Genomic DNA, 57671 nt, shown 5'->3' with positions numbered 1-57671 from the left:
GCCAACATCGATCTCACCGGCGTGGCCACCCTGCAATCGAGCGCGCCCGGGGTGCTGCAGGTTCTGGCCGATGGCCGCATCCAGGCCGTTGCGCCGGGAATCGCGACGCTGACCGCGTCCTACGGTGGCGCCAGCACCAGCCGGCAAGTGGTGGTCGTGCCCAAGCAAACCGCGCTCATGCATCGCTACAGTTTCAACGGCGATCTGCGCGACCTGGTGGGAGGGGCCGATGCGAGGCCGCACGGCAATGTCACGATCGTCGAGAACCGCATGGTTCAGTTGACCGGCGAGCGGAACACCTACGTGGAACTGCCGCGCTACCTCGTGGATGGCTATGCCACGATCACCTTGGAGGCCTGGGCCCAGTTCCTGCCCTCGGGCAACTGGACGCGTCTGTTCGACTTCGGCGTCTACAGCGCCGCGGCCCGACCGGGCGGCGTGGATTACATCTTCTTCGCGCCGCGCACCGGAGGCGCCAGCTACCGCATTGCGATCAACCCGCCGGGCGCCGAGGTTGGCGTCACTGCCTCCACCGGGGCGCCTCAGGGCGATCTCAACGACGGGGTCATGCGCCACATCGTCTGTGTCTTCCAGACGGACGCGGCCCTGGGCGAGCGGTACCTGGCCCTCTACCTGGACGGCGCCCAGGTCGTACGGCAGACCATCACGGCGGATCTCTCGGCCATCCAGAATGCGTGGAACTTCATCGGCCGATCCCTGTTCTCTGCCGATGCCTATCTGCTGGCCCAAATCGATGAATTCCGCATCTATCACGGCGCTCTGACGCCGGAGCAAATTGCGGCGCATACCGCGGCCGGACCCGACGGCTCCCCGACCGTCAGTCCGTTGGCGGCGCCCCTGGTGATTACGGCCGCGCGCCAGGGCGACAACCTCGTCCTGACCTGGACCGACGCCCAAGCCGTCCTCCAGTCGGCCCCCGGCGTCACCGGGCCGTACACGGACGTGTCGGGAGCTTCCAGCCCGTACACGGTTCCGCTCACCGGCTCGCAGCAGTATTTCCGGCTGCGCAAATGAGCTTTCGGTCCCAACCCAATCACGACGATCCTCCAGGCATGGACCCCGGCCGCCAGCGGCTCCGACCTCCCTTCGGCTCGTCCGAATGGGTCTTCGGACCGCTGGCGGCCCTCCTTTGGAACCGACAGTTTGCGATGCAACAGCACGCCACAAACGCCCGGGAGCAACAGGGAGGCTCTGCCCCACCGCGGGGCTTTACCCTGATCGAACTGCTCGTGGTGATCGCCATTATCGCCATTTTGGCGGCGATGTTGTTGCCGGCGCTCGGCAAGGCCAAGGACCGCGCCGTGCGCACCGCCTGCATCAACGGGACCAAGCAGATGCTGACGGCCCTCTACATCTACGCCAGCGAGAACAACGAGCGATTGCCCGACAATGCCAACGTGGGATTCTGGGCATGGGACATGCCCACCGCCGTCGGCACCGCCATGGAGCAAGCCGGCAAAAGCTGGCTCATCTGGTATTGCCCCGGACTCAAGCCGCACTTCGACACCACCGACTTCTGGAATCTTTGGAACTATTCGGGGGCCTATCGGGTGCTCGGGTACTGCATCACCTTCCCCAACACCGCCACTCTGGCGCCCACCAACTGGAACCGGGATCTCATCCGTTCCGCCACCATTCAGGTGGGATTCAACACCACCATCACCGAGGGCCCGGCCCAGCGGGTGTTGGTGGCCGATGTAACGCTCTCCGCTCCGGGTCAGATGAGTCCATCCCTCCGCCACACGTACAACTGGACCCGTGTCCAGGGAGGCTACTTCAAACCCCATCGGTCCGCGCACCTGCGCGGCAGCGTGCCCGCCGGGGGATATACCGGCATGATGGACGGACACGTCCAGTGGCGCAAATGGGAAACGATGACCCCGCGCACGGTCGGCGGGGGTTCGCCGGTCTTCTGGTGGTAGGGACATGAAAAACAGCGACTTCACCGTCCCTCGACCGGGCCGGGCGCGGATTGGGTGGGTGCTGCGATGGACGCTCGCCGGGATCGCGGCCGGTCTTCTGTTGGCCGCCTGCCGGCGGGAATCCACGCCCCCTCCGGCCAGCGAGACGACACCCGCGCCCGCATCCGAAACGCAGACCCCAACCCTCAGCGAGGCCGACATCGTCTCCACCCACCGGTTGCTGGATTACCTGGAGAACTTGATGCAACGAAAAGAGTTCGACCAGGCGCGTCGCGCGATCTCCGAACTCGAGTCGCGACCCATGACACCGGCCCAGCGCCAGAGACTTCAGCAACTCAAGGCCCAACTGCCGCCCGGCTGAGTCGGATTCCGTCGTTTTCTCCCGCTGTCCCGGCAAGCCTCCCGCGCCCAAGGAAGGAGCCATGACCGCCGGGCGGAAGCATCCGGCCATGGACGGGGACCGGATGCCCATCAGAGAGCCGGCGGAGGCGTCTTTGAGTCGGGTATGTGCTTGGTTCTGGACACCCTCTGAAAGCGCAGCGGAATGTCGGCCGTTCCGAGCACAGGAACACCGGGGCAACACGACATATCACATTCGGAACCTTGAATCCCGCGCTCAACATGGAAACTCCGCCGTTCCACCCGTCGCACAGGCCCCTCCACGCGCCGCAGGCGCATGCGATTGACCATTTTGGGGCGACGCCCCCGGAACTTCATCCCCTGAACCCATGGAGCCCCGGAAGGGCGAAACCCGATCCCCCGTCGCGAGGGCAGGGCGTGCCCGGCGGATTCCGCATCCCCAGGCCGGGGTGAACCCCAACTCGCTGGTGTACCCAAGGTGTCGCCCCGGGGCTGGTGCCGCCGCGCCCCTTTGGGGCAAACTGACGGCGCGAGCAGGGCGCGAAAACCCTCTCGATCCTCGATGGCTTCGGCGGAAATGAATTTGGAGGCTCGGTTTTGGAGGCCCGTCGCTTGCGGCGGTTGCACAGGCAGGGCCTCTGTGCCGCAGACTCGCGGTCCGGGGCATTTCAGGGTTTGCAATCCCCTTAGGGCGGAATCGCGCATCTCCTCAGCCCACGAAAGCCAGGGGGAAGGTGGTTTCGTTGAGATTCGCGCATCCCGTGGCTCAAGACCCGAGATGCCCTCTTTCCCCGCCCGCGGATTAGGTTTGCTCGCCCGGTGAAACGCACTATGTTATGGCGGTGTCGCCATGGGCGCGCAACCGTTACCCCGGTCCGACGTCACGATCCTCGGCCCGCACACGCAACTGGCCGGTGTTCGGGCGGCCGCGGTGGAGCCGCGTCCCTGGATCGAGCCGTTCCCTGTGTGTCCGGCCTTGAACACTCTCGGCATCATCCATACCGGGATTCAACAAACGGCTGCCCCCATGAAAATTGTCCGCACGCGGCAGACCACCACCTATTTTCTGGCCTGCACGGGTGGGAAAGGGCGTGTATTGATCGACGGGCGCTGGCGGGTTTGCCGGGCCGGCTGGGCCTGTTTGCTGCCCGCGCACACGCTGAATGCCTTCGAAGCCATCCCCGGAGTTCGATGGGAGTTCTGCTGGGTGTGCTACCAGCAGCCGCGCGATCAACGGCCGCTGGGAAACGCCGCCTCCCCCGTGATGGCGCCGTATGATTCGCAACCACTGCTGGCGGCCATTCAGGGGCTTCTTTACGAATGCAGCGGCCCTGCGCAACCCAGTCTGATGATGCAATGGAGTCACCTGATCCACGCCTACGTGCTGCGTTTTGCCCGGCCCTGTCACCAACCCGATCAGCTCCGCATGCTCTGGGAGCGGGTGGAATCCCGACTGGAGGAACCGTGGACCCTGGAGAAACTTGCCGCGGAAGCCGGCTACAGCCGCGAACACTTGCGCCGATTGTGCCGTCGTCAGCTGGGCCGCAGTCCGATGCACCAAGTGACCTACTTGCGGATGCGACGGGCCGCAGAACTGTTGGCCACCACGGAACTTACCGTGGCGGCCATCGCCCACCGGGTCGGCTACCAGAATCCGTTCGTGTTTTCCAATGCGTTTGCCCGGTGGATCGGATGGCGGCCGTCGGAATACCGCCGGCAACGGACCGTCAACACTGCCGGCGGGAACCATCGGGCCGCCGCCGCCCCGCCGTCCGGCCTGCCGGCAGGTCTGCCGAACGACCTCCGGCCGCTCGAGCTTCCGGGCCGGCCTGCCGCTCCTTCTCCCGTGTCGGTTCGCTGAGCCGGACCGGTCTGTCGCGCAGGTCGTCACGGCTTGCTTGAACCACACGACCCGGATCCCGCGGGCTGCAGTCGCCCCGAGGCGACAGCCGCACTTCGCCGGGGTTCCGCGCTCGCAGGGGAAGGCTTGCCCGTTGCCGCATCCCTCCGGCATTGCCACACTTCTCCCGTGTGAACGCAGAAGCGCTCCGGTTGGAATCCACCGAGGCATCCCCGCCGCTCCTTCGGGCACGGGGATTGACGAAGGTTTACGGCAGTGGCCCGGCTGCCGTGCGTGCGCTCGATGGCGTGGATCTGGACCTGTATCCCGGCGAGTTCGTGGTGTTGCTGGGGCCCTCGGGCAGCGGCAAGACGACGTTGCTCAATCAGCTCGGCGGCCTAGACGTGCCCACCGCGGGCGATTTGTGGTTCGGCTCCCTGAACCTGGCCCGGGCGTCGGAGGCGGAACGCACGCTCTACCGGCGCAACGCCGTCGGATTCGTGTTTCAGTTTTACAACCTGATCCCGAGCCTCACCGCGCGCGAAAACGTGGCTTTGATCACCGAAATTGCCGCCCGGCCCATGGACCCGGAAGAGGCGCTGCGACTGGTGCAACTGGGGGAACGCCTCGACCATTTCCCGTCCCAACTCTCCGGCGGCGAACAACAAAGAGTCGCCATCGCCCGCGCCATTGCCAAACGGCCGGCGGTGCTCTTGTGCGATGAACCCACCGGCGCCCTGGATGTCCGCACCGGGGTCGCCGTCCTGGAAGCCATCGAGCGCGTCAACCGCGAGCTGGGCACCCTCACGGTCGTCATCACCCACAACGCCGTCATTGCCGACATGGCCGATCGGGTCATCCATCTCATGGATGGCCGCATCCAACACCAGCGGCGCAACCCGCAGCGGGTGCCGCCCCGCGCATTGCAATGGTAAAACGGCCGGCCTTCCGGAAAATGCAGCTGCGATCCTTCACCCCCCTTGTTTTGAACCGCGCCGGCCACGCAATCGCACAACCTTGAACGGATGAGCCTGCTCGATCTGAAGCTGTGGCGGGACCTGCAGCGGATGAAGGGGCAAACCCTCGCGGTGGCCCTGGTGATGGGCTGCGGATTGGCGATGTTGATCATGACCCGCAGCCTGATTCATTCCCTCGAGACCACGCGGCAAACCTACTACCGCACGCATCGATTTGCCGACGTGTTCGTGCAACTCAAACGGGCCCCGCGCAGTCTCGTGCCCCGGCTGGCCGCCATCCCCGGTGTGGCCGCCGTGCAACCCGGGATCGCCGTGCAGGTCACCGTGGATCTGCCCGGTCTGGATGAGCCCGCCAGCGGCCTGGTGCGGTCCGTGCCCGAAGACGGTCCCATGGAGCTGAACCGGCTCTTCATCCGTCGGGGACGCGAACTGCAGCCGGGCCGCCGGGGCGAATTGCTGGTGAGCGAGGCGTTTGCCGAGGCCAATCGGCTTCAGCCCGGCGATCCATTGACCCTGCTCCTCAACGGACGCCGACAAGAGTTCCGCATCGCCGGAGTGGTGTTGTCACCGGAAATCATCTTCGAAGCCCGCCCCGGCGTTTCCCTCCCGGACAACCGCACCTACGGCACGTTCTGGATGTGGGAAAGCGAGATCGCCACTGCGTACGACCTGGAAGGCGCGTTCAACCACCTGACCTCGATGCTGGCCCCCGGTGCATCCGCACAGGCCGTGTGCGCTGAACTGGACCGGCTGTTGCAAGCCCATGGAGGCCGCGGTGCCCATGCGCGCGCCGATCATCCCTCCCACGTTCGGGTCTCCGACGAGATCTTCATCTTGCGCACCATTTCCATCGGGTTTCCCACTCTGTTTCTGGCCGTGGCGGCTTTCATGACCCATGCCGTGCTGATGCGGCTGCTGACGTTGCAGCGGGAACAGATCGCCATCCTCAAGGCCTTCGGGTTCACCGACGCGCAAATCGTGGTGCACTACCTCAAGTTCGGCCTGGTCATGGCCACCCTGGCGGCCGTGTTGGGAACCGGCGCCGGTATTGCGCTGGGGCACCGGTTGGTGGCCTTGTATCACCTGTTCTTCCGTTTTCCCGAGCTGCATTTTCGGCTGGATCTGGCGGCCGTGGCCGTGGCGCTCGGCGTGGGAGCGCTGGCCGCCGCCGCGGGCGTGGCCACCGCGGTGCGCAAGGCAGCTCGCGTGCCCCCTGCGGAGGCCATGCGTCCCGAGCCGCCGGCCCGGTACCGGCCCGCCTGGATGGAGCGCGTCGGGTGGGGCGCGTATCTCTCCCCCGCGGCCCGAATGGCCCTGCGCAACCTGGAACGCCACCCCGCCCAGGCTTTCTTCACCGTGGCCGGCCTGGCCCTGGCCACCGCGTTGCTCATCGTACCCAATTGCTTTCGCGACAGCGTGGACCTCTTGCTGGGCTTTCAGTGGGACGTCGTGCAACGGCAGGACCTGAACGTCGGCCTGGTCGAACCCAATTCACCCGCCGCATTGTCCGGGTTGCGGCGGTTGCCGGGAGTGCTGGCGGTGGAACCCATCCGTGCCGCGCCGGCCCGATTGCGATTCGGTCCGCGGAGCCGCCAACTCGCCATCGTGGCCGTGCCGGCCGAGACCCTGCACAGTCGGGTCATCAACAAGCACTGGCGCCAGCTCAGCCTTCCGCCGTCGGGACTCATCGTGTCCGCCAAGCTGGCCGAGGTGTTGGGCGCACGGCCGGGGGACCTGCTCGAGGTCGAGTTCCTCGAGGGACGACGACCGGTCTGTCACGTCCCCCTGGTGGCGGTGTCGGAGGACCTCACGGGGTTGGGAGCCCACATGGAACTTCAGGCGTTGAACCGGTTACTGGGCGAGGGCGATCGTGTGACCGGGGCCAGCTTCACTTTGGATCCCGCGCAGCGGGCCGCTTTCCTCCGGGCACTCAAAGACATCCCACAGGTCAGTTGGGTCAGTATCAAGGACTCGTTGCGCGCGAACTTCCGACAAACCACCGCTGCGAGCATCAACCTCATCCAGCGCATGTATCTTGCCTTTGCCGTCGTCGTGGCCTTCGGAGTCGTTTACAACAATGCCCGAATCTCCCTGGCCGAACGCGCGCGCGAACTGGCCACCCTGCGCGTGATCGGGTTCACCGAGACCGAAGTGGCGGCGGTGTTGCTGATCGAGTTGGGCATCCTGACGCTGGTCGCGATGCCGCTGGGACTGCTGGCCGGCAGTGGATTCGCCACCGCCATCGTCGAAGCCATCAACACCGAGACGGTGCGTCTGCCTGCCGTGCTCACCCTGCGGAATTACAGCTTCGCAATCGCCACCGTCGCCACGGCCGCTTTTCTTTCCGCCCTGATTGTACTCCAACGAATCCGGAGACTGGATCTCATCGCCGCCCTGCGGGCGCCGGAATAAACACCCGGCCCTTCTCAAAGGTCGCCGGACGGGTCCGACGCTGCTCCTGCTGCGCCGGGCAGTGTTCGTCGGCGGTCGAGACCAGCCACCACGGTCGCCGCCGATGGCAGTTCGGGCAACAAACGAAGCGACGCTCCTTGCTCCCCAGGGAGGGATCTCCGGCGGAAATCCAGACGGCAAACCCCAGATTTGTGGACCCCAGGGTCAAGTGCGGCATGACCGATTTGGGGGCCGGATTTCCCCGTCGCCCAGAGCCGAATGAACCCGCGGTGTCCAGCGGCCTCGCGATCTCCGCCGGGAGAGGGCAAACGATCCGTCGGCTCGCGCAGGGGCGGGAGCGAACCAAAATGCTGTGGCCCCGAGAGAGCCCTCGGGCGGTCATTCTTCCCGGATTCCGCCACCCGCGACTCGAGCCGCCAGCCACTTTCCATGGCGGGGCCGGAGGCCGAAAGGGAAGCCGAGTCCTGCCCTCCGCGAGAGCATGAGGCGCAAGTACTCGGCCACAGGCGTGCGAAACCCATTCCCTCACAGCGGCGGCCCCTCGGCCCCGCACCTCCGCAGCCGGACAAGCGGGCAACGGCGTGTAAGCTTTTCGGCGCAGGGTCGCACGGCCTTACTCTCCGGCGCCGTAAATCATGGAGCCGTCCCCCGACGCGAAACGCACGGCGCGCCCGCTCGACAAAAGAAGTGCATTGTCAGTGGCGCGCGCGATCGCTATCTCTGGGCGGTCATGATTCGTGCGTTGTTGCTGGTCTTGGAGCCACAAAGAACCTGGGATCGCATCGCCACGGAGGGCCGCAGCGTGGCTCGCACGTTCTGGCTGTACGTGCTGCCCTTGCTGCTGCTGACCTGCGCCGTCGAAGGGCTGGGCATGCACTATTGGGGCGAGTGGCGGGGCGATCCACTGCGGCTGAAGCAGTTGACCGTGCCCGAAGCCATCGCGCATCAGTTGGTGCATCTGGCGGTCAATGTGGCGTTGGTGTTTTTCGGAGCCAAAATGTTCAAAAGCCTCGGGGAGACCTTCCATGGCCAGCACACCTACCAGCAGGCCTTCACCGTGGTCGCCTACGGACTGGGACCGTTCTGGAGCTTGCGCGTGCTGGATGCCGTCCCCGCGGTGAGCCCCTGGGTGACGTATGTGCTGGGGATCACCCTGACCATTGCCGTCCTCTATCACGGCGTGCCCCGGGTGATGATGCCCGATCCACCCCAGGCCTTCGGGTTGTACCTGATCGGGAGCCTGGTGTTGGCGCTGGCTGCGGGGATTGGCCGATTTCTGCTGGTCTGGCTGCAACAGGGGCGCTTCGTCCAACTGGAGAGCCTCCTTGTGCGTTGCATCCGGCATCTCTGGCCGGGCTGACACGGCGACGGCGAAGGGAACAGCGCGGGCATCCGCGTCGAAAGGAACCGCGACCATTCGGGACCCCGGAAAGGTTGTCACAAGCCGAACCCGGCCGTGGAAAGGCGCCGCGGCCCGGAAACCGCCGGGGCCCTCGATTCCTCACCGCTGGGTTTCTTCGGATCCCGGAGTCGGAACCCCGAATCCCTCCCTCGATGGCGGCCCATGCCCTTGCCGCCGCAGCTCCGGAGGCTCACTCCAACACGATGCCCCGACGGATGTAAGTGGGAATGTCCAGGTCTTCCCCCCGGTGGATGTTTGGCTGCGTCCGTTCGAATCGGCCCCGGGGAGGCACGTCCAACGGCAGGGTACCCTGTCGCATGCGTGCCGGCGCGGTTCGCCGTGGAAAGGTCACCCGCGAAGCGACGTCCCTGCGAAGTCCCGCTGCACCGTCCTCGAGCCCGGCCGACCCGGATGGAGTTTGCCCGGCGGTCTTGCCGTTGACATGGTCCGCTGAACCCGAAGCGGAACGTCCGCGCTCTGCCTCCCGGGTGCCCTCGACGACAGCGGCATGCCCGAATGAGCCGGAGGCGGTGCGCGCCAAACGATCCCCGCGCCGCGTTACCAACAGCAGCGCGCGCAGACGACCCGACCATTCGGGCCGCACGGCCGCCCCCACCAACAACTCTGCATGCCCGCACCGTGTCTGCAACAGCTGCACCAACCCGTCCACATCCCCCACCGACAGGTCCGGTCCGCCGGTGACATGCAACACCACCGAGGTGGCAGCCAACAAAGCTTGGCCCTCTTCCAGGAGTGGATGTTGCAGAAGCTCCTGATTCAAGGTGACCAGACGTCCGGTCCCTTCGGCCCGGGCCGTGACCAGCACGCTCTCGGCATGACGCCCGCGCAACAGCGCACAAAGCTTGTCCAACGGCAGCGGTAACAACCCGCGATGGGTCAGCAGGTCCAGAAACGCCTCCAGACCCTGGTGCAACCACTCGTTGACCCGCGCGTAGGTCTCCACCACCGGCGTGGGTTGGGGCAGCAACCCAAACAGCTTTTGATTCGGCAAACAAACGAGACCGTCCGCCACCGCCCGCAATTCCTCCAGGGCCGCGTGCGCCTGCTGAAGACGAAAGCTGCCCTCCCAATGAAACGGCGTGACCGCGAGCACCAGGGTTCGGGCTCCGGCCTCCCGCGCGGCGCGTGCCAACACGGGCGCCATGCCACTGCCACTGCCGCCGCCCAAGCCCGCCAGTACCAATACCCACTCCGCCCCGGCACAGACCTCCCTCAGGCGACCGTAATTCTCTTCGGCCATCGCCCGGGCGCCGTCGGGATCGCCAGTAGCACTCCAAGGCAGTTGCGTTGTGCGTTCCAGACGCAAACACCGGACCCCGTCCGGCAGCTCCGTGGGAATCGGATCCCACGCCGGCAACACGACGAAGGCAGCCGGAGAACCCGGCCGACGCGCGGCCAACGGCAACAGCAGGCGCATCCCCGCCGTGCCGACACCGAAGAGCCGTAACACATGCGCCGGGGCTTCTGTGCCCGCAACGGGACCGGACGGCGACAAGGGCGTCTCCATGGGGAGCAGATTCATCAACGGTGAAACCAATGACGCAGGGTTTCCTTCACACTCTGCACCAGACCGGTCCGCACGACCGGTCGGCGCCGCTGGGCTCCGTACTTCAGCAAACCAATCGCACAGGCAAATTCCGGTTGATCGAGAGCACTCTTCAAGCCGCTGACCGCATGGGTGCGCCCCAGGAACACCGGCAGCCCGAACACCTGCTCCGCCAGTTGCGTCACGTGCGGAATTCGCGCGCATCCGCCACAAAGAAAGACGCCGGCCCGGATGGAGTCATACAGACCCGCCTCTTCGACCTCCTGTCGCACCAACTCGAACGTTTCCTCCAGACGCAGGTGCATGATGCGCCGCAGGTGTTCGAGGTGAATGGTGCGGAGCGTGGCCCCGAACTCGTTGGTCAGATCCAGGGTTTGTCCCCGGATTCGTTCGTCCACCAGAGCCGCCCCGTAATCGATCTTGAGTTGCTCGGCGCGGCTCAGGGCCACTTTCAGGCCGCTGGCCAGATCGTTCGTCACGTGATCCCCGCCCACGGCCAACACGCCCGCATGTCGAAGGATCCCGTCGGCATACACGACGAAGTCGGTGGTGCCTCCCCCCATGTCCACCACCAGGGCCCCCAGTTCCTTCTGTTCGCGCCCCAGGATCGCCAGCGCCGACGCCAGCCCGTTGAACACGACGTCCTCGATCTCCAGGTGCAGCTCCCGCACCGCGCGCACCGTGTTGCGAAGTCGGTGGACATGGCCGTGAATGATGTGCACGTCCACCTCCAGCAATCCCCCCAGCATTCCGACGGGGTTCAAAATGCCATCCTGCCCGTCCACCAAAAAATGCTGCCGCACCGCGTGGATGACCTGGTGATCCGCGGGCAGATTGATGCTCCGCGCATGCTCCATGGCGTCCGCGACGTCCTGCTCGGTGATCTCGTGATCCTCCGCCGTGATGGGCTTGACGCCGCGGTTGTTGAAGCCGCGGATGTGGCCTCCGCTCACGCCCAGGAAGACACTGCGAATCTCCACATTGGCCATTTGCTCCGCTTCCGCCAGAGCAGCCTGCATGTCCTGACGCGCCTGATCGAAATCGGTGATCTCACCCTTGCGCACACCGCGCGAGGGGCTCTGACCCACCCCGATGACGGTCACCTGACCATCCCCGTGGGTTTCCCCCACCACGGCGCACACCTTGGAGGTTCCGACTTCCAACCCGACGAGAATGGGCGTTCGGTCAAACATGTTTCCGGGAAACGGTGTTGGGCCGGCGCGGCGGGGAGGGCTCCGGCTCCGATTCCGGCGCCTTCCAACGCACGGGAATGTTGTTCCCCACCGCCAGGTCCAGGGTTTCGATCTGTCGCTGCTGCCGCCATCCGGCCTCGTGAATCTCCCGCCAGCGCAGCAACTGGCGCTCGAAGTCCTCCAAGCCAAACGTGATCCGACTTCCCTCCCCGGTCAGCACCTCCAGTACGCCCGCGCCCAGTGCCAACTCTCGTACCTCCGCCAAGCCCGCCATGGGGGACTGCGCAAACGCCCGCAACCAACCCAGCGCCGCTTGAACCGACGCATGCTCAACCCTTCGCCCCGGCTGCAGATCGTGGTAATTCAGACCCCGCAAGAGGGGCAGCGCCGAATCCGTCCCCGCCCCCTCGCTCATCAGCCGCGGGTCCAGGGGCGGCAACACCACCCCTTCCCCGTCCACGTGATACGTCACAAAGTCCACGCCCCCGGGCGAAACCGGCAGCGGGACTTGGATCCTTGCCACCGGCCGGCGTTCGGTCACCCGCAACCGCAAGGTATCGGGCAAAACCCGTTCCACGGACACCGAGGCTACGTACGGCACCATCTCCAGACTCCGTTTCACCTGCGCCAGGTCCAGCGCCAGGAGATTCACGCCCGGTCGCACGCCCGCCCAGCGCCGGAGTTGCTCCACCGACAACACCCCGTCGGTGCTCACCTCCACGCGGTGCAGCGTGAAGCGCGGGTTTTCATAAAACAGGCAGTTCTGCAGCCAGGCCCCCGCCCGCCACACGGCGTACATCCCCACCCCCAGCCCGAAGGCCCCGGCCAGTAATCCGGCCACCAACCGCGCACGCGCGGCTCGAACCACACTGGACCGCAATTTCACGTCCAAGAGGTGTTCGCGGCCCAGTCGACGATTCCGTGCTTTGGGGCGCCAGCTCCACATGTCAGTGCCTCCGCTCCAGTCCGACCGGCGCCGGCCCGTGGGCGCGGCGCCAGGCCAGCGCCACCATCCGTTCGCACAACTCCTCGTACGAGATGCCGGCCGCGCGCGCCGCACGCGGCAACGCACTGGTCGGCGTCATCCCCGGCAGCGTGTTCACCTCCAGCACCACCGGCGAACCGTCCGGACGGACCATCATGTCCACCCGACCGTAATCGCGCCCGCCGATCGCCTCGAACGCAGCGCGGGCCGCCGCACGGATCCGTTCCGCCGTGGCCTCTTCGAACGGGGCCGGGCACAGATACTCCGCCGCCCCCGGCGTGTATTTCGTCTGGTAATCGTACAACCCCGACCGCACACGCACCTCGCTGATCGGGAGAATCTCCTCCCCCAGGAGTCCCACGGTGACCTCGCGTCCGACAATCCGTTCCTCCACCAGCAACCGGCTGTCATACTGCCAGGCCGCCGCCAGCGCCGCTGCCCAGTCCTCGCGCCGCTCCACACACTGCAATCCCAAACTGGAGCCCTGACGGGCCGGCTTCACAATCAGCGGCGGTTCCCAACCGTCCGGCCACGGCGCATCCGGCCGATCCACCACCACATACCGGGCCGTCGGCACGCCGGCCGCCACAAACCGTTCCTTGCTCAAGACCTTGTCGAACCCGATCCGACTGGCCTCGGCATCGCAGCCCGTGTAGGGAACCCCCATCCGCTCCAGCACCGATTGCACCGTGCCGTCTTCGCCATACGCGCCGTGCAACGCCAAAAACACTACGTCCGTGCCCTCGGGCAGACGCCAACCCGGCTCCACCGGATCCACCTCGAACACACGGTGTCCCAGGGACCGCAAGGCCGCCGCCACACCGGCCCCGGAGCGCAGCGAAACCTCGCGCTCCGCCGAGGGCCCCCCCAACATGACCGTGACCGTCAGTCGCCTTTCCAGCATACCCACGCCTCGGCTCCCTCGCCCACAATCTGCACCTCGGGTTCCAAATTGACGCCGCGCTCCACCTGCACGTGCGAACGGAGGCGCGCCATCAAACGGAGCACGTCGGATGCGGTCGCACCCGGCTCCGTCACGATGAAATTTGCGTGTTCCTCGCTGACCCGCGCGCCTCCCTCCCGCCAACCCTTGCAACCCAACTCATCCAGCAATCGACCCGCCGCCAAACCCTCGGGATTCTTGAACACACACCCCGCGCTCGGAGCCGCCGGTTGCGTTGCCCAGCGGCGTTCACTGTACTGGCGCATCCGCTCCTGAATCTCCTCCCGTGCGGCCGGTCGCCCTCGGAACACCGCCCCCAACGCAATCCGCTCCCGCAACCCGTCGCAGCCCCGATACCGGGCACCCATCTCCCGGGCAGACCGTTCTTCGACCTGCCCGTCCATCGTCATGAACCGCACCAGCTCCACCACGTCGAACGTGCAACTGCCCATGGCCCCCGCATTCATGCGCAGCGCGCCGCCCACACTGCCGGGGATCCCCTCCAGAAACTCCAACCCGCTCAGACCCGCATCCCGCGCCACACAAGCCACCGCCTTCAAGCGCGCGCCCGCCCCGCTGCGGATCCGATCCCCCACGACCTCCACGCGCTGCCAGAGCGGATGTGCCAGGGCCACCACCACCCCACGAAACCCGGCGTCGGTCACCAGCAGATTCGAACCGCGTCCCAGCACCAACAGGGGCACCCTTTCCTCCCGACAGACCCGCACCACCCAGGCCAGATCCGCTTCCTGGGCCGGCTCCACCAACCAGTCTGCCGGCCCCCCCACCCTCCAAGTGGTCCGCCGCGCCATCGGTTCATCCCGGAACAGCCGCGCTTCACCCGACAGCCCCTCCCGCAGCCGCGACTCGAACATCGGCGGCCGGGCCTTTTCCGTTGCCGTTCCGATGCTCCCACTGGCCTCCGCCGGATTCATGAGCTCTGTGCCGTACTCACACTCAGCCATGGATTGCCGCCACCGTTGGGCCGCAGCACACCCGCGGCCGCACCTCCGCGACCCGCTGTTGCCCGGCTTCCCAAAGGGCCTCTGCAATCCGCGCCGCAGCCTCGGGTCGATGCCAGCGTCGCTGCGCCGTCACCATCGCTCGCCGCACCTCGTCCCCGTCGAGCAACTCGCCCAATTCGCGGATCAGACGCTCCGGCGTGGCCTCGGACTGCCGCAACACCCGGGCCGCGCCGGAGTCTGCAAGGCAACGCGCGTTGTGCCATTGATGATCATCCGCCGCCGCCGGGAACGGCACCAACAGCGCCGGCACGCCCACCGCCGCCAACTCGGCCAGAAACGACGCCCCGGCCCGGCTCAACACCACCGTCGCCGCCAGCATCAGCTCCGCCATCGCCTCCGAAAACGGCATCACCACTGCCCGCACCTTTTGCGCCGCATAAGCCGCACGGACGCGACTCTCATCCTCCTGCCCCGTCACATGGATCCACTGCACCGGCGCGCGTGTCCTCTGCCACTGCGGCAACGCTTGCAACACCGCTTCGTTCAAACCGCGCGCTCCCTGACTGCCCCCCACCACCAGCACGGTCGGCGCCTCCGCCTCGAGCCCCAATTCCAACCGCACGCGCCGCTGCTCGTCCGCCCGCCGGATCGCATCCAGTCGGCCGGCCTCCGCGAAACTCGACCGCACCGGCGTGCCGGTACACTCCACTGGCCGGCCCGGCCACGCTTTCGCCGCACACTCGAATCCCACAAACGCCCGGTCCACCCAGCGCACCAACCAGCGATTCGCCCGACCCGGCACCGCGTTCGACTCGTGCAAAAACACCGGATGCCCCGCGCGCCGAGCCGCCCCCAACACCGGCACCGAGCTGAATCCCCCCATGCCCAAAACCACCCACGCTTCCCCGGCCCGACAGAGACGCCGCACGCGACGCCATGCCCGCAGCCATCCCGTCAAGCACCTCCAGCGACTGCCCGCCTGCCATGCCGCCACCGGCAAGACCTCCACCGCACAACCGTGCACGCCGCGGACCGCACGCCGATCCACCTCCTTCGGCGAAACGAACAACGTCACCTCCGCTCCGCGCTGCCGCAACACCTCGGCCACGGCCAGACCCGGAAACAAATGCCCGCCCGTGCCCCCGCAGGCAATGCCCACCCGCAGGGGCGGCACGGCGGAACAGTCGCTGCCGCCCGGCATTCGCTGCCTGTACACCGTCGCTTTGTTCCCGGCCTCCACGACTCTCAAGATCCGGCAGGTACGGCTTCTTCGTCCGGCAAAAATGGGTTTCGGCTCTGCGGCAGGGGCGCCGGTGCACGGCGTGCCACGCTCAGCAGCAATCCCACCGCCGCCAGCATCACCACCAGACTGGAGCCGCCGTAACTGATAAACGGCAACGGCAATCCCTTGTTCGGAAACAGGCTTGTGACCACCCCGATGTTGATGATGGCCTGCATGGAGATCAGGAGGGTGACGCCCATGGCCAGCAACAGGCCGAACGTGTCCCTGGCCCGCAGCGCAATCCACAACCCGCACCACAACACCGTCACGTAGAGGAACAACACCAAGAGGGTGCCGACCAATCCAAGCTCCTCGCCCACCACCGCGAAAATGAAGTCCGTGTGGTGTTCCGGCACGAAGCCCATCTTCTGTCGGCCGTTGCCCAACCCCAACCCGGTCCAGCCGCCGGATCCCAGCGCCAGCATCGCCTGGTACGGTTGGAATCCCGTGCCCTGCTTCGTCTCCTCCAACGCCACCCACGAAAAGATCCGTTGGGCACGCACCGGATCCTGCCAGACGTACCATCCCACGGCCGCCGCGCCGGACAACCCCGCCGGAAGCACCAGCCGCCACGAAACCCCCGCCACCAGAAACAACGCCAGCGCCAGCCCCGCCATCAAAACCGTCGTCCCCACATCCGGTTCCAAAAACACCAGGCCCAACATCACCCCCACGGCCAACCCCGGTTTCACCACGCCGCGCAAGGTCATCAGCTGCCGCGCCCGGCGCTCTCCGTACCACGCGATCAGGAGAATCAGCGCCAATTTGGCGAACTCCGACGGCTGCAGGCGGACCGACCCGAACCCCAGCCAGCGGGACGCGCCATTGACCCGGATCCCGATCCCCGGCACCAACACCAGCGCCAACAAGAAGACCGCGATCCCGTACATGATCCAGACCCAACGGCGCCAGCGGGCGTAATCCACCGCGGCCAGAACCGCCGCGATCGTCAGGCCCAGGGCACACCAGATCGCCTGCCGGGTCACCTGGTCGGCCCCGTGCTGCACCATTGTCGAGCTGTACAAGACCACCAGGCCCAGCGCCACCAACGCCGTCACGCAAAACACCAAAGTGGTCACCGCCAGCTTCATGCCGAGTCGAACTGCAAGCCGGGGTTGAAACGGCCCATCCGAGTCATGGGGGCAGCGTCTTCGCAGCTCTCACGGACGCGGTCCCTGCGGCTGCACCGGTCCCGGCCCGATGGGGGGCATCGAACCCGGCCCACCCCCGGACCCGCCCGGCACCGAGGGCGGCGTTGGCATGGGCACCGGCTGCGTCACCGGTGCAGGCTCGGATCGCACCGGAGCCGCCGGCGCAGGAATCTTCAGTTTGTCCCCCACCTTGATGCGGTCCGTGCGCAACTGGTTCGCGCGACGCAACGCTTCCACGGTAACGCCGAACTGCCGGGCAATCTTGGTCAGGTTGTCCCCGGACTTCACCACGTATACCTGTTCCCCGGCCACCGACGCCTGGGACTCCACCGCACCGCTGGTGGCGGCCGTCCGATTCGCCGCAGTCGCGGTCGCGCCCGCCGGCACCACCAGTTTCTGTCCCACCCGCAGCCGCCGCGGTTCCACCCCCGGATTGGCATCCATCAATGCCTTCATCGGCACACCCAGCTTCCGGGCGATCGTGTAAAACGAGTCCCCCGGTTCCACGGTGTATTCTGAAGGCGGCGCCCCCTCCGCGGGCCTGTCCACCGGGGTCGGGACCGCCGGCGTGGGCGCGGGCAACGGCACCGGCAGCGGAGGTGCCGTGACCACCGCCGGCGGCGGCGAAGTCTCGGCCAACCCGGGCACCGGAGCCACGTTGGTCTCCACCACCGGCGGCAGGTTCGTGTCGAACGTTGGCAACACAGGAGACAACTCGGGAAACGCCGGCGGCGGCTGCTCGCGTTTGCAACCCTGAACGATCAAAGCCGCGCCGATGGCCAGCACGTGCACAGCCAGGACACACAAAAACGCCGTCCGCACGCGGGACCGGCTCTGTGCTCGTTGTCCCAACAACGAACCCTGCGGAAGCAACGGATTGTCAGTGCTCATAATTCAAACGGCGCCCCACGCGCCGGAAGTTTCTCCTGAGGGAAGGTTTCAGCCCTGCATGTCGGTCGTCCCTCACCCCGACCCATGCCAATGCTCCGGAACCCCCGGGACCGGCTTCTTCCACCCGGCGTACGATCCGGCCCGGATCCGCGAATCCTTCGAAAGAACAGACCGCGTTGCTGGGCGATTCGAATGGGATCGAAAGCTCGAACAACCGGCCACCGCACACCCGCTCCCGGCCCGGCCGGCAGCAGGCGCGCCTCGCAAGGCCAGCTTCTAACACCCTGCCCCCGGCGGCGCAAGCGGCAACATGCCTGCGGTCCGCCCCGCGGGTGCGGACGCATTTCCACAAGCTGCGATCCCCGGCATTCTGCGGTGTTCATCGGATCTTCAACGTGGCCAGCGCCAGCACGGCAAACAACACGCCCAGGATGTAAAAGCGCGTGACCACCTGACTCTCGTACCAGCCCAGCTTCTCGAAATGATGATGCAGCGGCGCCATCAGAAAGACCCGCCGCCCCGTGCCCGTCCGCAGCCGCGTGTAGCGGAAGTAATACCGCTGCAACAGCACCGAGAGCGCCTCGAGCACGAACACCCCCCCGGCAATCACCAACACAAACGGTTGATGAATCAACACCGCCACCACGCCCAGTCCGCCCCCCAGCGCCAACGAGCCCGTGTCCCCCATGAACACCTGCGCCGGATGACAGTTGTACCACAAAAACCCCAATCCCGCCCCGATCATGGCCGCGCAAAAGACCGTGAGTTCGCCCGCCCCCGGTACGTACGGAATCAACAAATACGCCGCGGCCACCGCGTGACCCGCCAGGTATGTGAACACCAGAAACACAAAGGCCGTGATCACCGTGAGCCCAATGGCCAACCCGTCCAGGCCGTCCGTCAGATTCACCGCATTCGAGCTCCCCACCACGGCCAGCACCGTCACCAGCAACCCCACGCCACCGGCGCCGGTGAGCACCGGATGCTTGTAAAACGGCACCATGATCTCGGTGACCAGAGGGCGGGTGGCCGGATTCCACCACAAATACAACCCGACAACCAATCCCAACAGGGTTTGCACCGCCAGCTTCACCCGCTCGGAGGTCCCGCGGCTGTTCTGCTGGGTGATCTTGGCAAAGTCGTCGTAGAACCCCAGCCCGCACAAGACCAGCACGCACAAGACCGCCAGACAGACCAGCGGATTCCACACCGCCCACAAGAGCGTGCTGAGCACCATCACCGGCACCAGGAGCAAGCCGCCCATCGTGGGCGTTCCCTTCTTGCTCAACAACCGCGCCCGTAAGTCGCCCGACTCTTCCGCACGATCCCGGTATTCCTGTCCAAACTTCAGGGCCTTCAACCAGGCGATGACTCGCGGGCCCAACCACCAGCTCAACCCGAGTGCTGTCAAAGCCGCACCCCCGCTGCGCACCGTGATGTATCGGAACAGCCGCAGAAACGAGAGTCGCTCGGCCCAGACCGTCCCCTCGGCCATCTCGCCGATCCACTGGCACAAATAATAAATCATGCATCCCGTCCGGCATCAGCCCGCAATCCGTCGACCACCTGCTCCAGTCGCATCCGCCGGGACGCCTTGATCAGCACCACATCGCCGGCGCGCAAGAATTGGCGCAAGGCTCCCGCCACCGACTCCGGGTGGGTCAGTTCCAACACCCGCATCAGGCCCGCGGCCCGTGCGGCCGCCCCCATCACCGCAGCCCACGGCCCCACCGCAAACAACTGTTCGACCCCCAACTCGGCCGCACGCCGGCCCACCTCCGCATGCGCCGCCTCGGCATGCGCCCCCAACTCCGCCATCTCTCCCAGCACCGCCACGCGTCGGCCGGAACACGGCAGCCTCACAAAGGTCTCCAACGCCGCCAGCATCGAGTCCGGATTCGCATTGTAACAGTCGTCCAGCACCCAGACCCCCTGGACTTGGAAAGTCTCCATCCGGTGCGGCGGCGGCGCGCACCGGGCCAGCCCCTGCCGGGCCGCGTCGGCACTCACCCCCAACGCATGTGCCATCACCAGCGCCAGGACGGCATTCCGGGCCTGGTGACCCCCCAGCAACCGAGTCCGGTACTTCCCCGCCCACGCCGGCACCGGCCCTTCCACTTCAAATTCCGTGCCCGACCAGTCCACATGGACGCTCTTCACGCGCCAATCGTTGTGCGATCCCAGCCCAACCCGAATCACTCGGGCCCGGGTTCGCTCGATCATCGTCCCGGCCCAGGGATCGTCGCCATTGAGCACCAACAGGCCCTCCGCCGGAAGCACTTCCGCCAGCGTTCCCTCCTCCCTGGCCACACCGGCCAGGTCCCCGAAAAACTCCAAATGCTCTCGTCCCACGCCCGTGAAAATGCCGTGCCAGGGACGAATCCATTCCAACAACGGCCGCAGTTCGCCCGGGTGGTTGGTCCCCGCTTCCAGGACCGCGGCCCAGTGTTTTCGTTCCAGCCGCAGGAGGGTCAACGGAACGCCCACATCATTGTTGAAGCTGGCCTGACTCCAGAGGGTCGGCCCGTGCTGACTCAACACCGCCGCCAACAACTCCTTGGTGCTGGTTTTCCCGTTGGCCCCCGCCACGGCCACCACCGGGATGTCGAACTGTTGCCGGTGTCGGGCGGCCCATCGGCCCAGAGCGGCCCGGGTGTCGTCCACTTCCAAAACCGCGCATCCCTCCGGACAATGCACGGCCCAGCCGGACTCCACCAGCACGGCCACCGCCCCGCCTGCGACGGCGGCCGACACAAACTGATGCCCGTCGAAGTTCGGCCCTCGCAGGGCCACGAACAGGTCCCCGGGCAACACCTGCCGCGAATCCGTGCAAACCCGCTGAATCCGCAGCGCGGGGTCTCCCCGCACCCACCGGGCCTGACAAGCCTCCGCGATAAACTCCAGCGTGCAAGGTTCCATGAGCGGCTCCAGCCTACAACGACGCCGGCGCCCCCGGGGAGCGCGAAACCGAACCGGAGCAATGGCGATCATCGAGCCGCAACCTCCGCCTTCTGAAGTTTGTGCAGCTCCTGGGCCAGATCGAGTGCCCGCTCCAACGCCCACCCCGCCCGGTGCTGCGGTGCCGAGGCCTTCCCCGGCAACCGCCCGCCGGGATCCTCGAGGCGCGCCGGACGCCGCGTCCCCGGCCGCTCGCCGGCCGCCGCCGCCAGAAACAAGCGATGCGATGGATGTGCATTCGTATTCATGACTCCCTGCCTCCGTGCGTGGAACGCAAACGACGTTCGGAACCCGGTCGCGAGCCCGCGCCTTCCGAGGCCGCCCGCGCGACCGACCCCGACTCCGTCTCCGAATCGTCCGGCGGCACGCCCAGATACTGCATCACCCGTTCGGCCACCTTGCGGAACACCGGCCCGGCCACCTGGCCCCCGTAATAGCCCCGCTGCGGCTCGTCCAACGTGATGGCAATCAACACCTCCGGTCGATCCGCCGGCAAAAACCCAATGAAAGACGAAATGTATTTGCCGGGCACGTACCCGCGCGTGCCCTCGGCCTTCTGGGCGGTCCCGGTCTTTCCTGCCACCGCGTAGCCCGGGACGGCCGCGGCCGGAGCCGTGCCCTGTGGCGTCGGCACGGTCTTCAACGCACGCACCATCGCCCGCGCCGCCTCTTCGCTGACCACCCGCCGCACCACTTGGGGTTCGTACGCCGCCACCACGCGGCCCCGACGGTCCTCCAGCCGCTCCACCAGCATCGGGCGCATCAGCACCCCTCCATTGGCCAGCGCCGCCATCGCCATGGCCATCTGCATCCGCGTGACCGCCACACCGTGGCCCATCGGAATCTGCGCAATCGAGATCTTGTACCACCGGTTCACCGGCGGCACATACCCGGGCATCTCGCCCAACAAGGGCAGCCCGGTCCGCGCCCCAAACCCAAAGGCGCGAATGTACTCGTACAGCCGTGGCTCGCCCAGCCGCATGCCGATTTTGGCCGCCCCGATGTTGGAGGACTTGGTGATGATCTCCTCCACCGTCAGCCGATCGTAGGGATGATGGTCGTGAAGGATGCGGCCCCCGTACGCGAACCGGCCCTGCTCGCAGTCGAACACGTCCTCCAATCGCACCACCCCGTCGTTGAGCGCACCGGCCACCACCACGATCTTGAAGGTCGAGCCCGGCTCCATGTGGTCGGTCAGAATGACATTGCGGCGCGCCTCTTCCGGTGCATCACCGGGGCGGTTGGGATCGAAACTGGGCAGGCAGGCCATCGCCAGAATCGCACCGGTTTGCGGGCGCAGGACGATGCCGGTGATGTTGCGCGGCCGATGCTGCTCCATGGCCTCGGCCAGAGCACTCTCCAGAATGTTCTGAATGACCGCGTCCAGCGTGACCACCACGTTCCACCCGTCCCGCGGCTCCACATCCTGATCGCGCAACCGCACCACCTCGCGCCGGCCCCCGTCCACTTCGGTCACCCGCCAGCCGCGCACCCCGGCCAGTTGCGCATCCAGGGTGCGCTCCAGGCCATCGGCTCCGCGGGTCTCCAGAAGCTTCACCCCGTCCACGGTGACCTCTTGCAATCCCGTGTACCCCAGCACATGCGCAGCCAACTTCTGATTCGGGTACACCCGCAGTTGATCCTCCCACGGCTCCACGAACACCGCGTAACGGCTCAGTTGGGACAGGAAATTCTTCTCGGCCTTGGGCAGCGTGCTGTCCGGCGGAGGAGCCAACGTGGCCATCGCCTTCCGAATCTGCTGCCACGTCTCCACCGGAACTTTGCGCGCCAACACGACATAACGATTCGTGACCGCACGACCCGTCTCGGCGTCCCACCGCACCCGCGGCAACAACTTCTGCTGCAGCTCCAGTTCCGAAATGCCCAACAAGGGCGACAACAAACGAGCCACCACCGCCTGACGGTCGCCGACCAGAACCGGATCCGCGCAGACCGTGCGCACCGGTACACTCGTGGCCAGCAAAACTCCCCGAGCATCCAGAATGTCGCCTCGACGGGGTTGCCGAAGAAACTCCCGCTCCCGATTCCGCCGCGCTTCCTCCGCCAGCTCGGGATGCCTCACCAACTGCAGCTCCACCAGCCGGTACGCCAGCAGGCCGAAAAGCCCGAACAACACCGTGGCCACCAGGACCGCCCGGCGCAACTGCACCGCCGTTTTGACACTGTCGCCCATCCGCCCGTTTCCGCTGCCCGATCCCCGGACGGGGTTGCCCTCTCGACCCGCACCCGGGCAACCCCGTCCCCGTTCCCGCCGCTGGCCGCGCCTTTGGCGCGTGCCTCCCCAAATGGGCGGCCGCACGCCCGCGGCGATCGGTTCCTCTTCCGACCGCGTCACGGGCGGCGGCCCAAAGCCGCTCAATTCAACCCGGCCCGGGAACCGTCGGGTTCGCCAACCCGCCCGCCGTCCGCGTCTCCGGCCAGCCGTGCGGCTCCGGCAACCGCCACACCTGCGCCGGATGCGCCGGCACGAGGCCCAGATTCAGTTCCCGAACCCGCTGCTCCAACACCCGCGGCGTCTGCAACGTGGCCAGCTGCCGTCGCAACCGCTCGTTCTGCAACCGCAACTCCGCCAACCGTTGCTCCCGCAGCCGAATCTCCCGGCTCAACCGGTCCACCTGATTCTGCTGCCACACGTAACCCAGGCCCAAAGCGCCAAACCCCAGACACAAGACCGCCACCCACAGCGCCGGCCAAAACCAGCCTTCCTGCCGATGCTTGCGATGTCGCCCTGTCATGCGTCAGACCTTTTCCAACACCCGCAGCTGCGCACTCCGGCTGCGCGGATTGGCCTCCACCTCCGCCGCCCGGGGGACCACCGCCTTGCGCGTCACCCAGCGCGCCTGCGGCGGCCGCGGCCGACGCAGTTCCGGCACATCGACGTCCCCCGGACACTCGTAGTCCCGTACCCGTTCCCGTCCGAAAGCCTTCACCAACCGCACCTCCAAGGAATGAAACGTGATCACCGCGAGCCGGCCGCCCGGCTTCAACACCCGCCACGCCGCTTCCAAACCCCGTTCCAGCGAGCCCAATTCGTCGTTGACCACAATGCGCAGCGCTTGAAACACCCGCGTGGCCGGATGCCGCGCACCGCCCCCCCGTCCAACCACTGCACAGACCAGCTCCGCCAATTGTGCCGTGCGCGTCACCGGTCGGGCCCGCACGATCGCCCGCGCAATCGCACGCGACCGTCGTTCGCCGCCCAACTCCCAGAACCACCGCGCCAGTTCCTCCTCGGAAGCGCTGTTCACCAGATCCGCAGCCGTCAATCGCTGCGCGGGGTCCATCCGCATGTCCAACGGGCCGTCGGCCTGGAAACTGAACCCGCGATCGGGCGTCTCCAGTTGCAGCGAACTGACCCCCAGGTCCAGCAGCACCCCGTCACAACTTTCCGGCGCCAGTTTCATCAGCAAATCCGCGTAGTTGCCCTTTTGCAGTTCGAACCGGCCCGCAAACGGCGCCAACCGCTCCTGCGCCAACGCCAGTGCCTCCGGATCGCGATCGAAGCCCCAAAGCCAGCCATCCGGAGCACTGGCCTGCAAAATCGCCTCGGCGTGTCCCCCCGTGCCCACCGTGGCATCCACATACCGCCCCCCGGGCCGCGGCGCCAACAGGCCCACGACCTCTTCCACCAACACCGGTTGATGCCACCGTTTCACAAGCCCCCGCCATTGCGTGGCCCTCCCGCTTCAACCCTGCCGGCTGCCGGCCAGCCGTGCCACCCAGCCATCGAACCAGCGTTGCAGTGCCCGCAAACCGGTCAGCCACGCCCTCGGGCCGGAGTCACCTCCGCTCGAGGCCTTCCCGCGCTGACCCCACAGCTCCTCGTCCGCATCCCGCAAATCGTTCCGAACCACCTTCACCTCGGCCAGCGCCTCCCTCCGCCGCAGCGGCAGCTCCATCTGTTGCGCCGGACCCTGCGCCCCGGGAGTTCTCCTCCACGGCCACTTCCAACCCGCCGGTCCACGCCAGAGCCGCCTTCCCGGCGCGGGCCCCGCCGCATTCGGCTGCAGGATCTCCCCACGGGCAACCTTCGCCGCGGCCACCTGCTCGCACTCGCGCTCCCGCATTTCCTCGCCCGCCGCCCCGCCCGAGTGGGTTGCGATTGCCGGGTTCCGCCGGCCCGGCTCGGCCGCGGCCGCCTGCGGCACTGGAACTGGAGTCACCGCCGGCGTCGTGGCCATGGGCTCGGAGACCCTAGCCCGGCCCCAGCTTCCCGCCGCGCCTGCGCGGGGGCGCACCCGGGGGCCTCCGGCCGAGCCCAGGGGCGGCAGCGTCGGAATGTTTCGCATTCGATATGCCCCGGCTTTGTCGCCGGCGCGGGTAATCACACGCGTGGTCACGAGTAACCGCTCCAGCATGAGGCTCACTCCATCAGGTTCATCGCATCCGGCAGCAGCACCTGGTCGGCCGCTTCCACCGCCGCGTATCGTTGCGGATTCCAGATCTCGAATCGGTCCAGCAGTCCCACCAGAAGCGCCTCGTCTTTGATGCCCGCCTCGCGGGCCATCGCCTCCGGCAGGCAAATCCGACCCGCCCGGTCCACGGTCACCTGCTCGGAGTTACTGCCAATGACGCGTTTCAACACGGTCTTGCGCGGATCTTCGTTGGGCATGGCATCGATCGTCCGCATCAACCGTTCCATCTGCTCCGGTGGCAGGACCCGCAAGCACGGACCGTGCGGTCCTTTGCGCCAGACAATGATGGTGAACTCGACCTCGCCCTCGGCCGGACGCCACTTGGCCGGGATCTGGACTCGCCGCTTCTCGTCCACACCGTGCAGGTAGCGGGAGTTGTAATAGATCCGGGCACTTTTGGCTTCGGCGCTCACGGGCGATCCACCGCGCTTGTCTGGGCGCTACTTTTGCTCCACTTCGCCCCACTCTTAAACACTTTGCCCCACCAGCCGTCAACAACATTTCGCCCGGATTGTCCACAAGTTATTCACACCCGAAACCACACCCCGTGCCAACCAGGCCCGAAAAGCGCCCGAACCTCCCCAAATCCCAAGGAAAATGCCCGTCAGGAATCCCCGGCCCCTCAACCCCAAAACTCGCGCCAATCGAGACGCCCCAGCCGCCTCAATCCCGCACAATCAACACCTCGGGCCGACGCCGCGCCAGCTCCGCCAACACCATTTCCACCGTCCGCTCCACTGCGCCGAGGTTCTCCCGTACCACCGCCACCGCTTTCCGCCCCATCTCCTCTCGCAACACCGGATCCGCCAACAATCGGTCCAATGCCGACTCCAACTCCCGCACGTCCCGCACCTGCAGCGCCGCCCCCGCGTCCACCAGTTGTCGGGCAATCGCCGCGAAATTCTCCATGTGCGACCCAAACACCACCGGCTTGCCCACCGCGGCCGGCTCCAGCGGATTCTGTCCCCCCTCGGCCGTCAGACTCTTCCCCACGAAAACCACGGTGGCATGCGGATAAAAGTGGCGGAGTTCGCCCGTGGTGTTCACGAGCAAACAGTCCACCTGCCCCGGTGCGTACACGGTGCGACTCGTGATCTCACTGCGATACACGAACCGCAAACCGCTCCGGGCCAGCACCTCCCCCACCTCGCGGCCGCGCTCGAAATGTCTCGGAACCAGAATCAGAAACAGATCCGGATGCCGTGTGCGCAACCGGAGGAACAACTCCGCCAGAATCGCCTCCTCACCCGCGTGCGTGCTGCCCCCCAGAAGGATTCGCCGTCCCGCCCCCACGCCGATCTGCTGCAACAATTGGGGCACATCCAGTGCAGTTCGTTCCTCCAGGTGCGCCGCATCGTACTTCAAACTGCCCACCACCCGGATCACCTCCGGCCGGCAGCCCAGCTCCCGCAGCCGGGCCGCGTCCGCTTCATTTTGTGCACCCACCCCGGCAAACGACGCGAACAGGGGTCGAAAAAACCAACCCAGCCGCCGATACCAGCGGTAGGACCGCTCCGAGAGGCGTGCGTTGATCAAAAACACGGGGATGTCAAGGTTGCGTGCGCGCCACAAAAAGTTGGGCCAGATCTCCGCTTCCATCAGCAGAATGGCAATTGGTTTGACGGCCCCCAGCGCGCGCGCCACGTAGGGCTTGCGGTCGATGGGATAATAAATCTTCCCGATGTGGGAAGGGGTCTTCCGCTGCAACTCCCCCATGCCCGTCGTGGTGGTGGTGGAAACCACGATCTTCACGTTGGGCAAGCGGGGTTCCAGCGCGCGGATCAACTGCGTGCACAGGTTCACCTCCCCCACGCTCACCGCGTGAATCCAGAGCACGTGCCGGTTGGTGATGGACTGCTTGAATTTCGTGTCGTAGCGGCCAAAACGCTGGCGAAAACCCGTCCGCCAGTTCCCCCGCCGGCGCATCCGCCAAAAGTAATACGGGGCGGCCAGCCAGAAGCCCACGGTGAACAGCACGTTGTAGAGGGTCTTCACCATCTTCCTTCAGATTCGCGCAACCGTCCTTGCGGGGCCGGACGCCCTGAGCCGTCCGTTTGGCGCACGCAGGTGCTCGCGCGGCCACGGGTTCACGGGGGCCCGGCCCCCCGCACGGGCACCGTGTTGGTCGCGGCTTCCAACAAACGGCGTCGCACAATCTCCAGGTACCGGTCCGCCATCGGGTTGTCCTTCCATTGCAGGCGGCGCGATCGCTCGAACCACGGCCGGGCCGAGGCGTATTGCCCCTTCTGCACGTAATGCCAGCCCATGTGCGCCACCACGTAGTAGCTGTTCGGATCCAGCTCCACCGCGCGATCGAAATACGGCTGGGCCTCCTCGGTCCGATCCAGCCAGTCCAGACACATGCCATAGCGCAACGGCGGATAGGGATCGTAAGGGTTCAGTCGCATCGCGATCTCAAACCACCGCATCGCCTCCTCGGCCAGCGCTTGATAATTGGTCGCGCCTTCGAAGCTCTGAATCCGCAATGCCTCGCCCAGCCGATAGGCCGTTCGCCCGTTTCTCGGCTCGATGGCCCACGCCTTTTGCAGCTCCGCCACCTGTTCCGGCGAACAATCCGGCAATCGGTCGGCCCGCGCGAGCACGCGTTGCTCCCGGGCGCTCACCCACGCCTCCCGCCCCAAATAGCCGGCCACCGTCACCAGCACCAATGTCACCGCGACCTTCACCGGCAACCGCGCGCGGAACCAGTATCGGTCCGTGGAAAACCGCAGATGCGAACTCAACAGCGCCATCCACGTCACCGCGATCAGGGCATTGGCCGGGATGTGCATGTTGAAATCGGCCACCGAATGAATCAGGATCGCTCCCAACCCCAGCGACGCCCCGAAGACAAAGGCGAACTTGTTGCTCGCTCGTCCCCCCAGATCCGCCAGAGTTCCCCGTACATACGGCCAGGTCTGGACCACGCCCACCAGCAGGCAGATCAGCGCCGCCCCCACCAACGTGGCCCCCACCACGCCCCAATCCACCAACGTGTTCAGATAATCGTTGTGCACGCGGTCCGGCCGGTTTTGCACCGCCGCGGGCCGCACCTGCCGGAATCGATAATCGAAATGCCCCGGACCGATGCCCCACCACGGATTCTCCCGCCACAATTCCCAGGCCGACCGCCACAACGCGGGTCGCACATCCGCCGTCCGGCCCTCGGCCACCTCCCGGGCCACCAGCTCCCATCGCTTCTTGAGGACGAAACTCTTCGGCAAAAAATAGAAGCCGGCCGCCACGGCCACCGCCAGCAGACCCAGCGCCAGCCACCGATGCGCACTCCGCAGGGCCAGCACCACAAACATCACCAACAACACGGTCCCGGCCGCCACCCAGCCCGCCCGCGACAGTGTCACCACCAGTCCCGCCAACATGACCAGCCCCGCATACCCCAGGACGACCTTCCCCACCGGCGACAGCCGACTTGCAACCGCATACGTGAAGGCCAGCGGGACGACCAACTCCAGAAAACCGGCCAAATGATTCGGATTGATGTACGTTCCCAGGCCCCGATGCCGGTAGGGCGACACGAATCCCCACACCTGGTTCGACCCGCTCACAAACTGGTAAATGGCATAAAAGGAAATCAGGGTCCCCAACCCGATCATCGTGAACGCGATCGTCCGCGTGGCCTCCTGGCCGTGCAAATGATTCAACACCACGAAAAACACCGAGGCGTACACCAGGACCCGCAACCATTCCTGCCGCGCCACCCACTCGATGTCGGCCGTCCAATACCTTCCCAGCGCGTACAGCGTGAACAGCACCACCACCCAACAGATCGGGGGCCACAACAGTTCCGGCCGCTTCTCCACCCAGAGCCGCAGGATCCACAACCCCAGCAATGCCACCGTCAACGCCTGGACCACCAAAAAGTCCTGCGGCCGCACACAGCCCGTCGCCAACGGCGCGAACACCAGCAATACCAGGGTCAGGAACAGAAGTCCCCGTTCACACCCTCGTTCTATGGCTTTGAGATTCATTCCCAGCCAGCCTCGGACGATTCTCTCGGGCGAGCCCTCCTTGCCTGCGGCCCAGGCGTGGGGCGAGCCTCCTTATACCCTTGAACATCAACAGCGTCCAGTGACTTTCCCGATCCCCCGCCTCTTGGGCGCCATCGGGTCCGGATCGGGGGCCCGACCCGGATGCTTTGCCCGCTCATGGCTGCAGCCGCTCGATCCGCCACCCCCCCGCCCCATCGGCCACATACTCGAAGCGATCATGCAACCGATTCTCCCGTCCCTGCCAAAACTCATACCGCACCGGCCGCACCCGGTAACCGCCCCAAAACGAAGGCAACGGAATCTGCCCTTCACCAAACTTGCGCTTCAACTCCTCCCACTTCGCCTCGAGGACCGCACGGGACGAAATCGGCCGACTTTGCTCCGAGACCCAGGCCCCAATCTGGCTGCCCCGGGGCCGCGTCAAAAAATACGCCATCGCCTCGGCCGTCGACACCCGTTCCGCCCGCCCCTCGATGACCACCTGCCGGCTCAACGGCGCCCAAAAAAACAGAAGGCACACATGGGGATTCCCTTCGATCTCCCGCGCTTTGCGGCTCTCCAAATTCGTGAAAAACACAAACCCGTTCGCATCGTAACTCTTGAGCAGAACCATCCGCGCCGAGGGACGCCCGTCCGACCCCACCGTGCTCAAGCACATCGCATTGGGATCCAACGCCACGTGCTCGCGCGCCTCGAGAAACCAGCGCTCGAACTGCACCAACGGATCCGGCGCCAGATCCCGACGGTGCAACGGCCGGTTCTCGTACTCCCGTCTCAAATCAAACAGATTCATGTCCCCCAAGTGTGAACGCTTCCGGCCCGCTTCACAACCCGTCACCTCACCCCCCGGGTTGCATCCACCGGTCCCTGGGCGGAGCGTTCGGTAGAGCGCCCCCTCGCTGGCCCTCCGGTCCCGCCGTATCATTGCCCCACCTCCGCCATGGCGTTAAACTCCCGCGCCATGGTCGAGACCACGTCAGCAACATCGCCACCACCGGTACGGCTCGACGGCCGACACCCCCGTCAGCTCCGGCCGATCCATTTCCAAAACGACATCGCCCCGCACGCCCTGGGGTCCACCCTCGTCGCATGGGGCCAAACTCGCGTCATCTGCGCCGTCACCCTCGAACCCGCCGTGCCCCGCTGGAAAAAAGAACAAGGTTTGCCCGGCGGCTGGCTCACCGCCGAGTACTCCATGCTCCCCTACTCCACCCCGCAACGGAAACCTCGCGAAATCACCAAGGGCCGCCCCGAAGGACGCACCCAAGAAATCCAGCGACTCATCGGCCGTGCCCTGCGCACCGCCGTGGACCTCCAGAAACTCGGCGACCGCACACTCTGGGTGGACTGCGACGTGCTCCAGGCCGACGGCGGCACCCGCACCGCCGCCATCACCGGCGGTTACGTCGCCCTCGCCCTGGCCCTGGAACGCCTCCTGCGCAACGGCACCCTCACCGAATCCCCGCTCCGTCCCCCGGTCGCCGCCGTCAGCGTCGGCATCGTCCATGGTCAGGTCCTCCTCGACCTCTGCTACAACGAAGACGTGGAGGCCAGTGTGGACCTGAACCTGGTCATGAACCAGGCCGGCGAAATCATCGAAATCCAGGGCTCCGGAGAAGAGGCCACCTTCACCGAGGCCCAACTGCAAGAGATGCTCGAAGCCGGCAAGGCAGGAATCCAACAGCTCATTCAGGCCCAGCAAGAGGCGCTGCGGACTTTCAGCGCACCGTCGTCCGTGTGTCCATCCACGACCCCATGAGTGCAACTCCCACGCGTCTGTACCTGATCCGGCATGCGGAAGTGGCCGTTCCCTACCAACGGGTCTTTGCGGGTCGCCTGGACATCGAATTGTCCGAGCACGGTCATCAACAGGCCCGGGCCCTCGTGCCCTGGCTGACCAGTTTGGCCCCCCGGGCCGTTTACGCCAGCCCGATGCTGCGCGTCCGACAAACTCTCGAGCCCTGGCTCCGAAACGGTGGTCCCACCCCCGTGCTCTGCCCGGAATTGCGCGAAGTGGACTTCGGCGAGTGGACCGGCGTCGGATGGGACGAGGTTCAGGCCCGATTCGGCCAGAGCCCATGGGACTGGCTCGCTCTGCTGGAACAGAACGCCATTCGCGCCGCCGAACCCTGTGAGGCATTCCGCAGCCGCGTCGCCGCCTGTCTCGAACGAATCCTGCAGGAGCAGCCGGGTCGCACGGTGGCGGTGGTTTGTCACGGCGGCGTCATTCGCATGGCTCTGGCGTGGCTCTGCCAGTGGTCCCTGGCCGCCACGGCCTCGCTGGCCATCGATTACGCCAGTGTGACGCGCGTCGCTGTTCACAACCCGCGCGTCGAGATCGAGCTGCTCAACTATCAACCCTGGCAACCCAACCCCTGACCCTGTTGCCACGAACCTGCGGGCGGCATCCGCCCCGGGAACGAGTGCGATGAGGGACGCCCCCTCCCCCCAACCCGGTCCTGCCTGGATCGCCATGGGCGCCAATCTCGGAGACCCGGCCCAAACGTTCCGAGCTGCCCTGACCACCATGGCCCAATGGTCGCCCCGCCCCGTGCGGGTCTCCTCCCTCTATCGAACCCCACCCGTGGATTGCCCGCCCGGCTCGCCCCCTTTTCTCAACGCCGTGGCCATGCTCATCCCGTTCCCGGACGAGACCGCCGAATCCCTCCTGCAAAAAATGCTGGCTCTGGAAAGAACCCTCGGCCGCCAACCCGCGCCCGTCCGCAATGCGCCCCGCCCCCTGGACCTGGACCTCATCGCCTTCGGACACGAGCAACGCCGCACCGAAACGCTGATCCTCCCCCACCCACGCGCCCACCTGCGCCGCTTCGTGCTCGAACCCCTCAGCGAGCTGGCGCCCGACCTCATCCTGCCCGGACAATCCCGGACGGTGATGCAGCTCCTCGAACAGTTGCCGCCCCTGCCGGGCATGGAAAAAGCCGGTTCCCTCGACTGGCCCCCCTGATGCCGTCCCGCCGCTGCCTTCGCAGACCCTGGCGCTCTCTACGGGTGATCAAATCCCGAGGTCGTTTGGACCCTCCCGCCAAACGTCCCGGCAACTCCACGAAACCCCGCGGTGGCAACTCCGGGCGGCAACCGCTTCCGCAGCCCATCCCCGTCACCCCACCAGGGCGCGACAAAACCGTTCGATGCGATCCAGCCCCTTTTCCAGATTCTCCATGCTGGTGGCGTAACTGATCCGGATGTAATCATCCGCGCCGAACGCAATGCCCGGCACCGCAGCCACCTTCTCCGCCTCCAACAACCGCTTGCAAAACTCCGTGGATTTCAACCCCGTGCCCGAAATGTTCGGAAACAGATAAAACGCCCCGCGCGCATTCACACAGGAAAGGCCCGGAATCTGATTCAACCGGCGCCAGGCATACGTCCGGCGCCGATCGAATTCGGCCAGCCACGTTTTCAAATGATCCTGCGGACCCGTCAGCGCCGCCACCCCGCCCTTCTGCGCAAAGCTGGTCGGATTGCTCGTCGAATGGCTTTGGATGGCATCGATGGCACGCGCGATCGGCTCCGGGGCGGCGGTCCAGCCCAGCCGCCATCCGGTCATGCTCCAGGCCTTGGCAAACCCGTGCACCAGGATCGTGTGCTCGTAGTGGGCCCGCGAAAAACTGGCCACACTGCGGTGCACCGCCCCGTCGTACAGGAGATGCTCGTAAATCTCGTCGCTCATGATCAGCACACCATGCTCGATGCACACGTCCCCCAGCGCGCGAACCTCTTCCGGGCTGTAGACCGTGCCGGTCGGGTTGCTCGGCGAATTCAAAATGAACAACCGCGTCCGCGGCGTGATCGCCGCCCGCAGCTGTTCCGCCGTCACCTTGAATTCCGTGCGGTCGGTCGTCGGCAGAATCACCGGCGTGGCCCCGGCCAGCTTCACCATCTCCGGATAACTCAACCAGTACGGACTCGGAATCAGCACCTCGTCCCCCTCCTGACAAGTGGCCAGAATCACGTTGTAACACGCATGTTTTCCGCCGCAGGAGACGATGATCTGTTCCGGTGCATACTCCAGGCCGTTTTCGCGCCGGTGCTTGTCCGCGATCGCCTTGCGCAGCTCCGGAATGCCGGCCGCCGGGGTGTACTTCGTAAAGCCCGCCGCCAGCGCCGCCGCCGCGGCATCCTTGATGTGCTGCGGCGTGTCAAAGTCCGGTTCCCCGGCCCCGAAACCCACCACGTCCTGTCCCTCGGCCTTCATCCGCTTCGCCTTCGCATCGATCTCCAAAGTCAGCGAGGGCGTCAGCGAGGCCGCCCGGTTGGAAATGCGGTACTCCATAAATCAAACCCGTGCTTCCTTAAACTTCCCCCCGCGCCCGGGCAAGCCCGAACCCGCACGAATGCGTCGCCGGCCGAACACCGCTACCGGAGATCGTGCGCCCGCGCGAGCTGCAGATCCACGCGCTCCACGCCCTGCCCGCGCAGGCTTCAGGTGGCCAGTTTCCACGGCTCGCGCCGCGGCCGGTCCAACCAACCATTCGCCTCCGCATCACCCACGAAGCGCCACTGCGCCGGATCCCAACGCAACCGGCGCCCATACCAGTAGGCCAGATTTCCCAGATGACACACGGTCACCGAGCGCGCCCCCACCTCCACATCGCAGATCGGCCGTCGGCGGGTGCGCATGCAATCCAGCCAGTCCTGCAGATGGTCATCGCTCGCGTACAGCCGGAGTGCCCCCGGCCCCAGCGGCTCGGCCGCCACAGCCTCCGGCTGGGCCTCGAATTTGCCCCGATCCACGAAAATGCGGCCCTCGGTTCCCTCGAACCACACTCCGCGCTTGTCGCTGTCATGGATCACCTCCACCCCGTTGGCATACCGAAAGCGAACTCCGGTGCCGGAACCCGGATCCTCGGGCGGGATCACCTCCACCGGCCCACTGCCATCCATCCCCAACCCCCATTGCGCAATGTCGAAATGATGCGCCCCCCAGTCCGTCATCGCTCCCCCCGAGTATTCGCGGTACCGACGCCAAAGAGGAAAATGATCGTGAACGCCCCGCGGGCTCAGGATCGAGTTGTAGGGCCGCCAGGGCGCCGGTCCCAGCCACAAATCCCAGTCCAGGCCCGGTTCCAGCGGCTCCTCCGGCAGGTCACACCAACGGCTCGGCCCGCCCACCCCCACGATCACTCTCTCGACACGCCCGATCCGCCCGTTGCGGACCAGTTCGCACGCACGGCGGAACTCCGACGACGACCGCTGCTGGCTGCCCGTCTGCAACACCCGCCCGTGCCGCCGCACCGCCTCCACCATGGCTTGCGCCTCGGCAATCGTCAGCGACAACGGCTTCTCGCAGTAAATGTCCTTGCCCGCGGCCGCCGCTGCCACCACTTGCAACGCATGCCAGTGATCCGGCGTGGCAATTACCACCGCATCGATGTCCGACCGCGCCAACAGCTCCCGAAAATCCCGATACGCCGCGCAACCCCGGTACCCGCCCGATCGCTGTTCCCGACCGTAAAAGGCATCGACCCGTTGTCGTGCATCCTCGCGCCGCGTGGTGTCCACGTCGCACACCGCCACCACTTGCACCTCCGGCTTCCGCAAAAAACCATTCAACAAACTCCGGTTCTGACGGCCCATGCCGATGAACCCCAGCGTGATGCGGTCGTTGGGACTGGCCGCCAGAACCCGCCGCCGGCTCAGCCCCAGCGTTCCCATCGCAGCCAGGCCCAGTGTCAAAAACCGGCGACGCGAGACCGGGGCGTGTCCCATTGCGCGGAAATCCTCTGTCATGCCGCATCCACTAGATGGTTCCCGCCCGGCCCGCAAGGTTTTCCGGGCAGCTCGAGTGGCCCAAGGCGGGGGCCGGGGGCCCGACCTTTCCGATGCCCTGCTCTCCCCGCCACACACGCGTCCGCTCCCTCACCCGAACCTGCTGCCCGGTCGGGGGCCCCACCCGCATCCCCTCGGCCCCTCTGAAAGGCGTTGGCGTGCGAGGTGAAAAGCATCCCCAGCCCGGCGGTTTTCAAAAAAGACATCGCCCTGATCCTCCCGGATCAGGGCGACGTGCACTCCAAAGCTGGTTGCGGGGGGTGGATTTGAACCACCGACCTCAAGGTTATGAGCCTTGCGAGCTACCAGGCTGCTCCACCCCGCGATTCAGGGCGACATCTACATAGCACAGGGCCGGCCGGCGCGCAAGAGGGCAAACTTCCTCAAAGCAACGGTGCCAAGACGGAATCCACCGGCCCTCATCCAGGCGGATCCGGCATCCGCCCTCTGAGCGAACCGGCATCTTCAAGAAGTCCGAGTCCGGCGGAGCCTCTCGGATGAGAAGCTCGCCAACCCTTGCCGGCCCCGGTGTCAACAGACCGCTGCGCAACCCACAGGTCGCGGGTTGGCCCGGAACGGATCCCCAGCGGCCCGGATGCATTAGCACTGAAGTTGAATGGCTTCGGAGTCTGTCCCCTGTCAGCCTGCTCACGCCATAACCCCGGCCGCACGGGCAGCCCTGGAATCCGGGGAAAAACGCGCGCCGCCGTGTTTGAGCCATCCGCGTCCATCCGAGTGACCGCCTTCGCCGGGATCCCCGGGGCCAAGCGCACTTCGTAAAACGGCCACGCGTTGCCCTGCAGCCCGCAAACATCGCCCGGCCTCCAGAGCAGAAAACCTTCAGCAAACCCGGCGCCGCAGCCGCGAAACAAGGCCTTTCCCTGGCCTTCGCAGGCCGCTCCTACACATCCTTTTTCGCCATTACCCAGGTGACGACACTGCGTGCCGGCCAGGGCCAGGCTTCCCCTGTGCGCAGCGGCCGGCCCGGCATCAGATTTTCCCCCTCCACCTCCGTTGTCAGATACGTGCGGAACTCCGCGGCTGTACCGTCCGCCAAACGCAGGGTCAGTTTCCGCTCCCGATCCGACGGGTTCACGCCCACGACCACCACCGCACCCGTCTGCGGTTGCAGGTACGCCGACAACAGAGGCGCGTCGCCATCGGTCTCCGGGTTCGGCACGTTGCCGGTGGCCCGAACGTCCACGCGCACGCTGCCCGGTCGGACGAACCGCGCGTAATGTCCGAACCCCCACAGCAGCTTGGATTCCCGGACCGCTTCGGGGGCCGGTTCGCGCCCCACATACACCAGTCCGTCCTTGTAGTCATATGGGCTGATCGCCAGCCACCATTGCCAGGACGTCGCCTCCGCCAGCGTGAGGTCATGATGAATCACTTGCGCCACGAACAAGGCGGGCGCCATCCCGAGATCGCGGCCCGAGCCACGCAAGCGTCCTTCGTGGTTTTGACCCAGGATGCAGTACTCGCTCATCCAAAACCGCAGCCCGGGATGCTCTTGGCGCAGTCGCCGCCCCAACTCGCGTCGCACCCCCAGCCAATGCTGTCGCCGCTCCGTGGTGCCGTAGCCGTGCGCCGCCACCACCGGAGCCACACGCGCCAGACGGTGGACCGCGTCCGGTCGATTTCCGTACAACTCCCGCAACTGGTCGGATGCCAGGGGCTCTCCTTGCATGGGCCGCAGAAGGTGGTCCAGCGTCGCGGTCTCCGGCAGCACGATGCGCACCTCCGGCGCCCGGGCCCGCACCGCCGCATCCAGCACCGGCACCAGTCGTCGAAGCTCTTCGTTCGTCCAGGGGCAGCCTTCCTGGCCGTTGCGACGCGACCAGTTCCATTGCGGTTCATTCACCGGACTGAGGTATTGAAACGGCCGGCCCGTGCGGGCGAAATGGGCACACACCTCCGCCAAAAACGCCGCGAACGCTTCATACCGGTCGGGATTCAGATTGCTCCGATGTCCTCCGTCCCCCCATGCACGGCCGTTGCGCGTCTGGTGCACGGGCGGACTGTTCACGAAGGCCACGAACGTTTCAACCCCATGTCGCCGCGCCGCCTCCAGGAACCATTGCTGCCCGGCTTGTTTGCTCCAGTCCCACGTCCCATCGGCCTTCTGAAAACACTCCGCCCGCCGCCACGGATCCCGGATGCCGCTTTCGGCGCCCTGCTCGGCGCTCCCGGCCCCCACGTTGAATCGCCAGATCGACAGACCAATGCCCCGAGGCCGACCCTGTGCGTCCCAGTCCCGGCTGAACAAAAGCTCCGCCACGCGTTCCCGCAAAGCGTCCGGCCAGCGGCCCACGAACTGTGCCGACCATGCGTCCGAGGCGCCAAAGCCCTCGATCGTCTGATGGCGCCGCTCGAGGTCGATCTCCCAGGTCAGAACCTCCTCGGCTCGCGCACTGAGCCGGCCCGCCACGAGTCCAAGGGCCAACGCGCACGCAAACCATCGCTGCCACGCACCGCCAGAGGGCCGACTGGCGGCACACGCAATGGTCCGCGGTTGGAATGGTCCGGCGGTTGGCCGCCCCTTGGACATTCTTGGCTCTGTCACGATCCTCACTTGTGCCTCCGGGTCAGCTTCTCTTGGAACTTTCGCGTCCCATCCAGCAACCGAACCAGCATGCGCTGGGCCGGCCGGCGGCTTCGCTCCTCACCTCCAACCCACTGCCCCGGCTCGTTCCGTAATGGGTTTTTCCACGCACGCACACCGAGGCTGTGTGTCCACACCGCATGATGAGGGCGTGCATCGTGCCCTCGACGGCGCGCGTCACACCCGTCCAGCCCGATCGATTCGACTCCGGGACGGCGCAGCCCATTCAAGCCGGAGGCAGTTTCGATTCTCCCGGCTTGCGAAAGGTTTGCACACACACGCCGGGTCCCCTGGCTGTGTACCTCGAGCAAACCCTGCAGTAGTCTGATAGACACATTGAAGACTCCTGCTTTGCTTCTGCGGTCAGCCGCTGGTTGAGCGATACCCACAGTGGGCGTTCCGAAGGGAACTTGCCACCTGCACGGGCCGGAAGCGTGCCGGAACCGCGCGCCCAGTTACCGTGGCCCCAGCAACTCCCGAACCCCGCCGTGAGGTCACCCATGGCCGCTGGAGTGCCGTCAAGAAGAGGGCCTTGTGTTGGCGGCAGCCGGGCCGGGGGAGCCTCCGGGGGCGGGATCCGATGGCAAATCCTCGTTGGGGCCCGGGGCCAGGGTTGCGCCGGGAAGCCCCGTCGGCCGTGCCCGACCCTCGGCTGCTCCAAACCGAGTCTTCATGCGGCGAGTTGCATCGTCAGACGATCGGAGCGATGCTAGGACAAAGCCATGGAAGCCATGGAGTGGTCCTGGAAAACGGTTGCCGACCTGCTGGGCTTGCTGGCCGTGTTGGTGCTCGGGGGAATTGCCCTGGTTCGGTGGTTGAAACGCAGCCGTGACGATCCGCCCGTCTTGATCTTCAAGTGGCTCTTCACCGCGCTCCTGCTCTACGTCATTTTCACCGTGCGCCCGTTGGTCGGCAGTGGGCCGTACCTGGTCCTGCTCACCCTCACACTGGCCATGATTGCGGGAGTGCTCTGGGCGCCGAACATCGCCGAGGTCTTGTTCCGACCCATCTGGAATGCCTTCACCGGAGGCGACGAGGAACCCGAACCCCGCCCGTTCTATTCGATCGCCCGGGCCAAACGCAAACGGGGTCAGGCCGCCGCGGCCCTTGCCGACGTGCGCGCCCAACTTGCCCGATTCCCCAACGATTTCGAGGGCCAAATGCTGGCGGCAGAGATTCTGGCCGAGGACATGCGCGACCTCGAGGGCGCCGAGCTGACCATCCAACGTCTCTGCGAACAACCGGGTCATACCCCACAAAACCTCGCCTACGCGTTGAGCACACTGGCCGACTGGTACCTTCGCATCGGCCAGGACCCGGAAAATGCGCGACGCGTGCTGGAGCAACTCCTCGAAAAGTTTCCGGACACCGACCTGGCGATCACCGCGCGCCAACGCCTGGCGCGCATGCCCACGGCCGAATGGCTCGCCGAGTCACACGAACCGACACGCATCGTCGTGCGGAAAGGCATCGAAAACATCGGGCTCCAGCGCCAACCCGTCCAACTGACCCCGCCCCCCGAATCCCCCGAAACCCTGGCCGCCCGCTACGTGGCCCAGTTGGAACAGCATCCGGACGACTTCGAGACCCGCGAAAAACTCGCCCTTCTGTACGCCGATGCCTTTGGCCGACTGGACCTGGCGGAGGATCAGCTGGAGCAACTCATTCAACACTCCAACGCCCCGCCGGCCCAGGTGGCACACTGGTTGCATCTGCTGGCCGACCTGCAGGTGCGCCATGGTCGCGACGAAGCCACCGTGCGACGGACCCTGGAACGGGTCGAAGAGCTGTTTCCCAACAGCGCCCACGCCGAACAGGCACGACGTCGCCTCAACCTTCTGCCGCTGGAGTTCAAGTCCAAACAAAAACGCCAAGCCATCAAGCTTGGCGTGTACGAACAAAATCTCGGCCTCAAACGCGGCCTACCGGGTTAACTGCAGGGCGATCTGCTTTTCGATCTCGTGGGCCAGATCGAGGTCCTTGCCCCCGGCGGGCGTGCGGACCTGGACCACGACACTGGTTACTTTGGGATCCACCGGCTCGACCCGCACCCAAACCGTGCGCTGGTTGACCTTCCCCTCCAGGATCCGGACCGTACTGGTCTCCCCGTGCTGGGTGCTTTCCCGGACCAGCGTACCATTGAAACGAATCACCTCACGCGCCGCCGCGTACACGCGCTCCACGGGACGTTCGTAACGGCCCTCGACGCGGTCCTTCACAAAGGGCACACCCGCCTGCCGACGCCCGTCCAGCGTGCCGACACAGCCGCCGGCCACGAGCGCCACGCCCAAAAGCCCCACCATCCATGCCGTTCTCATGAAGCTCATCCAACCCGGCCCCCCGGATGCCGTCAAGCCCGGACTGGCATCTTCCTTCACCGGCCCTTTCCCCTCCTTGACGCCGGATCCGTGGCCCCTTGGCCCGACCATGTCTTGTCCAAACTGCGCGAACCCCGCCCTGCGGCCCGCGCACTGCACAATGTGCGCGCTCGTTGTTTCCCCTGAAAGCGCGCGCAAGGAGAGACGTCCACCTCGATCGCCGACCCCGCACGGGGCCTCCCCCGGGCACGGGTGCCGCAAAAACAAGGCGGCAGGCCCTCCCCTTCTGAAAGGCCTGCCGCAGCGGCCGACGGCCTGCTGCACGGATTGCGTCTTGACCGGGCCTTGGCGACGCCAGGAGTACCCGGAGCCCGTACCTTTCCCACGCAACCAACGCCAATTAAGGCCGGACTCCGAGGCCGGCAACAGCATCAGCCGCACATTCCCCAAAAGCTACTTCCCCCTGCCGGTCCGGGTTGCAGGCTTCGAGCACGCCGTCGCTGCCGCGAGGGCGCGCCACGGGATGCCTCGCACGGCGACGACCGTCTGCCGCACAGCTGGCCCGCGCACGCCTCGCGCTTTGCCGACCAGCCTGCAAATCTCTTGCGAAAGAGCAGCCAGAACGCATTCCGTACCCTGCCAAACCTCCCAACAAACCCCTCGACTGCCCATCGTACAAATGTTCGATTCACAATCCCGCGGAGGCTCCCCGGCCTCCCTCTTGCCACGAACCCGCTCGCCTCAACCCCATCCGAGCCGGCCCCCTTGCCGAGAGCAGACAATTCCTGACGGCCTTCCCCCGGCGTCTTGGGCAACTGGTCATCGCCCAAGCGCCGTGACGATCATGCAGACACCGCGAGGGTCTCTGTCCCAACGGGATCACGGGTCGCCAGCGAAGCCCGGCACACGATGGATCCATCGAAGGGTCGCGGGTCCGCCGGAGCCGGTTTCCCGGATCTCAACCGACTTCAGGACCCGACCGTGGAAGCGAGCGAAGGCTTTCGGAAGCCGGCCTCCCAAAGAGCGTAATGCATGTTGCCAAGACCAGAGGTGGGTTCGAAAGCCGACCGGATTCCGGGGTGAGCTCCAAGGTTGCAAGGGGAACCTCGGACGTCACGAGTCGTCCGACGGCCCGCAAGCCGGACGGCACCGCGTCAAATGGCAAAGCCCGCCGGCCTCTGCCGCCAGGCCGCCGCCTCCATCCCGGACCCATCCAGAAGCGCTCAGATGCCCAGGTTGGCCAGCATCTGGCTGATGTGATTGACCACTTGCACCAGCCGCGGGTGCGAGGTTTCAAACCGCTCCACCGAAGCTCGAAGTCCGTCCAGGGACAGTTTCACCAAGCGCACATCGGGCTGGCGCCGCGTCGCCTCATGAGCCGACACCTGGGTAAAACCCACGATGCTCTGAGCCGCCTCTTGATCCGTCCGGGACAGGGTCTGGATTTCACGTTTGAGTTCCTGAACCAGGCCCAGCAGTTGGTCCTTCTGGTCCGGGGCCACTCCACCGGCCCGTTGGAGGTGCTCTTCGATTCTTCGAATGGTCTCTTCGATCATGGCATTTGCTTCTGGACCCGGATGGCCCGGCCCCCGCGAGCCCCGGATGACCCGAGAGGGGCCGGCAGCCCCCCACGCCCGGCTACCGTCCCACAAACAACCCCAGTGCCGCAGTATATCCGTGGAGATGATTGGTCCGCCCCACGGGACCAATTTCGCCGTTGCAAAAGAAGCCCGCCACTCCCAGAGGCCCCAAAAACTCCTGGACCAGCCGGGCGTCATGATCGCACACGCCGAACAGATGACGGCCGCGGCCGTTGCAAACACACAAACAACCGCCATACACGCGCCGTCCGGTCAATTCAGTGCGCAACTGTTGCAACAGCTCCCGCAACTCCACATCGGCCGCTTCGGCGTCCCGACACTGAAACTGCACCGTCTGGCCCGGCCGCGGCAATGCCCCCACCGCCAGGACGCCCGAATGTGGATCCGCTCCCAGCAGATTCCGCACCAGGAAGTCCCCGCGCCGAAACTCCTCCCGATACTCATCCGCCGCCAGGCCGATAAAAAGGTTTCCTCCCAATCGTTCCTGCTGATCCGGCGGCAGGCCCTGGACGGTTTGCAGCAACACCTCGTAGGCCGGCCGGTTCGCGATCCGATGGATCAAGTTTTGCTCCACCCGCGTCAACGTCCAGGTCTCGCCAATCGGCGTGCACCCCTGGGCCACGCGCCCCACCAACTCGACCGCTCCCCCGAGGGAAAGCAGAACCCCGCCCTCTTCGAAGACACTCTGATTCAGAAACACCAGGGTCCGTTCGTGACGGAAGTCCGCCCCCGCCAGTCCCCCGATGATCGGCACACCGGGATACGCAGCGTTCCAACTTTTGAGCCACGCGTCCACGTCCATCGTCAATGGATCGAGGAACGCCAGCCAGCCGCGTGCGGACTCCCGGGGCACACCCACCCGGGAGATCCACTGCTCGGGCCCGGTCACCCCTTCCACATCCCCCTGCCTCACATGGACCGCCTGCACTTCCGCTCCGGGCAGGTGATACAACCCCAGGGCAAACCCGCCACGGCCCTCCAGCTCTTGCGCTCCGGCGATCGCCGCACTGGTGGTGCAGCCGGCCAACAACGGCACATGCGCATGCAACTGCACCACTTCCAACAACCCCGGCAGCCGAGTTGACCACGTGGGTGTGAGGAACAAAAGGCCGAAACTCACCGGACCGTTCAGCCGCCGCCGCAAATCGGATGCCCACGCCGCCACTTGGGACTCGTCCCAACGCCCGCCATACCAGGCCGATACCGAAAACGCACCGTTCACGCGGCCAACTTACGCCACCCCACCTCGGACGCAAGCCGGTGCCGAGTCCCCGGGGACTGCCAGCGATCAAAACTCCGGTCGCATGCGCCAGACAAATGCCTGCCGCCTTGGGCGATTTGCTCCGCACCGGATTGAATGCCGACCCGGGGAACCCAGTCAGATCAAAAGGCCATGGACCATCGAGGCCAGCATCCCCAGAAACGATCACCATCCCGGGCGGCGCCACCGGATCCCGCCCGGCCGGTCTCCAAGCCGGGTCGCCCCGGCGCCTTGCCATCGGTGCATCCCGCTCCGGCGTGGCACCTGCGCATCGCCTCCACAGCCCGCGCCTTGGCCGGCTCACATCCGCGGCCGCAGCCCGCTCCCCTGATTCCTCCGCCGCGATGGCTCGCCCTGGCACTCTTGGGATTCGCGTTTCTGCAGACCTGCGTGGCAAATCCCCCGAACGAAGCCCGGGTACGAGCCCTCACCAGCTGGTTGCCCCCACGGCCCGCAGGCGTGGGCCGACCTGTAGCCGACCGTGCCGCCTGGGCACCCTTGCTCCAACAACCGGCCTGGCAAGCCGTAATCCGCGAAGCCGAACAACTCGTCCGGGAAGGGTTACCCGACCAGCCGGACGATCTGTATCTGGACTACTCCCGGACCGGCAACCGGGAACGCTGGCAACGAGTGGCATTCGCCCGGCGGGGTCGGATCGCCACCTTTGTATTGGCCGAGGCAGTGGAGAACCGGGGCCGTTTCCTCGCCCCTTTGGAGGAAACCATTCAGGCCTTGTGCGCCGAACGCACCTGGGTGTACCCCGCCCACGACGGAGCCCTGCGCAATTTCCGGGGAGAAGTGGTGGAAATGGACCTGGGTTCCACCGCCCTGAGCTGGGATCTGGCCACGGCCCATTGGCTGCTGGGAGACAAACTGTCCGAGTCCGCCCGGAGGCTCATTCGGGAGAATCTACAGCGTCGCACCCTCCGGCCCTTTCGGGCCATGATCCGTGGCGAACAACCCGAGGCGTTCTGGCTGCGCGCCACGCACAACTGGAACGCCGTCTGCCTCGCAGGCACGGTCGGCACCGCCTTGGCCATGCTCGACTCCCCCGAAGACCGCGCCTGGTTTGTGGCCGTGGCCGAAGAACGAATCCGCTCTTTCCTGGCGGGCTTTACTCCCGACGGCTATTGCAGCGAGGGACTGGGCTACTGGAACTACGGATTCGGGCATTTCGTCTGGCTGAGCGAGATGTTGCGGCTGGCCACGGAGGGCAAGCTGGACCTGTTGGCCGATCCTCAGGCGCAGATGCCCGCCCGGTTTCCCTGGCGCGCCGAAATCCTTAACGGTTTTTATCCCACGATTTCCGATTGCACGCCCGGCACCAGGCCAGACAGCCGTGTCGTGCGTGTCTTGTCGGGACGCCTGGGACTGCCCCCGCCCGGGGGCGTGACGCCCGGCCGGCCTCAACCGGGTCGTGCTCTCGCCATCACGGTGCTCGCGGCTTTCCTGCCCGAGCCGCTCCCACCTCTCGAACCGCCCAAAGATCTCCCCCCTCTCGATCCGCTGCGCACCTGGTTCACAGACGCCGGCGTCCTGATCTGCCGACCTCGACCCGGGGAGGTCCCTTTCGCCGTCTGCCTCAAAGGCGGGCACAATGCCGAGCACCACAATCACAACGACCTTGGCAGCTTCAGCGTCGTCTTCCGCAGCCGCATGCTCCTGTGCGACCCGGGGGCAGAAGTGTACACCGCCCGCACCTTCAGCGCCCGACGCTACGAGAGCAAAGTCCTCAGTTCCTACGGACACAGTGTGCCCGTGGTGGACGGCCGCCTGCAGCAGACCGGTGCCCACGCACGAGCCAGGGTGCTGGAGACCGATTTTCGACCCGGGGCAGATCGGCTGCGCCTTGAGCTCAAGTCAGCCTATGACGTGCCGGGTCTGACCTCGTTGGAGCGTGAATTTTTCTTCCAGCGCGGAACGGCGCCGGAATTGCAAATCAACGACTCCATGACCGCAACACGCCCGGTCAGTTTCGAAACCGCCCTGATCACCTGGTCGCCCTGGACACGCCGGGAGCCGAACATCCTGCGTGTGGGCGAGGGGCCCGATACCGTCGAAATTCGCATCGACCCTGCAGGAGCGGCATTCGAGATTCGCGCAGAGACCTTGGAGGAAGAAGTGCCCACCCCCCAAAGACCTCGCCGCGTCGCCATTCGACTCACCGAACCCGCCCCCGAGGCGCGGATCCGACTTTTCATCCGCCCGGTCCTAGACTAGGTGGTTGGCACCCACCCGCGTGCAGTCCCGGACTTCTCGGCCGCTCGATCCACCCCGACCTCCGAGGCCGTGGAAGCTCGCAGCCTCGTCCGACTGAGAGCCAGTGGAGAGAGCAGCCGGGCAACTGCCCGGTTACCCGACCTTCGCAGCCCCGCAACATCACCGGAAGCGGACCGGAGCTTCGTCGATCCAGCCTCGTGGCGGCGGTCCGGAGTGCCGTCCCGCGGCTCTCTTGGATTGGGCTGGATGTGCCGCGCCCTTTTCTCCCGTGACTTCGGGCAGTTGGCGGGCTTTTCCCGAGCCGCAAGGGGCCTGCGTCTGGCTTCAAGGGCATTCTCAGTTTTTGAGCCCGGGATTAGAATCCAACGCAACGGCGTTTGCGGCCGGCTTCCGCCTGCCGAAGCGCTGGAGTTGCCGCCACGCTTTGCGGGATATCCAAAATCTCAGACCCGCCGCAGACGCGGTGGGGCGGTTGCCCGGACCGTTCTGCCTCCTGGCCGAAGCCCTCGGCCGTACGCAAGCCACGAAAACGCACCGAACCGCCGAAGCGGTGGCCCGGAAAACGCCGTCTCCTTTGTTGTCCCAAAGGCGTGGCGCTGCGGAATCCGCGGCACCGACGTTCTCAGCCGGTGAATGGCCGCCTTCTCCATGCTTCCTGCGGGCAAGGGAAAGCCGGTCCGCCACTTCGCCCTTTGGCGGCGCCAAAGCCCCAGGGCCTCACGGGGTCCCGCCAAAGACAGCCATTGAAGATGCTTGCACCTCTTTCTACAGCTAGCCAACTGTCCGCTCGCCGGGATGGGATGCTCAAAACGGGATCACGAATCGATTCAGACCCCCCGTTCGTCCAAAATCTCGTTATGCGCGCCCAGCACGATCACCCGCGGTTTCCACCTCCGCGCCTTGGCCTTGTCCACCCAGCTGTAGCTCATGATGGTCAGTTGGTCTCCGGGCTTGCCCAGATGCGCCACGGCACCGTTCAAAACAATGGCCCGCGACCCCCGCGGGGCCGGGATGGCGTAGGTCTCCCATCGGGCGCCATTCGCCATGTTGCCGCACAGAATCTTCTCGTAGGGCAGAAGCCCGACCTTGTCCATCAGCTCCTGGTCAATGGCCAGGCTGCCCTCGTACTCCACATTGGCGGCGGTCACCCGCGCCCGATGAATCTTCGATTTGAGCAACAACACTTGCATACGTGCCGACGCCCGGAGCCAACGCGTGCCGGCCCTGGCGCCCTCCCGCAGGGTTCAATATAGAGTCACCCCCCGGCGATTCAATCCGCAAGCGGAAGCCCGTTGCCGTGATCGCGTCTCCGAACCCCGCGCCTTCGCGGGCACCGACAATCCCACAAGGCACTCGAAATGCCGCCACCGACTGTCCCCCAAACAAAAACCCTGCCGGCTCTTTGGAGCCGGCAGGGTGGCCAAACCAGGTCCCGTTCGGGACGAAAGGCTCGCCCTACCGCTTCGAGTATTGGAAGCGCTTCCGGGCACCCGGCTGCCCGTACTTCTTCCGCTCCTTCTCGCGTGCGTCGCGGGTGAGCAGGCCCTCTGCACGCAAAACCGGACGCAGATTCGGGTCCATGCGCAACAACGCCCGGGCAATCCCCAAACGCACCGCCCCGGCTTGTCCCGAAAGCCCGCCGCCCCGCACATTCACGCGGATGTCGAACTTGCCGTTCATCCCCGTCGTCACCAACGGCTGGAGGGCGTGCACCCGGAGGGCTTCCAGCGGGAAATACTGCTGAAACGGACGACCGTTGATCATGATGCTGCCCGTCCCGGGCAGCAAACGCACCCGGGCCACCGCGGTTTTCCGACGGCCCGTGCCCCAGTATTGAACCGTTTCACTCATGGTCAATGCTCCAACGTTCCACCCCGGCTCAACGCGACAAGGCGATCGGCTCCGGACGCTGCGCCGCGTGCGGGTGCACACTGCCCCGGTACACCTTCAGCTTGGTCAGCAACGCCCGACCCAGCCGGTTCTTCGGAAGCATCCCCTTGACCGCGTGCTCGATCAGGAATTCCGGGTGCCGCGCCCGCATCTCCGCCACCGTGCGGTACTTTTCGCCGCCCTTCCAACCCGAGTACGACATGTAGGTCTTCTGGGTTTCCTTCTTGCCGGTCAGGACGACCTTTTCCGCGTTGATCACGATCACAAAGTCCCCGGTGTCCAGATGCGGCGTGAAAATCGGCTTGTTCTTGCCGCGCAACAGATCGGCCACCTTCGCCGCCAACCGACCCAGAACCTGCCCGTCGGCGTCCACCACGTACCACTTCCGGGCATCCGGATTCACCTTTGGCAAATACGTCTTCATGCAACCTTTCGCAAATTGAGGCGGCGAATGTAGCAAATCCCCCGATCCCGTCAATACGCATGTCTGCCGCCGGAAACGCCCCACCGCTCGTACGGTCGGTGAAAACCGAAGCGGGGACGCCCGAAGGGGTGGACGTCCCCGCCGAACCAGTTTGTCCTCAACCGAACCTCCTTGGTAAAGCCTCGGACACTGGCAACCTGCTCTCCGCCTGCTCTTTGGGCGGGAACTGCCGGCGCCAATCCGTCGTTTCTGCCGATAGAATAGCAGACAGATTGCGACGAGGCAACCGGCGGGTTTCCAACCCGGGCGACCGCGGGTGCATTTCCGTTTTTGAGCCCCGGATCCAGGAATCCCCATGAAAAGCCGTTTTCCCTCGGTTTTCCCGGGCCGAAGCACCCAAAGTTCGGCCGAGCCTTCCCCGGGGTGTCCCAAACCTGAAGCGCCCCGCGACCGGGCAGGACTCGGTCCTTCGACTGGACAGAACCGAATGACCGACTCATGCTCGAGCTCCAACGGAATCAGAGGCCTGTAGAAAGGTCCACCGCCCCGGAAACCTGCGGTTCCCGAGACCGAAGGGGTTCCGGGCGCCCGTTACAGGCCGTTCGAGACGCCCGATGGCCAGATTCGCGCAGACCCCAAAGGGAGGTGTTGCGAAAGGTGGTGCTGCGGCGGGCCCCCGGACGGAGCCGTTCCTGCCGGGCCGGCCAGCCAGACCATACCGCCGCGTCCTGCTGTTGGTGGAGACCTCGCTTGCCTCCGGCCGCGACATCCTTCGGGGCATTGCCCGATACGTCCGAGAGCGCGGCGATTGGGCCCTTTTTCACGAACCTCGTGGTCTGGATGTTCAGGCCCCCTCCTGGCTGGCCGATTGGGAAGGCGACGGCATCATCGCCCGTGTACAGTCGCCGCTCTTGGCCCGGGCCGTCCGTGCCACCGGCCTGCCGGCCGTGGACGTGCTCGGACTGGTGCCGGCCGCAGGGCTGCCCCTGGTGCACGTGGACGACCGGGCCATTGCGCGCATGGCCGTGGAGCACCTTTATGAACGCGGGTTCCGGCATTTCGGGTTCTACGGATTGACCGAGGAGAACTGGTCCCTGCGCCGACGCGATTTCTTCTGCCAACGCGTGCACGAACTGGGCGGCACGGTGTCCGTTTGCGAGCAACCGCGCCATGACGGCGACACCGCCCGTTGGACCGAACGCGAACGCGAACTGCTGAGCTGGATCACCAGCCTGCCCAAACCCGCCGGCGTCATGGTTTGCAGCGATCAACGCGGCCTCCAGTTCCTCGAGGCTTGTCGCCAGGCCGGCGTCTCCGTTCCGGATGAGCTCGCCGTAATCGGCGTGGATAACGACGATGCTCTCTGCGAGATTGCCTTTCCTCCCCTCTCCAGTGTTTGGCCCGCGCACCAGCGCGTCGGCTACGAAGCCGCCGCCCTCCTGGACCGCCTCATGGCCGGCAGCACGCCACCCGCCGAACCCGTGCTGGTTCCGCCCATCGGTGTGGTGACCCGGCGTTCCACCGATGTCCTGGCCATCCCGGATCGCAGCCTGGCCAGGGCCCTCCAGGTCATCCGCGAACAGGCCTGCCGGGGATTGAGCGTGGACGATGTGGCTGCGGCGGCCGGCCTGTCCCGAAGCGTGTTGCAACGCCGCTTCCGGGCGCAGCTCGGACGCACCGTTCATCAGGCGATCCTGGACGTGCGAATTCGCCGCGCCTGTCAGCTGTTGCGGGAGACCGATCTGCCCATTCCCGAAGTGGCCGAACAGTCCGGCTTCAAACATCAGGAATACTTGGGGGCAGTGCTCAAAAAGCGCCTGGGCAAAACCCCCGCCCAAATCCGAAGGGAAGCCGAAGTGCGGCCCCAACCTCCGACCACGCTGTCGGGGACGGACCGTCCCGGACACACGCCGAGTCAAGACTAAAAAATGGTGCGCGAGGCGGGGGTCGAACCCACAACCTTCGGCTCCGGAGGCCGACGCTCTATCCAATTGAGCTACTCGCGCACCCGGCCACACCATACGCCAACGCTGCCGCGGCGGCAATCCCTTTGCCACAGGTCCGACTTCCTCCTCCTCCCCGGCCCGGCGCCCCCGGCGGTTGGCTGCACCCACACCGGGCGGGCATCCCACCTTGAAGCGCCCAGCTCGAACTGCCGGGCCGAGCCATCCATCGCACAAGCCCGGTTTCTGCACCCTCGGTCGATCCTCCGACACAAACCGTGTCGCACTGCGCACCTCCACCGGAGTTGCCCGGCAAGACCAACCGCGCCCCATGGTCTGACGGATCCATTGGCAGCAAGCCCGCCCGCCTGAGAGGGCGGCTTTCCGTTTTCGAGCCCTGGATGCAAGCGGCCCAAGGAAATGCCTTTTCCCAACGGCTTTCCCGTGTGGATGACGCGCGAAGTTCTGCCAACCCTCCAGAGGCTTCCTGGAACTGAACTGCGGCCTGACAGGAAATCTCCGTTGCCAAAGGAGCGCTGAGTGCGCCGGGGCTGTAAACGACAGATCTCCCAAAGCAGCCCCATGCGAGTACCTCCTCCCCGGCCTCACCCAGAAGAAAACGTCTCTCGCCATCGGCGCGCCTGCGAATCCGCCCCGACGAGGCGCTGCTGGGCCGCTTCAGGTAGGCGCCTCGCAACGCCGGACTGCGTCGCTGCCAGGTACACCGTTGCGCCTCCAGTGAGTTGTGCGATTGCCCCACCGGAGCAATGATTCTCCAGCCCGTACAACCCCTTGGGGAACAAGGGTTCGACAATTCACCCCGCCCTGAAGGGGCGGAACCCGGGTGTAGCACGCCGGGCCAGCGCCGCGGGAAGTCCTCGTGTTATGCCCTTTCAGGGTGCGGTGAGAACAGATGTCGGAAGGTCGCGGGGCGCTGCTTCGGCCTAACCGACTGAATGCGGCTCCGGCGCGTCGGTTGTCCACCCCATCGGGATGAGAATTCAGCAGCGCAGGGCAACGCCGTGGGTGGCCGGGTTCTCACAATTCATCTCCCCCTGAAGGGGGCAGAATCCAGAGGGGCCCGCCCGGCCCTCGCGACAAGGGTCGAAAGGTTTCGCTGCTCCAGGGCCCGGCAAGTTCTGGGGATGGAGTTCTCGGAGGCGTTGTTCCGGGCTAACGGGCTGAATGGGCCTTCGGCGCGTGGATCGCCCCGAGCGATGCGTGGACTGCGAAGGGCGCATTTCCTTTTTCGAGCCCGGGGCCCAGGGAAATGTTCTCGTTATTTGCCGCACTCGAAAAGAACGGTCACCAGACCCGCCACGGCTGACGGCAAGGCAGGAATCACGTCCGGACCTCTGGCCACCGTGGCAAACCTCCCTCGGCGAGGACGAGCCCTTCCCCGACAGCCGCGGATCCAGCCCCTGCCATCCTGCCCCCGCAGATTCCAAAACAGCGGGTTGCTCCGAAAACGACCCTCCATCGCTCATGGAGATTGGCCCCTTGATGCCGGCAAACGCGTTTCTCCAACCTCACACCGGGGACTCGACGTGGGCCTGTGGGGGCACCAGGTCTTTGCGATTCAACCGCTTGGGGATGCTTTTCATCGAGGAGCGCTTGTTCAGCGCCCTCTCGTCGCACCGGTCAACTCCGCTCGGCCGGCTCCATCCGACTACCTCGATCCACCGGGACCCTCGACCGTTGCAGCCGCGCTGGCAAAATCCCCTTGGAGCGGTCGCGCATGATCCGGCCCGCTTCCACTCCCGCCGGGGCAAAATTCTCCTCAAGCTGACCGAGCCCTTGCCGATGAAGGGCCGGAACATGGGTTGGAAACTCATGAGGAGTGCACCGCGTGGGGAACCGCAAGCAACCGTCCCGGACGACCTGAGCCGGGAGGACTTCGATTTCATTCGCCGCCTGGTCTCCGAGCGCAGCGGCATCCACCTCGGACCCGACAAGCGTCCCCTCGTGGTCCATCGCTTGCTTAACGCGCCTTCGAGGGCCGGAGCGGTACAGGATCCCGAAAACTGGCACATCGCCCCGCCGAAGCGTGGCCCCTCCGCCGCCAGGGCGTCCATCCGGGGAGATTTGCATGCTGCCTTTTGGCGCACTATCCAAAAATTCACTCGTGTTCCGCACTTGGGGCCCGGGACTCATCTGCCATGCCTGTGCGAATCCTTAGCGTCGACGACAGCAAAACCATCCGAATCCTCGTGAGAAAAGCCTTGCGTGGTTATGACTGCGAGGTGCTCGAGGCCACCAACGGGGAGGAGGGGTTGGCCATTGCCGCGCGGGAAAAACCGGACGTCATTTTGCTGGACGTGACCATGCCTGTTATGGACGGCGTTACCATGCTCACCAAACTCAAGGAAACACCGGAGCTTCGGGCGATTCCCGTCGTCATGATCACCGCAGAATCAAGTTGGGATAGCTTTCAGCATTTTACTCGTCTGGGTGCCCGGGACTATTTGGTGAAACCCTTTCGAGAGGACGAGCTCTTGCAGGCGGTCTCGCGGATCGTGGTGCTTTCCCCCAAACCTGGCGGGACGCTCGAACCCACCATCCCGGCGGGGCAATGAGCAGGGGCGTGACGAACTTCCACGGCTCGGCCAGAGGCCGGGACTTGGAATCCCTCCCGGAAAGCGTCGCTCGCCTCACCCAGCTGGTAGCTCGGCGGGACGCCGACCTGGAAGAGATTGCAGCGGTCGTCGCAGGAGATGCGGAACTCAGCCGCCGCCTGTTGGAAATCGCAAACCCGCGGGCCACCGGAGCGGGCCTCTTTGTGGTGGAAACAATCGAGGAAGCGCTCCTCCGAGCCGGGCTCGGCTGTGCACTCCTGCTCACCATGAGCCATCCGCTGACGTCTGCCATCGTTCGGACCTTCCGGAGCATGGCCGGTATTCAACTGGTCCGTACCCCTCCAGAGGACCTGACACCTCTACGCGGCCGTCATCTTCGGGGTACAATCGGGTTCCACGGCAGGATGGAAGGCACAATCGAGCTGAGAATGAGCCTGCGGGCAGCCCGCCGCGTCGCTGCAACCGTCTTGGGTATCCCTCCCAAAGATCTAGAGACACCAGATCTTCTCACCGACACGGTCGGCGAATTGCTCAACATCGTAAGCGGAGATTTCAAATCCAGTCTTTGCAATGCCGGCTTGCGTTGCCGTCTTTCTCCACCCCAGGTTGAGGAAACCGACGGATGCCATTACCCCAAGAAATCCGACGCATGCTTTGAATGCATGGCATTCCGAGGTCCTGCGTTGAAACTGTTCGTTGGAATCGTCGTCACTCAGTGGCCGTGCTAGAAACGTGTGCACCGGGGGGACCGGCATGAACGCACTCCCGTCGACCCAAGGAGGAAGAAGTTCACCTGCTACGGAGGAGCGGAGCGATCGGAGCTCGACAGTCCCATGTGCATTCTCGTCACCCGTGGCCAAGACCAAGATTCTGCTTCAAGCCCCTGTAAAGAAGACCAATCCCTGCCATGCCCTCAGCTGCTTATGGCCTCCACAAGGCCATTATGGGTGAAACCTCCTCCACGGCTCGAACCTCACAATCTCGCCCCATCGCCCCAAAACCTGCCGGACTTGTTTTCCTGCGGTGCGCTCCCGGGGATGGACCAGCCCCTGTCGACAGCAAGTCAGGCAGAATGAACCCGCCCTTCGTAGCTGACCTGCTCCCCATGCCGCCGCCGGAGGAAAACCCCGTGCCCCGTTTCCACCTCGAGCGATGATCATCACCCCGGCCTTCCAAGAGGGCTCCCGGTAAAACTCCCCGGCGCTCGGGTCCTGCAGGGCGCCGGCAGGAGCAGGGGGACGCGACCCGCCTGCCGCGGCCCGGCCCTGCCAGGAGCCCTGAGGAGGGCCGCCCTCAGTTCCCGCAGCCTTGCGAAAGGGCGTCGTAAGAGCCAAAGGGGACAACGATTCGCAGAGCGCTTTCCCACAAGGCTCCCCGGGCAAGCGATCGAGCCCATGGCCATCTCGGCCAGCGCACGCCCGTTCGGAGCGGGTCTCCGCGGAGGTGCACGGAATCGTACCAGTGCCGGAGCCGGGAGGGTCGTAACTCCCCGCGGACAGCCGGAGCAATCCATCGGGGGTTGACCCCGCGGTCCGGGGACCTGCATCTCCGGGATCCCGCGCGAACACCGCTCCCCGATCAGCCACCGGAGCGGGTTCTCGTTTTCCCGGCCTTCGTTCAGGCCAGGTTTACCCCGCTCGCGCCCACCACCGCTTGGTGTAGCGTTGAGCAGCAGACCACTGGAGCCTATGCTCTACGGCCATGAAATCGTTCTTGGGATTCTTCGTGCTCGGGTGCGTCTCGTTCTGTCTTGCTCAAGGGCCTGCGCCGATTCCCCTCTGGCCAGCCGACCCGCCGGGGGCCCTGGGCCGCGAGGAGAAAGACATTCCGACCCTGACGCCCTACCTGCCGCCGCCCGAGCGCGCCACCGGCGCCGCCGTGGTCATCTGCCCGGGAGGCGGCTATGCGACATTGGCCCCTCACGAGGGCGACCACTACGCTCGCTGGTTGAACGAGCTGGGAATTGCCGCCTTTGTTCTGAAATATCGCCTCGGCTCTGCCGGTTATCGCCACCCCGTCATGCTCCAGGATGCTGCCCGCGCCGTGCGCCTGGTCCGGGCACGCGCCGGGGAGTGGAAGCTGGACCCGGGTCGGGTCGGCATCATGGGTTCCTCGGCCGGCGGGCATTTGGCCTCGACCCTGCTCACGCATTTCGACCTCGGAAACCCTGGGGCCGATGAGCCGGTGGAACGGCAGAGCTGTCGCCCGGATTTGGGAATCCTCTGTTATCCGGTGATCAGTTTGTCCGGCCCTTTCGCGCATCGGGGATCGCGCGATCAGTTGCTCGGCAAGGACGCCCCGGAGGACCTGGCCGTGGCGCTTTCCAACGAACGGAATGTTACCTCCAACACTCCGCCGTGTTTCCTGTGGCACACCTGGCAGGACAAAGGGGTTCCGATCGAAAACAGCCTGGCCTTTGCCCGTGCCCTGCGCGAGGCCGGTGTGCCGTTCGAACTGCACATCTTCGAACACGGCGGCCACGGCATCGGGCTCGGTACCCGCGAATGGGACCCGGACAAGCGACACCCTTGGACGATCGCCTGCGCCCATTGGCTGCGCCAACGCGGCTTTGCCCGCTGACCGGTAGGCTCTGAAAAAGCTCGCGACGCCATCGCCGCGCGCACCGGGCCGCTGACAACCGAGCCACCGAAACCTAGGGGGCCCGTTCTGCCCTGGCATTGAACAGCGCCGCGTACAGACGAGCCCGCAGACCAGCCAACCATGGATCCACACCTCTGCGCGGCCTCAGGTGGGCCCCTGCAGTCACCTGCAACTGCCGCCACCTGCTCCCATGATCAATCCATGAGTCAACCGCGGCCTTCCGCTGACAATTGGAACAGCCCATGTCTCACGCCCGGCTTCTCCCGACACCTGGATACGGGCATTCGACGCCCGCCTATACACAGGCACCGAGTGAACAGCGAGGCCTCAGCAACCCACATTCCATGCAGCATCAGCTTCCAGTCGCTGGGTTCCGCAGATTTGCTTAAGCTTTACATACTCCTGCCGATACTTGAACCGAATGCACGATGCGCGCGGCTGATCACGACGAGACCAGAGCCCCGTCAAGGCTCTTAGCCTCTGGGTGCGGACGCCAACGTCCCCAAGCGCTGCCAGGCCACACGCCAGTGCCTGCCAACCCTCCCTCCGCTGCGACTCCAAGCTTACGCTGCAGGCGACAACAGTATTGCCCTTCGCCCAATTTGCGATGCGCGTCAGGCACACTTTACGGCCACCCTCCGCGCCCGCACGCACTCTACGCGATCCTGAATCTCGGCCCCGACGCCCCGCTCCCTTCCCCGCTCCACCCGGCACCCGCGCACGTCGCCTATACTATCACTTGTTCACATTGCACCAATCGCGCTGCCGCCTCTAGCCAAACCTTTCCAACACCTCGAATCTCGAGCAACAGTTCCCTCACTTCAACGCTACCAACAACCTCCTGACTATGAAGAGCGTCGCCTCATTCGCTGCTTGTCTTGGTTGCCTTCTGGGTCTCCTCGGGTGCGCTACACCATACCAACGCGCCAATCTGTTAGGCGGCTACACTGACGTCGCCCTGGCGCCGGACACTTTCCGCGTGTCCTTCGCCGGAAACGCATATACGAGTTCCCGTCGTGCCTATGAGTATGCACTGCTTCGCGCAGCGGAAGTCGTCGCCATGAACGGTTTTCGATATTTTTGCATCGTTAAAGCCAAGGAAGATTCTTATGTTTCGACAACGGTCACACCCGGCTACTCGCAAACGACGGGCTACATCAGCAACACAAGCGGTGGCCAAGCACAGGTAAATGTGGAGACTATGCATATTCCCCCTCAGGTAGTTACTTCCTCGAAACCAGAGGTGACTCTGGTAGTAAAGGCATTCCAAAATAAACCTGATGATCATGACGTGTTCGATGCGCCATTTCTAATACAGTCTCTGCGCGCTTACTATGGGCTCCGCCCATAATGTTTCGCTTAACAACTTAGGCAACAATGTCCATATATGCTCTTGGGATTGAATGTACACGGCGCTGCACGGTGTTTTATCGACAACGGAGCCGTGACATTTACCAACGAATCGATTCATCGCCACACGAAGGACCGGATATGGACTTCCGTACTTTTTCACCGCCCTTTTAATACCGTGATGCACGTCCTCATGTGTAATGTCCAGGTCTAGCCGATTGTGTAGTTCAGTGTCCTTTTACGTTTAAGAGCATCTACGAACCTTCTCGCGCTTCAGCAAAGCCGGACCGCTCGAACATTTGCTTTGCGTCACCCAGGGGCGATTCCGCCTAAGCGCGAAGTCTGGGACTGTTTCAGCACCTGAGCGTAGCGTGTCACTGGCGTGAATATCGTACGGTAACGACTCCCAGTCCATGCAATGCCGGCTCTCAAAACCGAGACCAACTCTGCTGATGGCTTTGGAATCCATTGGCGAAGCCTTTGAGCCATGTAAAAAGGGGGCTTTGGCTTACCGACCCGGGATTTTGTGGCCACACTTTGTGCCAACGCAGGAGCGACTGTGTGGGACCACATTTCCTTGGCTCAGGTTGCGCCATTCAGTCCATCGTCGAATAAAACGGATGCTTGTATCGCAAAGGTCGGAGGCCCATGGTGAAGTGCATGCAAGGAGTCCGAACGCTGCTGGTGCTCCTGCTGAGTGCGTGGGGTTGGGCCACAACCGCCGCGGCGGCACCGGAGACATCGCCCTCCGCCGGGGAATTGCGGGTCGCGCCCGGGTTCCGCGTGGAGTTGGTGGCCGCCGAACCGCTGGTCTTCGATCCGGTGGCGATGGCCTTCGATGGGGACGGCCGGCTGTTCGTCGCGGAGCATCGTGATTTCCCCGGCATGGACGCCGCGCCGCCCCGGTTGGGCCGGATTCGGCTCCTCACCGATACCGACGGCGATGGCCGCATGGACGTCAGCCATGACTTCGCGGAAAATCTCGCGGCTCCATCTGCGGTGTTCTGTTGGAGCAACGGGGTACTGGTCGCGGCAGCCAACCAGATCCTGCTTTGCCAGGACACCAACCGGGACGGCCGCGCGGATGTGCAGGAGGTGCTCTACACCGGGCCCGACGTGTCGCCCCAGCGCGCCTTCGGCGGTATGGCCATCCGTGGTTGGGCATGGGGCTGGGACCATCGGTTGCATGCGGGTGCGCGCGGGTTGGGACTTCAATTGCTGCCTCCCCCTGCCGAGGACCCGTTGAGCGCCGGGCTCAACGATCATGACCTGGTGTTCGATCCCCGCACGGGCATGGCCGCCGTCGAAAGCACCCACGGTTCGGTCGCCGTGGCGTTCGACGCCGCAGGCCGCAAGCTCATCGCGCGCCCGGACCTGCCCGTGGCCGAGGTGATGTGGCGCGCGTTCCACGTGGATTTGGCCGGCCCGTGGGTCCCGCCCCCCGCGGCCCTGGAGCTGACCGGCCCGCTTTCTGCATGGCCTCTATCCTCCGGTCGGGATCATGCCACCAATCGAGTGCAGCCCACACCCTCCCGGACCCTGCGTTGGTTCTCTCAAATCACTTCGCTCACCGTGTACCGGGCTCCGTTGTTTCCGCCCCAGTATAGCAACGATGTCTTTGTAGCAGACGCCAGGGCCGGAGTCGTCCGACGTTTCAAACTGGCGGATGCCGCTCCGGAACGCACTGTCCTCCGTGCGCCCGATCCGGCAGGCGAGTTTCTTTCCAGCACCCATCCCTGGTTCCGTCCCGTGCAATTGACGGTGGGCCCCGAGGGGG

47 protein-coding genes and 2 tRNA genes (2 of these 49 running past the window's edge) are annotated in these 57671 nt (G+C 65.5%); 19 read left to right on the top strand and 30 right to left on the bottom strand.

Annotated features, from left to right (window positions below):
- The 7 genes from ACPDIT_RS13755 to ACPDIT_RS13725 form a co-directional block, all read left to right on the top strand.
- A protein-coding gene (locus ACPDIT_RS13755) for a LamG-like jellyroll fold domain-containing protein (RefSeq protein WP_423444393.1) crosses the window boundary here: on the top strand, nt 1-1035 show its final stretch. 3114 nt of this gene lie to the left of the window's left edge; the window shows 1035 of its 4149 coding nt (coding positions 3115-4149); its start codon lies off the left edge, out of view; its stop codon occupies nt 1033-1035.
- Nucleotides 1032-1943, top strand: coding sequence for a prepilin-type N-terminal cleavage/methylation domain-containing protein (locus tag ACPDIT_RS13750; protein WP_423444392.1), 912 nt, complete (start codon nt 1032-1034; stop codon nt 1941-1943). Before ACPDIT_RS13755 ends, ACPDIT_RS13750 begins: the two co-directional genes overlap by 4 nt.
- 4 nt (nt 1944-1947) lie before the next feature.
- Nucleotides 1948-2304: a hypothetical protein gene (locus tag ACPDIT_RS13745; protein WP_423444390.1), complete on the top strand. Its 357-nt coding sequence runs from the start codon at nt 1948-1950 to the stop codon at nt 2302-2304.
- An 849-nt stretch (nt 2305-3153) separates the two neighbouring features.
- The gene (locus ACPDIT_RS13740) at nt 3154-4164 is read left to right on the top strand and encodes an AraC family transcriptional regulator (RefSeq protein WP_423444388.1); all 1011 of its coding nucleotides are present in this window, start codon (nt 3154-3156) and stop codon (nt 4162-4164) included.
- 170 nt (nt 4165-4334) lie between these two features.
- Nucleotides 4335-5078: an ABC transporter ATP-binding protein gene (locus tag ACPDIT_RS13735; protein ID WP_423444386.1), complete on the top strand. Its 744-nt coding sequence runs from the start codon at nt 4335-4337 to the stop codon at nt 5076-5078.
- Nucleotides 5079-5168: 90 nt separating this feature from the next.
- Nucleotides 5169-7532: an ABC transporter permease gene (locus ACPDIT_RS13730; protein WP_423444385.1), complete on the top strand. Its 2364-nt coding sequence runs from the start codon at nt 5169-5171 to the stop codon at nt 7530-7532.
- 730 nt (nt 7533-8262) lie between these two features.
- Nucleotides 8263-8892 (top strand): Yip1 family protein, encoded by a 630-nt coding sequence (locus ACPDIT_RS13725; RefSeq protein ID WP_423444383.1) that lies wholly within the window; start codon nt 8263-8265, stop codon nt 8890-8892.
- 232 nt (nt 8893-9124) lie between these two features.
- Here the strand turns inward: ACPDIT_RS13725 and ACPDIT_RS13720 are convergent, their stop codons facing one another.
- The 19 genes from ACPDIT_RS13720 to pdxH form a co-directional block, all read right to left on the bottom strand.
- Complete coding sequence (locus tag ACPDIT_RS13720) at nt 9125-10477, bottom strand: hypothetical protein (RefSeq protein ID WP_423444381.1); 1353 nt, start codon at nt 10475-10477, stop codon at nt 9125-9127.
- A complete protein-coding gene (gene ftsA, locus ACPDIT_RS13715) occupies nt 10477-11694 on the bottom strand; it encodes a cell division protein FtsA (RefSeq protein ID WP_423444379.1) in 1218 nt (405 codons plus the stop codon). Before ftsA ends, ACPDIT_RS13720 begins: the two co-directional genes overlap by 1 nt.
- Nucleotides 11687-12640 (bottom strand): cell division protein FtsQ/DivIB, encoded by a 954-nt coding sequence (locus ACPDIT_RS13710; RefSeq protein ID WP_423444377.1) that lies wholly within the window; start codon nt 12638-12640, stop codon nt 11687-11689. Before ACPDIT_RS13710 ends, ftsA begins: the two co-directional genes overlap by 8 nt.
- Nucleotide 12641: 1 nt before the next feature.
- Complete coding sequence (locus ACPDIT_RS13705; RefSeq protein ID WP_423444375.1) at nt 12642-13583, bottom strand: D-alanine--D-alanine ligase family protein; 942 nt, start codon at nt 13581-13583, stop codon at nt 12642-12644.
- Nucleotides 13565-14587 (bottom strand): UDP-N-acetylmuramate dehydrogenase, encoded by a 1023-nt coding sequence (gene murB / locus ACPDIT_RS13700; protein WP_423444373.1) that lies wholly within the window; start codon nt 14585-14587, stop codon nt 13565-13567. Before murB ends, ACPDIT_RS13705 begins: the two co-directional genes overlap by 19 nt.
- The gene (gene murG / locus ACPDIT_RS13695) at nt 14580-15803 is read right to left on the bottom strand and encodes an undecaprenyldiphospho-muramoylpentapeptide beta-N-acetylglucosaminyltransferase (protein WP_423444372.1); all 1224 of its coding nucleotides are present in this window, start codon (nt 15801-15803) and stop codon (nt 14580-14582) included. The genes murB and murG overlap by 8 nt, the downstream gene beginning before the upstream one ends.
- Nucleotides 15804-15832: 29 nt before the next feature.
- Nucleotides 15833-16960 carry a putative lipid II flippase FtsW gene (gene ftsW, locus ACPDIT_RS13690; RefSeq protein WP_423444371.1) on the bottom strand — a complete coding sequence of 376 codons (1128 nt, stop codon included), beginning with the start codon at nt 16958-16960 and terminating at the stop codon, nt 15833-15835.
- 69 nt (nt 16961-17029) lie between these two features.
- Nucleotides 17030-17911: a LysM peptidoglycan-binding domain-containing protein gene (locus ACPDIT_RS13685; RefSeq protein WP_423444370.1), complete on the bottom strand. Its 882-nt coding sequence runs from the start codon at nt 17909-17911 to the stop codon at nt 17030-17032.
- A 379-nt stretch (nt 17912-18290) separates the two neighbouring features.
- A complete protein-coding gene (gene mraY / locus ACPDIT_RS13680; protein WP_423444368.1) occupies nt 18291-19439 on the bottom strand; it encodes a phospho-N-acetylmuramoyl-pentapeptide-transferase in 1149 nt (382 codons plus the stop codon).
- Nucleotides 19436-20830: a UDP-N-acetylmuramoyl-tripeptide--D-alanyl-D-alanine ligase gene (locus ACPDIT_RS13675; RefSeq protein ID WP_423444366.1), complete on the bottom strand. Its 1395-nt coding sequence runs from the start codon at nt 20828-20830 to the stop codon at nt 19436-19438. The genes mraY and ACPDIT_RS13675 overlap by 4 nt, the downstream gene beginning before the upstream one ends.
- 68 nt (nt 20831-20898) lie before the next feature.
- The gene (locus ACPDIT_RS13670) at nt 20899-21117 is read right to left on the bottom strand and encodes a hypothetical protein (RefSeq protein WP_423444364.1); all 219 of its coding nucleotides are present in this window, start codon (nt 21115-21117) and stop codon (nt 20899-20901) included.
- The gene (locus ACPDIT_RS13665; RefSeq protein ID WP_423444362.1) at nt 21114-23063 is read right to left on the bottom strand and encodes a peptidoglycan D,D-transpeptidase FtsI family protein; all 1950 of its coding nucleotides are present in this window, start codon (nt 23061-23063) and stop codon (nt 21114-21116) included. The genes ACPDIT_RS13670 and ACPDIT_RS13665 overlap by 4 nt, the downstream gene beginning before the upstream one ends.
- Before the next feature lie 187 nt (nt 23064-23250).
- Nucleotides 23251-23625: a hypothetical protein gene (locus tag ACPDIT_RS13660; RefSeq protein ID WP_423444360.1), complete on the bottom strand. Its 375-nt coding sequence runs from the start codon at nt 23623-23625 to the stop codon at nt 23251-23253.
- Between the two features lie 3 nt (nt 23626-23628).
- Nucleotides 23629-24546 (bottom strand): 16S rRNA (cytosine(1402)-N(4))-methyltransferase RsmH, encoded by a 918-nt coding sequence (rsmH, locus tag ACPDIT_RS13655; protein WP_423444358.1) that lies wholly within the window; start codon nt 24544-24546, stop codon nt 23629-23631.
- A gap of 30 nt (nt 24547-24576) precedes the next feature.
- The gene (locus ACPDIT_RS13650) at nt 24577-25071 is read right to left on the bottom strand and encodes a hypothetical protein (protein ID WP_423444357.1); all 495 of its coding nucleotides are present in this window, start codon (nt 25069-25071) and stop codon (nt 24577-24579) included.
- 182 nt (nt 25072-25253) lie between these two features.
- Nucleotides 25254-25718 carry a division/cell wall cluster transcriptional repressor MraZ gene (locus ACPDIT_RS13645; RefSeq protein WP_423444356.1) on the bottom strand — a complete coding sequence of 155 codons (465 nt, stop codon included), beginning with the start codon at nt 25716-25718 and terminating at the stop codon, nt 25254-25256.
- A 250-nt stretch (nt 25719-25968) separates the two neighbouring features.
- Entirely contained in the window at nt 25969-27303 is a 1335-nt protein-coding gene (locus tag ACPDIT_RS13640; RefSeq protein WP_423444355.1) for a 3-deoxy-D-manno-octulosonic acid transferase, read from the bottom strand.
- 89 nt (nt 27304-27392) lie between these two features.
- Nucleotides 27393-29294 (bottom strand): O-antigen ligase family protein, encoded by a 1902-nt coding sequence (locus ACPDIT_RS13635; protein WP_423444353.1) that lies wholly within the window; start codon nt 29292-29294, stop codon nt 27393-27395.
- A gap of 175 nt (nt 29295-29469) precedes the next feature.
- Nucleotides 29470-30108, bottom strand: coding sequence for a pyridoxamine 5'-phosphate oxidase (gene pdxH, locus ACPDIT_RS13630; protein ID WP_423444352.1), 639 nt, complete (start codon nt 30106-30108; stop codon nt 29470-29472).
- 147 nt (nt 30109-30255) lie between these two features.
- On the opposite strand from pdxH, the gene rph reads away from it, so the two are divergent.
- The 3 genes from rph to folK all read left to right on the top strand — a co-directional run bounded on the left by rph (nt 30256) and on the right by folK (nt 32280).
- A complete protein-coding gene (rph, locus tag ACPDIT_RS13625; protein ID WP_423444350.1) occupies nt 30256-31074 on the top strand; it encodes a ribonuclease PH in 819 nt (272 codons plus the stop codon).
- Nucleotides 31071-31694, top strand: coding sequence for a histidine phosphatase family protein (locus ACPDIT_RS13620; RefSeq protein WP_423444348.1), 624 nt, complete (start codon nt 31071-31073; stop codon nt 31692-31694). Before rph ends, ACPDIT_RS13620 begins: the two co-directional genes overlap by 4 nt.
- 94 nt (nt 31695-31788) lie before the next feature.
- Nucleotides 31789-32280 carry a 2-amino-4-hydroxy-6-hydroxymethyldihydropteridine diphosphokinase gene (gene folK, locus ACPDIT_RS13615; protein WP_423444347.1) on the top strand — a complete coding sequence of 164 codons (492 nt, stop codon included), beginning with the start codon at nt 31789-31791 and terminating at the stop codon, nt 32278-32280.
- 153 nt (nt 32281-32433) lie between these two features.
- Here the strand turns inward: folK and ACPDIT_RS13610 are convergent, their stop codons facing one another.
- From ACPDIT_RS13610 to ACPDIT_RS13595, 4 genes are all read right to left on the bottom strand, one after another.
- Nucleotides 32434-33609 (bottom strand): pyridoxal phosphate-dependent aminotransferase, encoded by a 1176-nt coding sequence (locus ACPDIT_RS13610; RefSeq protein ID WP_423444345.1) that lies wholly within the window; start codon nt 33607-33609, stop codon nt 32434-32436.
- A 149-nt stretch (nt 33610-33758) separates the two neighbouring features.
- On the bottom strand, nt 33759-35066 hold the full coding sequence (locus ACPDIT_RS13605; RefSeq protein ID WP_423444343.1) for a Gfo/Idh/MocA family protein: 1308 nt from the start codon (nt 35064-35066) through the stop codon (nt 33759-33761).
- 287 nt (nt 35067-35353) lie between these two features.
- Nucleotides 35354-35430: transfer RNA gene (locus ACPDIT_RS13600), tRNA-Met, on the bottom strand.
- A 576-nt stretch (nt 35431-36006) separates the two neighbouring features.
- Complete coding sequence (locus ACPDIT_RS13595) at nt 36007-37551, bottom strand: glycoside hydrolase (protein ID WP_423444342.1); 1545 nt, start codon at nt 37549-37551, stop codon at nt 36007-36009.
- Between the two features lie 299 nt (nt 37552-37850).
- On the opposite strand from ACPDIT_RS13595, the gene ACPDIT_RS13590 reads away from it, so the two are divergent.
- Nucleotides 37851-38033: a hypothetical protein gene (locus tag ACPDIT_RS13590; RefSeq protein WP_423444340.1), complete on the top strand. Its 183-nt coding sequence runs from the start codon at nt 37851-37853 to the stop codon at nt 38031-38033.
- Nucleotides 38034-38432: 399 nt separating this feature from the next.
- Nucleotides 38433-39644 (top strand): tetratricopeptide repeat protein, encoded by a 1212-nt coding sequence (locus ACPDIT_RS13585; RefSeq protein WP_423444339.1) that lies wholly within the window; start codon nt 38433-38435, stop codon nt 39642-39644.
- Here ACPDIT_RS13585 and ACPDIT_RS13580 read toward each other — a convergent pair.
- The 3 genes from ACPDIT_RS13580 to ACPDIT_RS13570 form a co-directional block, all read right to left on the bottom strand.
- Nucleotides 39633-40028, bottom strand: a complete 396-nt coding sequence (locus ACPDIT_RS13580; protein WP_423444337.1) for a DUF3568 family protein — start codon at nt 40026-40028, stop codon at nt 39633-39635. The genes ACPDIT_RS13585 and ACPDIT_RS13580 overlap by 12 nt on opposite strands.
- A 1223-nt stretch (nt 40029-41251) precedes the next feature.
- Nucleotides 41252-41584, bottom strand: coding sequence for a DUF4404 family protein (locus ACPDIT_RS13575; protein ID WP_423444335.1), 333 nt, complete (start codon nt 41582-41584; stop codon nt 41252-41254).
- An 82-nt stretch (nt 41585-41666) separates the two neighbouring features.
- Nucleotides 41667-42851 (bottom strand): FIST signal transduction protein, encoded by a 1185-nt coding sequence (locus ACPDIT_RS13570; RefSeq protein WP_423444333.1) that lies wholly within the window; start codon nt 42849-42851, stop codon nt 41667-41669.
- 429 nt (nt 42852-43280) lie between these two features.
- Here ACPDIT_RS13570 and ACPDIT_RS13565 point away from each other — a divergent pair, with 429 nt between their 5' ends.
- Nucleotides 43281-45110 carry a heparinase II/III domain-containing protein gene (locus ACPDIT_RS13565; RefSeq protein ID WP_423444332.1) on the top strand — a complete coding sequence of 610 codons (1830 nt, stop codon included), beginning with the start codon at nt 43281-43283 and terminating at the stop codon, nt 45108-45110.
- A gap of 827 nt (nt 45111-45937) precedes the next feature.
- On the opposite strand, the gene panD is transcribed toward ACPDIT_RS13565, so the two are convergent.
- The 3 genes from panD to rplM form a co-directional block, all read right to left on the bottom strand.
- The gene (gene panD, locus ACPDIT_RS13560) at nt 45938-46300 is read right to left on the bottom strand and encodes an aspartate 1-decarboxylase (protein WP_423444330.1); all 363 of its coding nucleotides are present in this window, start codon (nt 46298-46300) and stop codon (nt 45938-45940) included.
- A 265-nt stretch (nt 46301-46565) separates the two neighbouring features.
- A complete protein-coding gene (gene rpsI / locus ACPDIT_RS13555; RefSeq protein ID WP_423444328.1) occupies nt 46566-46961 on the bottom strand; it encodes a 30S ribosomal protein S9 in 396 nt (131 codons plus the stop codon).
- Nucleotides 46962-46989: 28 nt separating this feature from the next.
- Nucleotides 46990-47424, bottom strand: a complete 435-nt coding sequence (gene rplM / locus ACPDIT_RS13550) for a 50S ribosomal protein L13 (protein WP_423444327.1) — start codon at nt 47422-47424, stop codon at nt 46990-46992.
- A gap of 737 nt (nt 47425-48161) precedes the next feature.
- Here rplM and ACPDIT_RS13545 point away from each other — a divergent pair.
- Nucleotides 48162-49349 (top strand): XylR family transcriptional regulator, encoded by a 1188-nt coding sequence (locus ACPDIT_RS13545; protein ID WP_423444325.1) that lies wholly within the window; start codon nt 48162-48164, stop codon nt 49347-49349.
- 4 nt (nt 49350-49353) lie between these two features.
- On the opposite strand, the gene ACPDIT_RS13540 is transcribed toward ACPDIT_RS13545, so the two are convergent.
- Nucleotides 49354-49430 (bottom strand) — tRNA-Arg (locus tag ACPDIT_RS13540).
- Between the two features lie 2096 nt (nt 49431-51526).
- Between ACPDIT_RS13540 and ACPDIT_RS13535 the strand changes: the two genes are divergently transcribed.
- From ACPDIT_RS13535 to ACPDIT_RS13515, 5 genes are all read left to right on the top strand, one after another.
- Nucleotides 51527-51943 (top strand): response regulator, encoded by a 417-nt coding sequence (locus tag ACPDIT_RS13535; protein ID WP_423444323.1) that lies wholly within the window; start codon nt 51527-51529, stop codon nt 51941-51943.
- Between the two features lie 8 nt (nt 51944-51951).
- Nucleotides 51952-52671 carry a chemotaxis protein CheX gene (locus ACPDIT_RS13530; RefSeq protein WP_423444322.1) on the top strand — a complete coding sequence of 240 codons (720 nt, stop codon included), beginning with the start codon at nt 51952-51954 and terminating at the stop codon, nt 52669-52671.
- Nucleotides 52672-53644: 973 nt separating this feature from the next.
- Entirely contained in the window at nt 53645-54523 is an 879-nt protein-coding gene (locus ACPDIT_RS13525) for an alpha/beta hydrolase (RefSeq protein WP_423444320.1), read from the top strand.
- Between the two features lie 868 nt (nt 54524-55391).
- Nucleotides 55392-55895 (top strand): CC0125/CC1285 family lipoprotein, encoded by a 504-nt coding sequence (locus tag ACPDIT_RS13520; RefSeq protein ID WP_423444318.1) that lies wholly within the window; start codon nt 55392-55394, stop codon nt 55893-55895.
- Between the two features lie 659 nt (nt 55896-56554).
- Nucleotides 56555-57671, top strand: partial view of a PVC-type heme-binding CxxCH protein gene (locus tag ACPDIT_RS13515; RefSeq protein WP_423444317.1) — the start only. Its footprint extends 1784 nt past the window's final position; only the first 1117 of its 2901 coding nucleotides appear in the window; the start codon lies at nt 56555-56557; its stop codon lies off the right edge, out of view.

This window comes from Limisphaera sp. VF-2, assembly GCF_049537125.1.
Taxonomy (GTDB): domain Bacteria; phylum Verrucomicrobiota; class Verrucomicrobiia; order Limisphaerales; family Limisphaeraceae; genus Limisphaera.
This window is presented reverse-complemented; position numbering and strand designations above follow the sequence as displayed.

What these genes read in the sequence shown, in the direction of transcription:
- panD (WP_423444330.1), bottom strand. Translation starts at nt 46,300, where the DNA reads ATGCAAGTGTTGTTGCTCAAATCGAAGATTCATCGGGCGCGGGTGACC.
- pdxH (WP_423444352.1), bottom strand. Translation starts at nt 30,108, where the DNA reads ATGAATCTGTTTGATTTGAGACGGGAGTACGAGAACCGGCCGTTGCAC.
- murB (WP_423444373.1), bottom strand. Translation starts at nt 14,587, where the DNA reads ATGGCTGAGTGTGAGTACGGCACAGAGCTCATGAATCCGGCGGAGGCC.
- ACPDIT_RS13670 (WP_423444364.1), bottom strand. Translation starts at nt 21,117, where the DNA reads ATGAATACGAATGCACATCCATCGCATCGCTTGTTTCTGGCGGCGGCG.
- ACPDIT_RS13725 (WP_423444383.1), top strand. Translation starts at nt 8,263, where the DNA reads ATGATTCGTGCGTTGTTGCTGGTCTTGGAGCCACAAAGAACCTGGGAT.
- ACPDIT_RS13660 (WP_423444360.1), bottom strand. Translation starts at nt 23,625, where the DNA reads ATGACAGGGCGACATCGCAAGCATCGGCAGGAAGGCTGGTTTTGGCCG.
- rplM (WP_423444327.1), bottom strand. Translation starts at nt 47,424, where the DNA reads ATGAAGACGTATTTGCCAAAGGTGAATCCGGATGCCCGGAAGTGGTAC.
- ACPDIT_RS13520 (WP_423444318.1), top strand. Translation starts at nt 55,392, where the DNA reads ATGAAGAGCGTCGCCTCATTCGCTGCTTGTCTTGGTTGCCTTCTGGGT.
- ACPDIT_RS13745 (WP_423444390.1), top strand. Translation starts at nt 1,948, where the DNA reads ATGAAAAACAGCGACTTCACCGTCCCTCGACCGGGCCGGGCGCGGATT.
- ACPDIT_RS13650 (WP_423444357.1), bottom strand. Translation starts at nt 25,071, where the DNA reads ATGGCCACGACGCCGGCGGTGACTCCAGTTCCAGTGCCGCAGGCGGCC.
- ACPDIT_RS13620 (WP_423444348.1), top strand. Translation starts at nt 31,071, where the DNA reads ATGAGTGCAACTCCCACGCGTCTGTACCTGATCCGGCATGCGGAAGTG.
- ftsA (WP_423444379.1), bottom strand. Translation starts at nt 11,694, where the DNA reads ATGTTTGACCGAACGCCCATTCTCGTCGGGTTGGAAGTCGGAACCTCC.
- ACPDIT_RS13590 (WP_423444340.1), top strand. Translation starts at nt 37,851, where the DNA reads ATGATGAGGGCGTGCATCGTGCCCTCGACGGCGCGCGTCACACCCGTC.
- ACPDIT_RS13605 (WP_423444343.1), bottom strand. Translation starts at nt 35,066, where the DNA reads ATGACAGAGGATTTCCGCGCAATGGGACACGCCCCGGTCTCGCGTCGC.
- ACPDIT_RS13710 (WP_423444377.1), bottom strand. Translation starts at nt 12,640, where the DNA reads ATGTGGAGCTGGCGCCCCAAAGCACGGAATCGTCGACTGGGCCGCGAA.
- ACPDIT_RS13575 (WP_423444335.1), bottom strand. Translation starts at nt 41,584, where the DNA reads ATGATCGAAGAGACCATTCGAAGAATCGAAGAGCACCTCCAACGGGCC.
- ACPDIT_RS13585 (WP_423444339.1), top strand. Translation starts at nt 38,433, where the DNA reads ATGGAAGCCATGGAGTGGTCCTGGAAAACGGTTGCCGACCTGCTGGGC.
- rpsI (WP_423444328.1), bottom strand. Translation starts at nt 46,961, where the DNA reads ATGAGTGAAACGGTTCAATACTGGGGCACGGGCCGTCGGAAAACCGCG.
- ACPDIT_RS13750 (WP_423444392.1), top strand. Translation starts at nt 1,032, where the DNA reads ATGAGCTTTCGGTCCCAACCCAATCACGACGATCCTCCAGGCATGGAC.
- ACPDIT_RS13685 (WP_423444370.1), bottom strand. Translation starts at nt 17,911, where the DNA reads ATGAGCACTGACAATCCGTTGCTTCCGCAGGGTTCGTTGTTGGGACAA.
- ACPDIT_RS13720 (WP_423444381.1), bottom strand. Translation starts at nt 10,477, where the DNA reads ATGAATCTGCTCCCCATGGAGACGCCCTTGTCGCCGTCCGGTCCCGTT.
- folK (WP_423444347.1), top strand. Translation starts at nt 31,789, where the DNA reads ATGGGCGCCAATCTCGGAGACCCGGCCCAAACGTTCCGAGCTGCCCTG.
- ftsW (WP_423444371.1), bottom strand. Translation starts at nt 16,960, where the DNA reads ATGAAGCTGGCGGTGACCACTTTGGTGTTTTGCGTGACGGCGTTGGTG.
- ACPDIT_RS13525 (WP_423444320.1), top strand. Translation starts at nt 53,645, where the DNA reads ATGAAATCGTTCTTGGGATTCTTCGTGCTCGGGTGCGTCTCGTTCTGT.
- ACPDIT_RS13535 (WP_423444323.1), top strand. Translation starts at nt 51,527, where the DNA reads ATGCCTGTGCGAATCCTTAGCGTCGACGACAGCAAAACCATCCGAATC.
- ACPDIT_RS13740 (WP_423444388.1), top strand. Translation starts at nt 3,154, where the DNA reads ATGGGCGCGCAACCGTTACCCCGGTCCGACGTCACGATCCTCGGCCCG.
- ACPDIT_RS13610 (WP_423444345.1), bottom strand. Translation starts at nt 33,609, where the DNA reads ATGGAGTACCGCATTTCCAACCGGGCGGCCTCGCTGACGCCCTCGCTG.
- ACPDIT_RS13705 (WP_423444375.1), bottom strand. Translation starts at nt 13,583, where the DNA reads ATGCTGGAAAGGCGACTGACGGTCACGGTCATGTTGGGGGGGCCCTCG.
- rph (WP_423444350.1), top strand. Translation starts at nt 30,256, where the DNA reads ATGGCGTTAAACTCCCGCGCCATGGTCGAGACCACGTCAGCAACATCG.
- ACPDIT_RS13640 (WP_423444355.1), bottom strand. Translation starts at nt 27,303, where the DNA reads ATGGTGAAGACCCTCTACAACGTGCTGTTCACCGTGGGCTTCTGGCTG.
- mraY (WP_423444368.1), bottom strand. Translation starts at nt 19,439, where the DNA reads ATGATTTATTATTTGTGCCAGTGGATCGGCGAGATGGCCGAGGGGACG.
- ACPDIT_RS13580 (WP_423444337.1), bottom strand. Translation starts at nt 40,028, where the DNA reads ATGAGAACGGCATGGATGGTGGGGCTTTTGGGCGTGGCGCTCGTGGCC.
- ACPDIT_RS13635 (WP_423444353.1), bottom strand. Translation starts at nt 29,294, where the DNA reads ATGAATCTCAAAGCCATAGAACGAGGGTGTGAACGGGGACTTCTGTTC.
- ACPDIT_RS13675 (WP_423444366.1), bottom strand. Translation starts at nt 20,830, where the DNA reads ATGGAACCTTGCACGCTGGAGTTTATCGCGGAGGCTTGTCAGGCCCGG.
- ACPDIT_RS13665 (WP_423444362.1), bottom strand. Translation starts at nt 23,063, where the DNA reads ATGGGCGACAGTGTCAAAACGGCGGTGCAGTTGCGCCGGGCGGTCCTG.
- ACPDIT_RS13730 (WP_423444385.1), top strand. Translation starts at nt 5,169, where the DNA reads ATGAGCCTGCTCGATCTGAAGCTGTGGCGGGACCTGCAGCGGATGAAG.